This is a genomic window from Geminicoccus sp., assembly GCF_035556675.1.
Classification (GTDB): domain Bacteria; phylum Pseudomonadota; class Alphaproteobacteria; order Geminicoccales; family Geminicoccaceae; genus Geminicoccus.
Window position 1 is genome coordinate 1 of sequence record NZ_DATMFZ010000229.1, and the last position, 43,067, is coordinate 43,067.

33 protein-coding genes and 1 pseudogene are annotated in these 43,067 nt (G+C 67.8%); 21 read left to right on the forward strand and 13 right to left on the reverse strand.

The window, feature by feature from the left end:
* Both VNS22_RS16295 and VNS22_RS16300 read left to right on the forward strand, forming a co-directional pair.
* Nucleotides 1-577: pseudogene (locus VNS22_RS16295) on the forward strand (glutamine synthetase); the annotation flags it as partial.
* Nucleotides 578-745: 168 nt separating this feature from the next.
* Complete coding sequence (locus tag VNS22_RS16300; RefSeq protein WP_325734238.1) at nucleotides 746-1,810, forward strand: calcium-binding protein; 1,065 nt, start codon at nucleotides 746-748, stop codon at nucleotides 1,808-1,810.
* A 12-nt stretch (nucleotides 1,811-1,822) separates the two neighbouring features.
* On the opposite strand, the gene VNS22_RS16305 is transcribed toward VNS22_RS16300, so the two are convergent.
* On the reverse strand, nucleotides 1,823-3,490 hold the full coding sequence (locus tag VNS22_RS16305; RefSeq protein WP_325734240.1) for a thiamine pyrophosphate-dependent enzyme: 1,668 nt from the start codon (nucleotides 3,488-3,490) through the stop codon (nucleotides 1,823-1,825).
* Between the two features lie 156 nt (nucleotides 3,491-3,646).
* On the opposite strand from VNS22_RS16305, the gene VNS22_RS16310 reads away from it, so the two are divergent.
* The 12 genes from VNS22_RS16310 (at nucleotide 3,647) to gyrB (ending at nucleotide 19,177) form a co-directional block, all read left to right on the forward strand.
* Complete coding sequence (locus VNS22_RS16310) at nucleotides 3,647-4,657, forward strand: P1 family peptidase (protein WP_325734242.1); 1,011 nt, start codon at nucleotides 3,647-3,649, stop codon at nucleotides 4,655-4,657.
* Complete coding sequence (locus VNS22_RS16315; protein WP_325734244.1) at nucleotides 4,654-6,117, forward strand: ABC transporter substrate-binding protein; 1,464 nt, start codon at nucleotides 4,654-4,656, stop codon at nucleotides 6,115-6,117. The genes VNS22_RS16310 and VNS22_RS16315 overlap by 4 nt, the downstream gene beginning before the upstream one ends.
* Nucleotides 6,114-7,073, forward strand: a complete 960-nt coding sequence (locus VNS22_RS16320; protein WP_349261814.1) for an ABC transporter permease — start codon at nucleotides 6,114-6,116, stop codon at nucleotides 7,071-7,073. Before VNS22_RS16315 ends, VNS22_RS16320 begins: the two co-directional genes overlap by 4 nt.
* A complete protein-coding gene (locus VNS22_RS16325) occupies nucleotides 7,066-7,893 on the forward strand; it encodes an ABC transporter permease (RefSeq protein WP_325734248.1) in 828 nt (275 codons plus the stop codon). The genes VNS22_RS16320 and VNS22_RS16325 overlap by 8 nt, the downstream gene beginning before the upstream one ends.
* On the forward strand, nucleotides 7,890-9,443 hold the full coding sequence (gene nikE / locus VNS22_RS16330) for an ABC transporter ATP-binding protein (RefSeq protein ID WP_325734250.1): 1,554 nt from the start codon (nucleotides 7,890-7,892) through the stop codon (nucleotides 9,441-9,443). Before VNS22_RS16325 ends, nikE begins: the two co-directional genes overlap by 4 nt.
* Before the next feature lie 72 nt (nucleotides 9,444-9,515).
* Nucleotides 9,516-11,144 (forward strand): glucan biosynthesis protein, encoded by a 1,629-nt coding sequence (locus VNS22_RS16335; protein ID WP_325734252.1) that lies wholly within the window; start codon nucleotides 9,516-9,518, stop codon nucleotides 11,142-11,144.
* Nucleotides 11,145-11,148: 4 nt separating this feature from the next.
* Nucleotides 11,149-11,922 carry an enoyl-CoA hydratase gene (locus tag VNS22_RS16340; protein ID WP_325734254.1) on the forward strand — a complete coding sequence of 258 codons (774 nt, stop codon included), beginning with the start codon at nucleotides 11,149-11,151 and terminating at the stop codon, nucleotides 11,920-11,922.
* Nucleotides 11,923-12,022: 100 nt separating this feature from the next.
* A complete protein-coding gene (gene rpsT / locus VNS22_RS16345; RefSeq protein ID WP_325734256.1) occupies nucleotides 12,023-12,298 on the forward strand; it encodes a 30S ribosomal protein S20 in 276 nt (91 codons plus the stop codon).
* A gap of 488 nt (nucleotides 12,299-12,786) precedes the next feature.
* Nucleotides 12,787-14,166, forward strand: a complete 1,380-nt coding sequence (gene dnaA, locus VNS22_RS16350) for a chromosomal replication initiator protein DnaA (RefSeq protein ID WP_159709489.1) — start codon at nucleotides 12,787-12,789, stop codon at nucleotides 14,164-14,166.
* A gap of 322 nt (nucleotides 14,167-14,488) precedes the next feature.
* The gene (dnaN, locus tag VNS22_RS16355; protein WP_325734261.1) at nucleotides 14,489-15,616 is read left to right on the forward strand and encodes a DNA polymerase III subunit beta; all 1,128 of its coding nucleotides are present in this window, start codon (nucleotides 14,489-14,491) and stop codon (nucleotides 15,614-15,616) included.
* Nucleotides 15,613-16,779, forward strand: a complete 1,167-nt coding sequence (gene recF, locus VNS22_RS16360) for a DNA replication/repair protein RecF (RefSeq protein ID WP_325734263.1) — start codon at nucleotides 15,613-15,615, stop codon at nucleotides 16,777-16,779. Before dnaN ends, recF begins: the two co-directional genes overlap by 4 nt.
* Nucleotides 16,772-19,177: a DNA topoisomerase (ATP-hydrolyzing) subunit B gene (gyrB, locus tag VNS22_RS16365; RefSeq protein ID WP_325734265.1), complete on the forward strand. Its 2,406-nt coding sequence runs from the start codon at nucleotides 16,772-16,774 to the stop codon at nucleotides 19,175-19,177. Before recF ends, gyrB begins: the two co-directional genes overlap by 8 nt.
* A 27-nt stretch (nucleotides 19,178-19,204) precedes the next feature.
* Here gyrB and VNS22_RS16370 read toward each other — a convergent pair whose 3' ends face one another.
* Complete coding sequence (locus VNS22_RS16370) at nucleotides 19,205-19,804, reverse strand: DUF4136 domain-containing protein (protein WP_325734266.1); 600 nt, start codon at nucleotides 19,802-19,804, stop codon at nucleotides 19,205-19,207.
* Between the two features lie 423 nt (nucleotides 19,805-20,227).
* Here VNS22_RS16370 and VNS22_RS16375 point away from each other — a divergent pair, with 423 nt between their 5' ends.
* The 6 genes from VNS22_RS16375 (at nucleotide 20,228) to VNS22_RS16400 (ending at nucleotide 27,805) form a co-directional block, all read left to right on the forward strand.
* Nucleotides 20,228-21,364 carry a calcium-binding protein gene (locus VNS22_RS16375; protein WP_325734267.1) on the forward strand — a complete coding sequence of 379 codons (1,137 nt, stop codon included), beginning with the start codon at nucleotides 20,228-20,230 and terminating at the stop codon, nucleotides 21,362-21,364.
* Nucleotides 21,365-21,479: 115 nt separating this feature from the next.
* Nucleotides 21,480-22,400, forward strand: coding sequence for a calcium-binding protein (locus VNS22_RS16380; protein WP_325734269.1), 921 nt, complete (start codon nucleotides 21,480-21,482; stop codon nucleotides 22,398-22,400).
* Between the two features lie 298 nt (nucleotides 22,401-22,698).
* Nucleotides 22,699-23,841, forward strand: a complete 1,143-nt coding sequence (locus tag VNS22_RS16385) for a calcium-binding protein (protein WP_325734271.1) — start codon at nucleotides 22,699-22,701, stop codon at nucleotides 23,839-23,841.
* Between the two features lie 212 nt (nucleotides 23,842-24,053).
* On the forward strand, nucleotides 24,054-25,190 hold the full coding sequence (locus VNS22_RS16390) for a calcium-binding protein (RefSeq protein WP_325734273.1): 1,137 nt from the start codon (nucleotides 24,054-24,056) through the stop codon (nucleotides 25,188-25,190).
* A 244-nt stretch (nucleotides 25,191-25,434) separates the two neighbouring features.
* The gene (locus VNS22_RS16395; RefSeq protein WP_325734275.1) at nucleotides 25,435-26,577 is read left to right on the forward strand and encodes a calcium-binding protein; all 1,143 of its coding nucleotides are present in this window, start codon (nucleotides 25,435-25,437) and stop codon (nucleotides 26,575-26,577) included.
* A gap of 85 nt (nucleotides 26,578-26,662) precedes the next feature.
* Nucleotides 26,663-27,805 carry a calcium-binding protein gene (locus VNS22_RS16400; protein ID WP_325734277.1) on the forward strand — a complete coding sequence of 381 codons (1,143 nt, stop codon included), beginning with the start codon at nucleotides 26,663-26,665 and terminating at the stop codon, nucleotides 27,803-27,805.
* Between the two features lie 45 nt (nucleotides 27,806-27,850).
* On the opposite strand, the gene VNS22_RS16405 is transcribed toward VNS22_RS16400, so the two are convergent.
* From VNS22_RS16405 to pdhA, 7 genes are read right to left on the reverse strand one after another with little or no spacing between them, the layout of a single operon-like run.
* A complete protein-coding gene (locus tag VNS22_RS16405) occupies nucleotides 27,851-28,345 on the reverse strand; it encodes a type II toxin-antitoxin system RatA family toxin (RefSeq protein ID WP_325734279.1) in 495 nt (164 codons plus the stop codon).
* Nucleotides 28,345-29,283 carry a lipoyl synthase gene (gene lipA, locus VNS22_RS16410; RefSeq protein ID WP_325734281.1) on the reverse strand — a complete coding sequence of 313 codons (939 nt, stop codon included), beginning with the start codon at nucleotides 29,281-29,283 and terminating at the stop codon, nucleotides 28,345-28,347. Before lipA ends, VNS22_RS16405 begins: the two co-directional genes overlap by 1 nt.
* 56 nt (nucleotides 29,284-29,339) lie before the next feature.
* A complete protein-coding gene (gene lpdA, locus VNS22_RS16415) occupies nucleotides 29,340-30,740 on the reverse strand; it encodes a dihydrolipoyl dehydrogenase (RefSeq protein ID WP_325734283.1) in 1,401 nt (466 codons plus the stop codon).
* Nucleotides 30,740-31,309, reverse strand: coding sequence for a mismatch-specific DNA-glycosylase (locus VNS22_RS16420; RefSeq protein ID WP_325734285.1), 570 nt, complete (start codon nucleotides 31,307-31,309; stop codon nucleotides 30,740-30,742). The genes lpdA and VNS22_RS16420 overlap by 1 nt, the downstream gene beginning before the upstream one ends.
* 14 nt (nucleotides 31,310-31,323) lie before the next feature.
* On the reverse strand, nucleotides 31,324-32,691 hold the full coding sequence (locus VNS22_RS16425; protein WP_325734287.1) for a pyruvate dehydrogenase complex dihydrolipoamide acetyltransferase: 1,368 nt from the start codon (nucleotides 32,689-32,691) through the stop codon (nucleotides 31,324-31,326).
* Nucleotides 32,692-32,717: 26 nt separating this feature from the next.
* On the reverse strand, nucleotides 32,718-34,166 hold the full coding sequence (locus VNS22_RS16430) for a pyruvate dehydrogenase complex E1 component subunit beta (protein ID WP_325734288.1): 1,449 nt from the start codon (nucleotides 34,164-34,166) through the stop codon (nucleotides 32,718-32,720).
* Nucleotides 34,167-34,183: 17 nt separating this feature from the next.
* Nucleotides 34,184-35,203 (reverse strand): pyruvate dehydrogenase (acetyl-transferring) E1 component subunit alpha, encoded by a 1,020-nt coding sequence (pdhA, locus tag VNS22_RS16435; RefSeq protein ID WP_325734290.1) that lies wholly within the window; start codon nucleotides 35,201-35,203, stop codon nucleotides 34,184-34,186.
* Nucleotides 35,204-35,634: 431 nt separating this feature from the next.
* Between pdhA and VNS22_RS16440 the strand changes: the two genes are divergently transcribed.
* Nucleotides 35,635-35,988, forward strand: a complete 354-nt coding sequence (locus tag VNS22_RS16440) for an FtsB family cell division protein (RefSeq protein ID WP_325734292.1) — start codon at nucleotides 35,635-35,637, stop codon at nucleotides 35,986-35,988.
* Between the two features lie 222 nt (nucleotides 35,989-36,210).
* Here the strand turns inward: VNS22_RS16440 and VNS22_RS16445 are convergent, their stop codons facing one another.
* From VNS22_RS16445 to VNS22_RS16460, 4 genes are all read right to left on the reverse strand, one after another.
* Nucleotides 36,211-37,494: a hypothetical protein gene (locus tag VNS22_RS16445; RefSeq protein ID WP_325734294.1), complete on the reverse strand. Its 1,284-nt coding sequence runs from the start codon at nucleotides 37,492-37,494 to the stop codon at nucleotides 36,211-36,213.
* A gap of 561 nt (nucleotides 37,495-38,055) precedes the next feature.
* Nucleotides 38,056-39,732, reverse strand: a complete 1,677-nt coding sequence (locus VNS22_RS16450) for a hypothetical protein (RefSeq protein WP_325734296.1) — start codon at nucleotides 39,730-39,732, stop codon at nucleotides 38,056-38,058.
* Nucleotides 39,733-40,129: 397 nt separating this feature from the next.
* On the reverse strand, nucleotides 40,130-41,005 hold the full coding sequence (gene ypfJ, locus VNS22_RS16455; protein WP_325734298.1) for a KPN_02809 family neutral zinc metallopeptidase: 876 nt from the start codon (nucleotides 41,003-41,005) through the stop codon (nucleotides 40,130-40,132).
* A gap of 384 nt (nucleotides 41,006-41,389) precedes the next feature.
* Nucleotides 41,390-42,745, reverse strand: coding sequence for a calcium-binding protein (locus VNS22_RS16460; RefSeq protein WP_325734300.1), 1,356 nt, complete (start codon nucleotides 42,743-42,745; stop codon nucleotides 41,390-41,392).
* Between the last annotated feature and the right edge of the window lie 322 nt (nucleotides 42,746-43,067).

Here is a 43,067-nt window from a genome sequence, read left to right on the forward strand (position 1 = left end):
CTTCCACGTCCATGTCAGCCTGCTCGACCGGGACGGCCGCAACGTCTTCAGCGAGACCGAGGACGGCGAGGCGACGCTCAAGCGCTGCGTCGCCGGGATGCAGCGGCTGCTGGGCCCATCCATGCTGGCGCTCGCACCCAACGCCAACAGCTACCGGCGCTTCCGCCTGCTCTCCTACGCGCCCACGGCACCGAGCTGGGGCTGGAACAACCGGACGGTCGCCTTCCGCATCCCGGCGGGCTCGGCCAAGGCCCGGCGCATCGAGCACCGGGTCGCCGGGGCCGACGCCAACCCCTATCTGGTCCTGGCCGCGGTCCTGTCCGGCATGCTGGACGGGCTGCTGAAGGGCGGCGATCCCGGCCAGCCGATCAAGGGCAACGCCTACGAGCAGGTCCCGGTCGCCATCCCGGTCACCTGGGAGGACGCGATCGAGGCATTCGAGCAGCCCTCGCCGCTCCACGACTATTTCGGGGCCGAGTTCTGCCGGGTCTACGCCACCTGCCGCGACGTGGAGCGCGAGCGCTTCGTCATGCGGATCACGCCGACGGAGTACGAGTGGTACCTGTCGATGGTGTAGGGCTGCGACCCACCGCGGCGCACGATTTTTCCGGAAGTAATAGGTGCGGCGAGTTGCAGCTCCGGCACCGCCGGCACTTCAGCGGGACTACTTGATTTCAATCAAGGCGATGTCGTTTCCTCCTCTTACCCTGTGTGGTGATCGACCTCGGGTCGAGGAGGAAAGTCGATGGCGACATTCAAGGGTACGTCTCGCGGCGAGACGTTGACCGGCACCCTGTCCAAGGACACGATCTACGGCCGGGGCGGCAATGACGTCCTGATCGGCCTGAACGGTGACGACGCCCTTTATGGCGAGGGGGACGACGACACGCTCTGGGGCAAGGACGGCCATGACCGGCTGTTCGGCCAGCGGGGTGACGACGTCCTGCGCGGCGGCAACGGCAACGACCAGCTGAACGGCGGCGACGGCGACGACTGGCTCTATGGTGCCAATGGCGACGATGCCGGCCGTGGTGGCGACGGCAACGACCATGTGTTCGGCGGCAGCGGCAACGACCTGCTGCGCGGCGACGCCGGCAACGACGTCATGGAAGGCGGCTATGGCAGCGACCGCCTGATCGGCGGCGACGGCGACGACGTGCTCTACGGGCTGATCGACGACTTCGGCCGGATCACGACCGGCGCGTATCCCCCTGGCGTGGACGGGCCGGACATCGTGGAGGGCGGTGCCGGCAACGACCGGCTGGTCGGCCATCTCGACGATGATCGGCTGGACGGCGGCAGCGGCAACGACGTGCTCGATGGCTGGCGGGGCGACGACCTGCTGGAGGGCGGCAGCGGTGACGACATCGTCGACGGTTGGGAAGGCAACGACCTGCTGAGGCTCGGTGCCGGCCAGGACCGGGTCGTGTTCAAGGGCATCTCGATCGAGGGCAATCCCGACATCTATGGCGAAGCGTTCCTCACCCCGGACCATGACCTCGTCGCCGACTTCACGCGCGGCGAGGACCAGATCGAGATCCGGTTCGACTGGTACGATTCCAACCCCTTCGACGATATCGGCCTGATCCGGGAGCGGATCGGCTTTGCCGAGCTGGACAGCGACCGCAACGGCCGCCTCGACGATCGTGACGAGCTGGTGGAGGTGGGCAAGATCAGCCTGGGCGGCGTCAGCCGGGAATCCATGATCATCCACGCGGGCGATGCGAGCCGCTTCGACGTCTTCCACGGCGACAGCCTGACCCTGTTCGGCATCACCAAGCTGACCGCCGACGACTTCGTGCCGGACTGAGCGGCCGCGCCCTCACCTGCCCGCCGCCTGCGCCTCTTCCCGAATCTTCGTCAGCGAGCGCACCGGCGTGATCGCCTCCGGGTCCTGGATCAGGTGCAGGAGGGCCGGTCCGCCGGCCGCCAGCGCCGCGTCCAGGGCCGGGGCGAACTCGGCGGTGGCACGGACCGTGGCGCCATGCGCACCCATGGCGCGTGCCATGGCGGCAAAATCGGGGTTCTTCAGGGCGGTGCCGGACACGCGGCCGGGATGCTCGCGCTCCTGGTGCATCCGGATCGTGCCGTACATGCCGTTGTCGACCACGATCACCAGGAACTTCGCCTCCGCCTGCACGGCGGTGGCGAGCTCCTGGCAGGTCATCATGAAGTCGCCGTCGCCGGCGAACGCCACTACGGCCCGCGACGGTGCCGCGACCGCAGCGCCGAGTGCGGCCGGCAGGCCGTAGCCCATCGAGCCCGAGGTCGGGGCCAGCTGGCTGCCGGGCATACGGTAGCGCCAGAAGCGATGCACCCAGGTCGCGAAGTTGCCGGCCCCGTTGCACACTACCGCGTCGGCCGGCAGCCGCTCCTGCAGCTGGCGGACCACCTCGGCCATGTTCAGGGTGCCGGGCGATTCGACCCGCCCGGAAAAGGCCAGGTAGCGGGCGTGCAGCGTCTCCGCCTCCGCCGCCCAGGGCCGGCTTGCCACCGGGGCGTGGCCCGCCAGGGCGATGGCGGTGGCGGAGAGGTCGGCCGCGATCGCCAGGTCCGGCTGGTAGACCCGGCCGATCTCGTGCGGGTCCGGGTGGATCTGCACGAAGGTCTTGCCCATGCGCGGCGGGCTCAGCAGCGTGTAGCCGCCGGTCGCGGTCTCGGAGAGGCGCGAGCCGAACGCGATCAGCAGGTCAGCTTCCTTCACCCGCTGGGCGAGCTGGGGGTCGGGGCCGAGGCCGACCATGCCGGCCCAGCAGCGATGGAGATTGTCGAACAGCGACTGGCGGCGAAAGCCGCAGGCGACCGGCAGGTCGTTGGCGTCGATCCAGCGCTCGAGCGCGGTGCGGCCGGCCGAGTCCCAGGTCGAGCCGCCCAGGATCACCATGGGCCGCTCCGCCCTCGCCAGCAGTTCGTGCAGCCGGTCGATCGCGGCGGGGTCCGGCCAGGCGATGGCGGGCTCGGCGGCGATCCCGTCCGCGACTTCGACCCGGTCGGTCAGCATGTCCTCGGGCAGCACCAGCACGACCGGGCCCGGCCGGCCGGAGGTGGCGGTGCGGAACGCGCGATGCACATGCTCCGGCAGCCGCGCCGCGTCGTCGATCTCCAGCACCAGCTTGGCCATCCCGCCGAACAGCAGGCGGTAGTCGACCTCCTGGAAGGCGTCGCGATAGCGGGCGGCGCGCTCGATCTGGCCCACCAGCAGCACCATGGGCGTGCTGTCCTGCTGGGCGACATGGACGCCCGAGGCGGCGTTGGTGGCGCCAGGGGCCCGGGTGACGAAGCACACGCCGGGCTGGCCGGTCAGCTTGCCATAGGCCTCGGCCGCCATGGCCGCCCCGCCTTCCTGGCGGCAGGTCACGAAGCGGATCGGGCTGTCCACCAGCGCGTCCAGGGCTTCCAGATAGCTCTCGCCCGGCACGCCGAAGATCGTCCGCACGCCCTGGATCGCCAGCTGGTCGATCAGGATCCGCCCGCCGCTGCGTGACGCCATTTTTCCGGCTCCCTTGCTGCCCTGACGGTCCAGTGACGCCGGGCGGGCCCGGACGCAAGCCCCCGTGCAGGCCGGGCACGACCCTGCTAAGCCTCCGGGCACAGCCTGGAGGACCAGCATCTTGCCGCAACGCGCCGCCCTGCCGGAGCCGCCGCCGTGAGCGCGGTCCCAGGACCGAGCAACACGATCTGCGATGTCCCGGGTATCCGCGTCGGCAATGCCCAGGACTTCCGGGTGCGCAGCGGCGTGACGGTCGTCCTGCCCGAGCGGCCCGCGGTCGGCGGCGTGGACGTGCGCGGGGGGGCCCCCGGGACCTGCGAGATCGAGCTGCTTGACCCGGCCAACAGCGTGACCGAGGTCCATGCGCTGGTGCTGTCCGGCGGTTCCGCCTTCGGCCTGGACGCAGCCGGTGCGGTGCGCAACCGGCTGGCGGCGCGCGAGGTCGGCCTGCGGGTCGCAGGGGCTGTCGTGCCGATCGTGCCGGCGGCGATCCTGTTCGACCTGGCCAATGGCGGCGACAAGGAATGGGGCGAGACGCCGCCCTATCGTGCCCTGGCGCTGCGTGCGCTGGCTGCCGTTGATGCGCCCCTGGAGCTGGGCTCGGTGGGTGCCGGGGCCGGAGCGCGTGCTGGCTCGGTCGCCGGCGGCCTCGGCAGTGCTTCGGCGGTCTGCCCGGTGACCGGCTGCACGGTCGCAGCGCTGATCGCGGTCAATTCCATGGGCGAGCCGGGCTTTCCCGACGGGCGCACCCTGTTCGCCTGGCACCTGGAGCAGGCCGGCGAGATGGGTGGCCAGCCCCTGCCATCCGGGCCGATCGATCTCGAGCTGCGCACCAAGCAGAGCCCTTCCCTCGGCGCCAACACCACGATCGGCGTGGTCGCCACCGATGCACCGCTGACCAAGGCCGAAGCCAGACGGATGGCGATCATGGCGCAGGACGGGCTTGCCGTTTCGCTTCGGCCGATCCACACGCCGTTCGACGGGGATACGATCTTCGCGTTGTCGACCGGGCGGCGGGACCTCACGGTGACACCGGAGGTGCTGATGCGGCTGGGTGCGCTCGCCGCGGACTGCACCGCCCGCGCCGTGGCGCGCGGCGTGCTCGCGGCACGGCCGCTCGGCACGGTCCCGTCCTGGCGGGAACGCGCTCGTGGGGGGAATGGATGAAGCTGGCTCGGCTCCTGGCGACTTCGCTGCTGGTGACGGCACTGGCGGATGCGGCGGTCGCGAAGGACACGGTGACGCTCGGGCAGGTGCTGGAGCCACCCCATCTCGATCCCACCGCCGGTGCCGCGGCGGCGATCGACGAGATCGTCTATGCCAACGTGTTCGAAGGCCTGACCCGGATCGCCGCGGACGGCAGCGTGCAGCCGCAGCTCGCAACGTCCTGGGAAGTTTCGCCGGACGGGCTGGCCTGGACCTTCCACCTGAAGCAGGGTGTGACCTTCCATGACGGCACGGGCTTCGACAGCACCGACGTGAAGTTCTCGCTGGAGCGGGCGCTGGCCGAGGACAGCGTGAACGCGCAGAAGGGCCTGTTCGAGCCGATCGCGGCGGTGGAGACGCCGGATCCCGCCACGGTGGTGATCCGGCTGAAGCGGCCGACCGGGCTCCTGCCCTGGAACCTCGCCTGGGGCGACGCGGTGATCGTGGCGCCGGAGAGCGCCGAGACCAACCGGACCCGCCCGGTCGGCACCGGGCCGTTCCAGTTCACCGAGTGGCGCCAGGGCGACCGGCTGGTGCTGAGCCGCCGCGAGGGGGCGGACGTGGCACTAGCCCAGGTCACCTTCCGCTTCATCGCCGACCCGGCGGCCGCGACCGCGGCGCTGATGGCCGAGGACGTCGACGGCTACCTGAACTTCCCGGCGCCCGAGGCCCTGCCCCAGTTCGAGGCGGACCCGCGCTTCGCCGTGGTGATCGGCACCACCGAGGGCGAGACGCTGCTCGCGATCAACAACCGGCGGCAGCCCCTGGACGACGTGCGGGTGCGCCGGGCGATCGGCCATGCGATCGACCGCCAGGCGCTGATCGACGGCGCCATGATGGGCTACGGCCAGCCGATCGGCTCGCATTTCAGCCCGAGCCATCCGGCCTATGTCGACCTGACCTCGCGCTCGGCCCACGATCCGGAGCTGGCCCGCCGGCTCCTGGCCGAGGCCGGGGTCGGTGACCTGAAGCTGACCATCAAGCTGCCGCCGCCCAGCTATGCACGGCGCAGCGGCGAGATCATCCAGGCGCAGCTGGCAGAGGTCGGCATCCAAGCGGAGCTGGTGCCGGTCGAATGGGCGCAGTGGCTGGAGCAGGTCTTCGCCAACAAGGACTACGACCTGACGATCGTCAGCCACACCGAGCCGCTCGATATCGGCATCTATGCGCGCGACGATTATTACTTCAACTACCGCAATCCCGACTTTCAGGCGCTGATGGCCAGGATCGAGGGCACGGCCGACGAGGCGGAACGCAACACGCTCTACGGCCAGGCCCAGGAGATGCTGGCGGCCGACGCGGTGAACGGGTTCCTGTTCGAGTTGCCCAAGCAGGGCGTGTGGAACGCCAGGCTGGAGGGGATGTGGGCGAACGCCCCGATCCAGGCGACCGATCTTACCGGCGTGCGCTGGGCGGAGTGAAGCCGGGCGGGGTCTCACGCGGCGTCGCGCGCATCGCCGCGGCGCTCCTGACCCTCCTCCTGGCGTCGGTCCTGGTGTTCCTGGCGCTCAACGTCCTGCCGGGCGACCCGGCAGCGGTGATGCTCGGCACCGAGGCCCGGCCGGACACGCTGGCCGCCCTGCGCCGGCAGATGGGGCTGGACCAGCCCATGCCGCTGCGCTGGTGGCAATGGCTGACCGGGCTCGCCAGGGGCGAGCTCGGCACCAGCCACACCTATGGCGTGCCGGTCGCCGAGCTGGTGGCGACGCGCGCAGTGGTGAGCGTGCCCCTGGCACTCCTGGCCCTGCTGGTCGCGATCGGCCTGGGCATCCCGGCGGGCCTGTTCGCCGCCACCCGGCACCGCCGCACCGGCGACCTCGCCACCATGGCGGTGGCGCTGGTCGGCCTGTCGGTGCCGGCCTTCTGGATCGGCATCCTGCTGGTCCTCCTGTTCGCGATCGGGCTGCGCTGGCTGCCGGCGGGCGGCTTTCCCGGCTGGGATGCCGGCATCCTTCCTGGCATCGCGGCCCTGATCCTGCCGGCGGTGGCCTTGGGCCTGCCCCAGGCGGCGGTGCTGGCCCGGGTGACCCGGACCGCGATCGTCGAGATCATGCGGCTGGACTTCGTCCGCACCGCCCGCTCCTTCGGCCTGACCCGCACGCAGGCGCTGCGCCGCCACGCTCTGCCCAACGCCCTGCCGCCGATCGTCACCGTGCTGGGCCTGCAGTTCTCCTTCCTGCTGGCCGGTGCGGTGATCGTCGAGAACGTCTTCTACCTGCCGGGCCTGGGCCGCCTCGTGGTCCAGTCGGTGGGCGGCCGCGACCTGCCCACCCTGGCCTGCCTGGTCATGCTGCTGGTCACCGCCGTGGTGGTGGTCAACCTCGCGGTCGACCTGCTGCTGCTGCGGCTGGACCCGAGGCTCCGCCAGCGTGGCTGAGCGACCCGACCGGAACTGGAGCCTGTGGCTGGGCGTGGCGATCACCCTGGCGATCGTGCTGCCGGCCGCCCTGTCGCTCGTCTGGACTCCCTATCCCCCGGCCGCGATCGACATCAAGGCCCGCCTCCAGGGCTGGAGCCAAGCCCATCCGCTGGGCACCGACCCGTTCGGCCGGGACGTCCTGTCCCTGCTGATGGCGGGTGCCCGCAACTCGTTCGGCATCGCCCTGGGCGCGGTGGCGCTCAGCGTCGGGATCGGGGTGCCGCTCGGTGCCCTGGCCGCAGCACGGGGCGGCTGGCTCGACAATCTGCTGATGCGCGGCAGCGACCTCCTGTTCGCCTTTCCCGCAGTGCTGACCGCGATCATGCTGGCCGCGGCACTGGGCCCATCCATGGGCGTGGCGATCCTGGCGATCGGCCTGTTCAACCTGCCGGTCTTCGCCCGTGTCACCCGCTCCGCCGCGGTGCGCATCTGGCCGCGCGCCTTCGTCCAGGCCGCCCGCCTGTCGGGCAAGTCCAGGACCCGGATCACGCTCGAGCACGTCCTGCCCAACATCCTGGACCAGTTGCTGGTGCAGGTGACCCTGCAGCTGGCGCTCGCCATCCTGACCGAGGCGGGGCTGGGCTATCTCGGCCTGTCCGTGCCGCCGCCGGCACCGACGCTCGGCCGGATGCTGGCGGATGCGCAGAGCTTCCTGGCCGTGTCGCCGCGCCTGGCGATCCTGCCGGGCCTCGCCATCGCCCTGGCCGTGCTCGGCCTGAACCTCCTGGGCGACGGGCTGCGTGACCGGCTCGACCCCCGGCTGGGCCGGCAGCCATGATCCGGCTGCTGGAAGTCGAGCGCCTGACCGTGCGCCGTCCGGGCGGTCCGCCCCTGGTGCGCGAGGTGAGCTTCCAGATCGCGCGCGGCGAGCGACTGGGCATCGTCGGGGCGTCGGGTTCGGGCAAGTCGCTCACCGCGCTGGCCATCGCCGGCCTGCTTCCGGACGGGCTGATCGCGGAAGGCTCGGTCCGCCTGGACGGAAGGGAGATCCTGGACCTGCCCGAGCCGGAGCTGGCCCGGCTGCGCGGGCGGCGCATCGCCATGGTGTTCCAGGAACCGCTCACCGCGCTGGACCCGGCGCGCCGGATCGGCCGCCAGGTGGCCGAGCCGCTGGCGATCCACGGCCTGGGCACGCAGCGTGAACGGATCGCGCGGGCAGAGGCGATGCTGCGCGCAGTGGGCCTGCCGCCTGAGCGCGCCTCGCCCGCCCTGTTCCCCCACGAATTGTCGGGTGGTCAGCGCCAGCGGGTGCTGATCGCGGCAGCGCTCGCCGCCGGGCCGGACCTGCTCCTGGCCGACGAGCCGACCACTGCCCTGGATCTGGTGATCCAGCGCCAGATCCTGGACCTCCTGGACGAGCTGGTGGCCCAAAAGGGCCTGGCGCTGCTGCTGGTCAGCCATGACGAAGGCGTGATCGCGCGGATGTGCCGGCAGGTCCTGGTGATGGCGGGCGGCCGCATCGTCCGCTCCGGGCCCGCCGCCGTCCCGTCCGCCAGCGGCGCTGTCCTGCCGCTCCAGCCTCGGGACCATCCCGGGCCCCCGGCCCTGCTGACCGCGACCGGCGTGAGCCGGCACTATCGCCTGCCCGGTGGTGCCACACGTCAGGCCGTGGACCGCGTCGACCTGACGATCGCTGCGGGCGAGGCGGTCGGGCTGGTCGGCGGCTCGGGCAGTGGCAAGTCGACCCTGGTGCGGCTGCTGACCGGGCTGGAGCCGCCGGATGGCGGCGTCGTCCGGCTGGATGGCCGCGATCCGGCCGAGCCCGCCGCTCCCCGGCATCCGGTGCAGCTCGTGTTCCAGGACCCGTTCGACTCCCTGGATCCGCGCTGGCGGGTCGGGCGGATCCTGGCCGAGCCGCTGCACGGGCTCCGCCTGAACCCGGCCGAGCGCCACCGCCGAGTGCTGGCGGCGCTGGCCGAGGTCGGCCTGCCGGCGGAAGCGGTCCGCCGCCATCCCCACGCCTTCTCGGGCGGGCAGCGCCAGCGGATCGCGATCGCCCGTGCCCTGGTGGCACACCCTCGTCTCGTGGTCCTGGATGAGCCGCTCTCGGCCCTCGACCGGCCCCTGCAGGAGCAGGTGCTCGAGCTGCTGGCAGCGCTTCGGAGGCGGCACGGTCTGGCCTATCTCCTGGTCAGCCACGATCTCGACATCGTGCGGCGCCTGTGCAGCCGGGTGCTGGTCATGGCCGAGGGGCGGATCGTGGAGGAGGGTCCGGTCGGTCGGGTGCTGCTCCATCCGGCGTCCGCGGCGGCCCGTGCCCTGCTGGCGGCACGACTGGGCCCGCCCCCTCCGGTTGCACCGCCGAAGGCAGGGGATTATGAACCATGACGAGCTTCGGCACCCGGCGCGACAACAGCCGTTGGACAGGTTGGGAAATCCCGACATCATTTCGAGGAATCCATGGACGCCACTCGGCGCTCGGTCTCGCTCGGTCTTTCGGCCCTTTCGCTGCTCGGGCTGACCGGACTGACCGCATTGCGGGAAGCGGTCGCGCAGGAAGAGGCGGCACCGCCGCCCCCGCCCCAGACCGGGCTGCGCTTTTCTGAGCCCAGGCCCTTCTCGTTCGAGCAGCTGGTGGCGCAGGCGGAGGCGGCGGCCAAGGAGCCTTATGCGTCCCCGATCATCCGGTTCGACGACATCCTGGACCGGATCGACCCGGAAGTGTTCGCTGACATCCGCTTCCGCCCGGATCAGGCGCTCTGGGCGGATGGCAGCGGCCCCTGGCCGATCCGGTTCCACCACCCCGGCCGCTGGTTCAAGCGGCCGGTCCACATCAACCTGGTCGAGAACGGCCAGGCGCGCGAGATCCTCTACGAGCCCTGGCTGTTCGAGTTCGGCGAGAAGGCCTCCTTCGTCACCGGCCTGCCCGAGGATCTGGGCTTCGCCGGGTTCCGGGTGATGAACAAGCAGGGCGGCGGTGACTGGCTGTCGTTCCTGGGCGCCTCCTATTTCCGGGCATCCGGCGAGCACGACCAGTACGGGATCTCCGCGCGCGGCGTGGCGATCGACATCGGCCTGCCCACGCCTGAGGAATTTCCGGCGTTCCGTGAGTTCTGGATCGAGCGCGCCGCGCCGGACAATGACGACCTCGTCATCTGCGCCTTCCTGGACGGCCCGGCCCTGGCCGGCGCCTACCGGTTCATGGTGCGCCGGCCGGGTGCGGTGGTGATGGACGTCGAGGCCAAGCTGTTCATGCGCCATGGCGTGCAGCGCCTGGGCATCGCCCCGCTCACCAGCATGTACTGGTTCTCCGAAACCAACCGCCACACCGCCACCGACTGGCGCCCCGAGATCCACGACAGCGATGGTCTGTCGATCTGGACGGGTGCCGGCGAGCGCCTGTGGCGGCCCTTGAACAATCCGCAGGCCATGACGGTCTCGTCCTTCTCCGACACCGATCCGAAGGGCTTCGGCCTGCTGCAGCGCGACCGGCAGTTCGCGTCCTATGAGGACGATTCCCTGTTCTACGAGCGGCGGCCCTCCTTGTGGGTCGAGCCGCTGCAACCCTGGGGCAAGGGTGCGGTGCAGCTGGTGGAGATCCCGACCAACGTCGAGATCCACGACAACATCGCGGCCTATTGGGTGCCGGAGGTCAAGACCGAGGCGGGCATGCGCTTCGACCTCGGCTGGCGGCTCTACTGGCAGGACGGCATCCCTCAGGACCCGGCCGTCGCGCGCTGCATAGCGACCCGGATCGGCCGGGGCGGCTTTCCGGGCGGTGCCGACGAGGGCGACGTCAAGCGCTTCGTGGTCGACTTCGAGGGGCCGTCGCTGGACCCCCTGCGCAAGGGCGACGACGTGCAGGCGGTGGTTGCCACCTCGCGCGGCGAGGTGCGCAACGCGTTCACCTTCCAGATGGTCGGCAGCAAGCGCTGGCGGGCCATCTTCGAGCTGGTCGTGGACGGCGAGGAACCGGTCGACCTGCGCCTCTATCTGCGCCTGGGCGACAACGCGCTCACCGAGACCTGGCTCTACCAGTATCATCCATTTCGTTTCGTGGCCGGTCCTTCCGGTTTTGGGGAGGAGTGACCCCTTGGCATACACGAATATCCTGGTCGACCGGCGTGATGGGGTGGGGCTCATCACCCTGAACCGGCCCAAGGCGCTGAACGCCCTGAACGACGAGCTGGTCGCGGAGCTGAACCTGGCTTTGGACGGGTTCGATGCCGACCGGGAGATCGCCGCCACGGTGATCACCGGTTCGGAAAAGGCGTTCGCCGCCGGCGCGGACGTCAAGCAGATGGCGCAGATGAGCTTCACCGACGCCTATGAGAGCGATTTCATCGCCGCCTGGGCGCGCATCGCGGACAAGCGCAAGCCGCTGATCGCGGCGGTGGCCGGCTATGCCCTGGGTGGCGGCTGCGAGCTGGCGATGATGTGCGACATCATCATCGCCGCCGACAATGCGCGCTTCGGCCAGCCGGAGATCAATCTCGGCACCCTGCCCGGTGCCGGCGGCACCCAGCGCCTGGTGCGCGCGGTGGGCAAGGCCAAGGCCATGGACATGGTGCTGACCGGCCGGATGATGGACGCGGCCGAGGCCGAGCGCTCCGGCCTGGTGACCCGCGTGGTGCCAGCGGGCGAGCTGGTCGAGGAGGCGCTCAAGATCGGCCAGGCGATCGCCGCCAAGAGCCGGATCGCCGTGCGCATGGCCAAGGACGCGGTCAATGCCGCGTTCGAGACCAGCCTCGCGGAGGGGCTGCGCTACGAGCGGCGTGCCTTCTATGCGAGCTTCGCCACCGAGGACCGCACCGAGGGCATGAGCGCGTTCGTGGAGAAGCGCTCGGCGGAATTCAAGCACCGCTGAACGGCACCGGCGGAGTGCCTTGTGGACAAGCCCGGGTTGACGTGGGCGCGGCCTGGGGATAAGAGCCCCATTCACTTTCAGAACATTGGGCAATCGCATCGTGGCGCACACCCTTTCGGCGAAGAAGCGGGTGCGGCAGACCGAAGCACGGACTGCACGCAACCGGGCTCGCACCAGCCAGATCAAGACCTTCATCAAGAAGGTGGAAACCGCGGTCGCCAAGGGCGATGCGGAAGCCGCTGTCGTGGCCTTCCGGCAGGCGGAGCCGCAGATCGCCCGCGGGGTGACGAAGGGCGTCCTGCACAAGAACACGGCGTCCCGCCGCATCTCGCGTCTGGCCCAGATGGTGAAGAAGCTCTCCAGCGCCGCCGCCTGAGAGTTTCCAGCAGATCGTCAAAACAGGCGACGAGGACGCAAGTCCTCGTCGCCTGTTTTGTTGCATCGTGATTCTCTCATATTAGTTATTCGTGATTTTTCAACCACGGAGAGAATTTTCGATTGTGGCAGAACGGGCGCTTGCCTCTCCCCAGGCCCGGCATTACTATCACCAAACGTTCGGCCGCCACGCATAGGCGCCTGATTGCAGTCGAGTATTTAGGATCGAGAACTAAAGACTGTTCCGCTGCGGTGTAGTAACTCAACTGTCCCTGGACAGGCTGTTCTATCGCCAAAGTCGAAGCAATCTCGGTTCCGCCCCTCATCGGGCTGCAGTCTACCAGCTTTCGGCAGCTGGATCTCCTGGAGCCAGGAGGTCATGTTGTCGTTTTGTGGCGGACATACGAATCGAGCACGGTCTGGCCTGCGGGTGTTCTTGCCCGGCCGGCGGGACCATAGTGACAACGCGACAGCCGGGTCGGGGTACGGATGATCGTGCCGCAGTCGAGCGATCTGGAGGCACAGTGGACGCAGGTGCGTGGCCTCCTTCGGGCGGAGGTGGGGGATACGGCCTTCAGCACCTGGCTGAAGCCGCTCCTGGCCCTCGGCATCGAAGGTGACCGGGGCCTGGTCTCCGTGCCCACCCAGTTCATGCGTGACTGGGTGGCCGCCCATTATGCCGACCGGATCCGCACGCTCTGGAACGGGGTGAACGGCCAGGTCCGCTCGATCAGCCTGGTGGTGGCGCAGGGCAAGGGCTCGCCCGGCACCATCGTCAACCGCGAGCAGCCGCCCCTGCGGGTGGTGGAGCCGCAGCCGCGCCCGGTCAACGATTCGCCGGACGAGCTCTCCGTCCAGCTCGATCCGCGCCTGACCTTCGAGAACTTCGTGGTGGGCAAGCCGAACGAGTTCGCGGTGGCCGCCGCCGAGCGGGTCGCGACCTCGCCCAAGCCCATGTTCAACCCACTGTTCCTGTATGGTGGGGTCGGCCTCGGCAAGACCCACCTCATGCACGCGATCGGTCACCGGGTCCTGCAGATCGACCCGACCAAGAAGATCGTGTTCATGACCGCAGAAAAGTTCATGTACCAGTTCGTACGTGCGCTGCGGATCAAGGAAACGATCGCGTTCAAGGAGATGTTCCGCTCGGTCGACCTGCTGATGGTCGACGACGTGCAGTTCATTTCCGGCAAGGACAGCACTCAGGAAGAGTTCTTCCACACCTTCAATACGCTGGTGGACCGCGGCAAGCAGATCGTGATCTCGGCTGATCGCAGCCCCTCGGACTTGTCCGGGCTGGAGGAACGGATCCGCTCGCGCCTGGGCTGGGGGCTGGTGGCCGACATCCACCCCACCACCTACGAGCTGCGTCTGGGCATCCTGCAGGCCAAGGCCGAGCAGCTGCGCTCGGACGTGCCGCAGCGCGTGCTGGAGTTCCTGGCCGCGAGGATCACCTCCAACGTCCGCGAGCTGGAAGGTGCCCTCAACCGGATGGTTCACCAGGCCAGCCTGACCAACCGGGCAGTCTCGGTGGAGATGGCCCAGGAGATCCTCCACGACCTGCTGCGCGCCAACGACCGGCGCGTCACGATCGAGGAGATCCAGAAGGCCTGCGCCGAGCACTACCAGATGAAGATGGCCGACCTGACCGGGCCGCGCCGCTCGCGCGCCATCGCCAGGCCCCGGCAGACGGCCATGTATCTGTGCAAGCAGCTCACCCCGCGCTCCCTGCCGGAAATCGGCAAGAAGTTCGGCAATCGTGATCATACGACGGTGATGCATGCGGTGCGCCAGATAGAGAAGCTGATTGCCGAGGACCGGCAGCTCGCCGACGATGTGGAACTGCTGAAGCGCCGCCTGATGAGCTGACCGGCCCGGGTCTTCCGACCGGGTGGCCTGCAGCGATCCCTGCCGAGGTGATGGTGCGTCTGACGGATGCAGACGTTCTGGACTCCTGGCCGCTGAGCCAGCCGCCCGCCCGATCAGACCGCTTCCGGCAAGTCTGACAGGGTGTTCTGGAACGGATGGGGACCCCCGGCACCGAGCAGGTCGGCTGGCTGCAGCTGCTTCCCGGTGCAGCCGCCCGATTTTATCGAAAATTCGTGAACTTAGCGGCAGAGCCTGCTAGATTCGGGGCCCGACGCGATGTTCGTGGTCGGGGTTTCCTCGAGCATAGCGACTTGCCCTGACCATGAAGCTGACCATCGAGCGCGCACCCCTGCTCAAGTCGCTCGGCTATGTCCAGAGCGTCGTCGAACGCCGCACGACGATCCCGATCCTGTCCAACGTCCGGCTGGAGGCGCGCGACGGCGAGCTCCTGCTCACCGCGACCGACATGGACCTGACCCTGGTCTCGCGCGAGGCCGCCGAGATCAGCGAGCCCGGCACCACCACCGTGGCCGCGCACACGCTCTACGAGATCGTCCGCCGCCTGGCCGAGGGTGCGATCGTGGAGCTGGAGCAGGCCAGCGGCAGTGCCGACCTGAACCTGCGCTCCGGCCGCTCGTCCTTCGTCCTGCCCTCGCTGCCCGCCGACGAGTTTCCGGCGATGAACGAGGAAGACCTGGGCGTCTCCTTCGAGCTGTCGGCCCAGGTGCTGCGCAAGCTCCTGGACAAGACCCGCTTCGCCATGTCCAGCGAGGAAACCCGCTACTATCTGAACGGCGTCCACCTTCATGCGACCCGCGGTGACGGTGCCGCGGCGACGTTGCGCGCGGTGGCGACCGACGGCCACCGGCTGGCCCGGGTCGAGACGCCGCTGCCTGAGGGTGCCAAGGGCATTCCACCGGTGATCGTGCCGAAGAAGACGGTGGGCGAGGCCCGGCGCCTGCTCGAGGCGCTTGACCAGGACGCCCAGGTCGGCATCGCCCTGTCGCCGTCCCGCATCCGCTTCCAGATCGGCACGACCGTGCTGGTGTCCCGCCTGATCGACGGCGTATTCCCGGACTATGAGCGGGTCATCCCGCAGGCCAACGACAAGGCGGCGCTGGTCGACGCCAAGGCCTTCGCGGTGGCGATCGACCGGGTATCGACGGTCGCGACCGACAAGGTCCGCGCGGTCAAGCTCGGGTTCTCCGAAGGCCGGGTGCTGGCGTCCGCAGTGAGTGCCGAGGCCGGCCGCGCCCAGGACGAGGTCGACTGCGAACTGTCCGGCGGCGAGATCGAGATCGGCTTCAACGCCCGCTACGTCCTGGACATCACCCAGCAGGTGGAGGGCGACCAGATCCGGCTGGAGATGGCGAGCCCCGCCTCGCCCACCCTGATTCGTGATCCCGAGGACGTCGCCACCATCTACGTGCTGATGCCGATGCGGGTATGATCGCTTCCGCCAGCGCGCCTGCCGCTGCCGACGCTTCCTTCCACCCGCCTGCCTGCGCCGCGCGCCGCCTCCAGCTCACCGGGTTCCGCAATCTCGCCGACTGCCGGCTCGACCTGCCGGGCGGGCCGGTCGTGCTGTATGGCGACAACGGTGCCGGCAAGACCAATCTGCTGGAAGCGGTGTCGATGCTGGCGCCAGGACGCGGGCTGCGCCGGGCGCGGGCCGCCGAGCAGGCATGCACTAGCGGAACTGGCAGTTGGGCAATTCATGCCCATATGGAAGGTCCAGATGGACCGCACACGATCGCTACGGGCCTGGAGCCTGGTCACGAGCGCCGCCGCTTCCGGCTGGACGGCCGTGATGTCGCCGCGCGCGAGGAACTACCCGGCATTGTCGGGGTGATCTGGCTGACCCCGGCGGAGGACCGTTTGTTCCAGGATCCACCAGCCGAGCGACGCCGCTTTCTCGACCGGCTGATCGCCACGGACGACCCGGCCTATGCCGGCCTGACCTCCCGCTATGAACGCCGCCTGCGCGAGCGCTCCAGCGTGCTGCGCAGCGGCCGGCCGGATGCGGTATGGCTGGATGCGCTGGAGGCGGGGCTGGCTGCCGATGCCGTCGCGATCGCCGCGGTGCGTGCCGAGCGGGTGCAGAGCCTGGACCGGGTGGTGGCAGCCGCCGGCGGTCCCTTCCCTGCGGTCCGCCTGGCCCTCGCCGGCGAGCTGGAAACCCTGCTCGAGGATCGGCCGGCCCTGGACGTCGAGGAGGCGGTAGCCGCCCGTCTGCAGGCCAGCCGGGACATGGATCGCGAGGCGGGCGGTGCCTCGATCGGCCCGCATCGCAGCGACCTGGTGGCGATCGATGCCGAGACCGGCACGGCCGCGGCGCGCTGCTCGACCGGCCGGCAGAAGGCCCTGCTGGTCGCGATCGTGCTGGGCGAGATCGCGCGCAAGCGCCAGGCCGGCAGTCTCGTGCCGATTCTGCTGCTCGACGAGGCCACCGCCCATCTGGACGAGCGGCGCCGCCAGGCGCTGTTCGACCGCATCACCGGCCTGCCGGGCCAGACCTGGCTGACCGGAACCGACCATGCGCCCTTCGCGCCGCTGCGCGACCAGGCCGCCTTCCTCCACCTGCACCGGGGCGACCTCGCCGATCATGTCTGACACGCCGACTCTTTCCGCCCCCATCTACGACGCCAGCTCCATCAAGGTCCTGGAGGGCCTGGAGGCCGTCCGCAAGCGACCGGGCATGTATATCGGCGACACCGATGACGGCTCCGGCCTGCACCACATGGTGTTCGAGGTGGTCGACAACGCGATCGACGAGGTGCTGGCCGGCCACGCCACCCGCGTCGAGGTGGTGCTGAACGCCGACGGCTCCTGCACGGTGGTCGACGACGGCCGCGGCATTCCGGTCGACATCCACCAGGAGATGGGCATCTCGGCCGCCGAGGTGATCATGACCGTGCTCCATGCCGGCGGGAAGTTCGACAAGAACTCCTACAAGGTGTCGGGTGGCCTGCACGGCGTCGGCGTCTCGGTGGTCAACGCATTGTCGGACCGGCTGGACCTGACGGTCTGGCGCGACGGGTTCGAGCACTTCATCCGCTTCGTCGAGGGCGGCCGCACCGAGGCGCCGCTGGACGTGGTGGGCCCGGCCGAGGGCAAGCGCGGCACCCGGGTCACCTTCTACCCCTCGCCTTCCGTTTTCACCGGGGTGGAGTTCTCCTTCGACCAGCTGGCGCACCGCCTGCGCGAGCTGGCCTTCCTGAACTCCGGCGTGCAGATCCTCCTGCGCGACCTGCGCGGCGAGGAGCCGCGCGAGGAGCTGCTGTTCTACGAGGGCGGGCTCGCCGCCTTCGCGACCTGGCTCGACCGTTCGCGCACGCCGGTCTTCCAGCCGCCGATCACAGTCGGCGGCGAGCGCGACGGCATCGTCGTCGAGGTCGCCATGCAGTGGAACGACGGCTACCACGAGGTCTGCCTGTGCTTCACCAACAACATCCCGCAACGTGACGGCGGCACCCACCTGCAGGGCTTCCGCCAGGCGCTGACCCGCGTCCTGAACAAGTATGCCGAGGACAGCGGCACGCTGAAGCGCGAGAAGGTCAATCTGTCCGGCGACGACATGCGCGAAGGCCTGACCGCGGTCCTGTCGGTCAAGGTGCCGGACCCGAAGTTCTCCTCGCAGACCAAGGACAAGCTGATCTCGTCCGAGGTGACGCCGATCGTGCAGAACCTGGTGGGCGACGCGCTCTCGCGCTGGCTGGAGGAGCATCCGGCCGAGGCCAAGCAGATCATGGGCAAGGTGGTGGAAGCCGCCACCGCCCGCGAGGCCGCCAGGCGCGCGCGCGAGCTGACCCGGCGCAAGGGTGCGCTCGACATCGCCAACCTGCCGGGCAAGCTCGCCGACTGCCAGGAGCGCGACCCGGCCAGATCCGAGCTGTTCCTGGTCGAGGGCGACAGCGCCGGCGGCTCGGCCAAGCAGGGCCGCGACCGGCAGTTCCAGGCGATCCTGCCGCTGCGCGGCAAGATCCTGAACGTCGAGCGGGCGCGGGTCGACAAGATCCTGGGCAGCCAGGAGATCGGCACGCTGATCACCGCACTCGGCACCGGCATCCGCGACGATTTCGACATCGGCAAGCTGCGCTACCACCGCATCGTCATCATGACCGATGCGGACGTGGACGGCTCGCACATCCGCACCCTGCTCTTGACCTTCTTCTACCGGCACCTGCCGGAGCTGATCGAGGCCGGCCACCTCTACATCGCCCAGCCGCCGCTCTACCGGATCAAGCGCGGCCGGGAGGAACTCTACCTCAAGGACGACGCGGCGCTGGACGATTACCTGCTGGCCACCGTGCGCGGCGAGGTGGTGCTGAGCGGCCGCGACGGGGCGCCGCTCGACATGGAGGCCGCCGACCGGGCCTTCGAGCTGTCCCGCCAGGCTGCTCAGGCGATCCGCGGGCTGGCCCGCCGGCTGCCGGCGGAGCTGATCGAGGCTCTCGCCTCGACCCGGCTGATCGGTGCCGAGGCCGATCCGGGGCTGGAGCAGGGCCAGGCGCTGGCGCGCCATCTGGTGCAGGCCGGCAATGGCCACTGGCAGGCGACCCAGGACGTGGACGGCGTGCTGATCATGCACCGCACCCGCGGCGAGCGCCGCGAGCGCTGGCGGATCGAGCCGGTCGGCCTGCGTTCGCTGGAAGCGCGCAAGGTCGCCGCGATGGTGGACGAACTGGTCGGGCTGTGGGGCGAGCACCCCACCCTGGTCCAGGGCGAGACCACCATGCCGGTCAGCGGTCCGCTGCAGCTCATGGAGCGGGTCGCCACGCTCGGCCGCAAGGGCATGCAGATCCAGCGCTACAAGGGGCTGGGCGAGATGAATCCGGAGCAGCTCTGGGAAACCACGCTGGACCCGACCAAGCGCTCGATGGTGCAGGTGAAGGTCGATCATGCCGACGAGGCCGACGAGATCTTCACCACGCTGATGGGCGACGTGGTCGACCCGCGCCGCGACTTCATCCAGAGCAACGCGCTGCGCGTGGTCAACCTGGACGTCTGATCCCCGCAGGTAAACGGTCCGGCCTCCTCAGGAGGCCGGCACCGCCGCGGCAGTGCTGCCGGCCCTGAACGGGTACTTGGCGAAGATGTCCTTCACCGCCGCGTCGATCTTGGCCTGGCTGGGCACGCCCTCGTCCGCGTCCACCTCGCCGACCGCCACCCCTTCCCACACCATCTGCCGGCGCTCCCGGTCGATCAGGTCGATGTTGAGGGTGCCTTCGGTGTAGTTCACCACCTCGCTGCCGCCGGCATAGCCGAACCAGGGGTCGTAGAACCCGCCGCGATAGCCGTAATAGCCACGGGGCCAGGGCCCCCAGGCGGCGGGCGCCGGATAGACCCGCACCTTGTCCTCCAGCCGGGCCTGAAAGTTGACCAGGAGATCCGGCTTTTCCCCCGTGTACTCATAGCCGCGCGCGGCCATTTCCCGGGACACCGCCTCCTTCAGCCGCTGGGTCAGCAGGCTGGCATAGCCGGTGCTGTCCGTGCCGAGCTTCTCGGCGAAGCCGAAGCTATGATAGGCGGCGAAGTCGGCACTCGTGTCATAGTCCGAGCGGATGGTCGGGCTGGTGGCGCAGCCGGCCAGCACCAGGACCAGGAGCGCGGCGCGCACGACCGAGGGGACCGCCATCTTGCCTCCGGCAGCTGTATTGCCGCCAGACGCTAGACCCGGCCTGGCCCCCCGACAACTATTGCACCCGGTCGATCGAAGATGCCGGCAGGTGTCGGGGCGAACCCGGTGGTCATTCCACAGCCGGAACGCCTGCAGGTTCAGGCAGGTCGTCATCCCGTTGCATCCCGCCCACGGGTCAGCCGTCGGCCGTCCGGTCGGTCTACGGCCCTTGCGGTCGAACGACGCACCAGGATGCAGCGCATTCAATTTTTCGTCAGATGTCTGATCCGAACTAGGACGGTACATGTCTAACCAGTTAACCCTCGCTATCGGTGGGGACGACCTGCCGGCGGGGAGCCCGGAGACCCGCGGCTTAAGGACAGGCCGCAGGTTCGGGGTACCCGGCAGGAGCCCCTGCTACTCGCCAAGAAGGATCGGATCATGGCTCAGATCAACGGTACCCCCGGCGACGACAACCTGGTCGGCACTCCCGGCTCCGACGAGATGCACGGCCTGGGCGGCAACGACGTCGTCGCGGGCCAGGGGGGCAATGACTTTCTGTTCGGCGAGGACGGCAACGACCAGCTGTTCGGCGAAGCCGGCGACGACGTCATTTTCGGCGGGCTCGGCAACGACGTGATGCGCGGCGGGGCCGGCGCGGACACGCTGGACGGCCAGGCCGGCAACGACGACATGTTCGGCGACTCGGGCGATGACATCCTGCGCGGCAATGACGGGCTCGACCGGCTGCAGGGCAATGACGGCAACGATGTCCTGATCGGCGGCAACGGCGACGACCGCTTCTATGGCGGCAACGGCGCGGACACGATCGCCGGCGGCGACGGCAACGACTTCGCGCATGGCGACCGGACGCAGCCGAACGTGACGCCGACCGTGGGCGCCGCCGACCGGATCTTCACCGGCAACGGCAACGACCAGATCTTCGGCGAGTTCGGGGACGACAGCCTCGACGGCGGCGCCGGCGACGACATCATCTGGGGCGGCAGCGTCGAGATCACGGTCAACACCGGCAACGACATCGGCACCGGCGGTGCCGGCAACGACATCATCCGCGCCGGTGACGGCGACGACCGGTTCTTCGGCGCGCTGGGCGACGACCAGCTGTTCGGCGAGGACGGCAATGACGGCCTGTTCGGCGGCATGGGCGACGACGTGGTCGACGGCGGTGCCGGCAACGACGAGCTGGACGGCAAGGACGGCAACGACACGCTGCTGGGTGGCGAGGGCGACGACCGGATGACCGGCGGGGTCGGCACCGACATCCTGGATGGTGGTGCCGGCAACGACCAGATCAACGGCCAGGCCGGCAACGACACGCTGACCGGCGGGGCCGGCGAGGACCTGTTCATCATCCTGCGCACCGAAGGCGACCAGGACATCATCACCGACTTCGAGGTCGGCACCGACACGATCTCGCTGCGCGGTGCCGGCAACACGGTCGAGAACGCGATCGCCGGTGCCACGGTGGTCGAGGGCAATACCGTGCTCAACCTGGGCCTCAACCACACCGTCACCCTCAACGGGGTCACCGGCGTGGATGCCTCCTGGTTCGGCTGACGCGGACCGTCACGACCCTCTTGTCCCGGCAGGCCCTCCTGGGCCTGCCTTCATATTGAAACCAGTCGGCCGCCCGCTTAAGCGGGCGCAAGAACGAGACGAGGTAGAGCGCCCCATGGCCATCATCAACGGCACCCAAGGCAACGACAACCTGTACGGCACCTCTGGTGACGACGTGATCCGCGGTTTCGAGGGGCTGGACCGGATCTTCTCGCGTCTCGGCAATGACGTGGTCATCGGCGGGGACGGCGACGACCGCATCTATGGCGGCGGCGGCTCCGACACGCTGTGGGGTGGCGCGGGCAACGACGTGATCTTCACCGACCGCGAGGAGGTTGGCGTGGTGCCGACCGAGGGTGCCGGCGACCGGGTCTATGCGGGCGACGGCAACGACCAGGTCTATGGCGAGTGGGGCGACGACTATATCGACGGCGGCGACGGCAACGACATCCTCTGGGGTGGCAACGAGGGGAACGACATCATCACCGGCGGGGCCGGTGACGACGAGATCCATGGCGGTGACGGCGCCGACATCATCTACGGCGCGGCTGGCAACGACACGCTCAGCGGCGACAGCGACAAGTGGACCCGCGACGGCGATGACCGGATCATGGGCGGCATCGGCGATGACACCATCGCCGGCTGGGAGGGCAACGACTGGCTGGAGGGCGGCTCCGGCGACGACGTGGTCGATGGCGGTGAAGGCAACGACCATCTGGTCGGCGGGACCGGCGACGACATCCTGACCGGCGGCGACGGCGACGACCAGATCAACGGCCAGTTCGGCAACGATACCATGACCGGCGGCAGCGGCGCCGACAGCTTCATCCTGCTGCGCAGTGCCGGTGATCAGGACACGATCACCGACTTCCAGATCGGTGTGGACAAGCTCGACCTGCGCGGTGCCGGCAATACACCCGACCTGGCGATCGCCAATGCCCAGGTGGTCGGTACGGACACGGTGCTCAATCTCGGCCTGAACCATGTCGTGACGCTCACCGGCGTCACCGGGATCGACGCCAGCTGGTTCGGGTGACGCAGTCTCGCTGTCCCTGGTCATTTCACGGCCAGCCACGCGCTGGCAACGCATATGGCTGCACCAGCGGTAGCCGGGGAACGACCTCCCGGCTGCCGCCGGCCTGCCGGGTCGTTGCGGCGACTGTGCCACACCGATCCGCTGCGGCAACATCAGCCGGCCATAGCCCCATCTCGGGGTCGAATCCGGGCGCAGTCTTCGCTAGCTTGCACCTGAACACCACCGGGTAGAACACAAGCCGCTTGTGCAAACCCGGTTGTGTGAAAACAATCGCCTCACAGAAAGCGGGTTGCAGTCCATGGCGCTCATCAATGGCACGTCGGGCAATGACAACCTTGCCGGCACCAACCAAGCGGACGAGATCCATGGCTTGGCCGGCGACGACGGCATCGCCGGCGGCGGGGGTGACGATCTTCTGTTTGGCGAGGAAGGTGACGACTTCATCAGCGGCAGCACGGGCAACGACACCATCCTTGGCGGCCCGGGCCGGGACACGCTGTTCGGCAATGGAGGCATCAACCTTCTTGATGGCCAGGAAGGCAACGACGTTCTCTACAGCTACGCAAGCGGCGACATCCTGCGCGGCGGCGACGGCGACGACCGCCTGTTCGGGCAGGATGGCAACGACATCCTGATCGGCGGCGCCGGCGACGACCGGTTTCTCGGCGGGGCCGGCAACGACATCGCGGCCGGTGGTGAAGGCAATGATGAGATCCGCGGTGATCGCGTCAGCGCGGAGTTCGACGTCATTCCGTCGAGCGGCGGGGACGACCACCTGACCGGTGGTGCGGGCGACGACATCATCTTCGGCGAATGGGGCAGCGACCGGATCGACGGCGGCACGGGCAACGACGAGCTGTGGGGCGGCTTCACCGGCCAGGACGTCGTGACCGGCGGTGCCGGCGACGATCACATCACCGGCGGGTCGGACGACGACACGCTGTTTGGTGCCCTCGGCAATGATCTAATCTACGGCGACAACGACCCGGACCGGCCGGACGGCGCGGACCGCCTGTTCGGCGGCATGGGGGACGACGAGGTCCATGGCGGCGGCCAGAACGACGTGCTGGACGGCAAGGCCGGGGTCGACCGGCTGTTCGGCGACGCGGGCGACGACAGCATCACCGGCGGGGATGACGGCGACATCCTGGACGGGGGCAGCGGCGCGGACGAGCTCAACGGCCAGGCCGGCAACGACACCATGACTGGCGGGGCCGGCGAGGACCTGTTCATCATCCTGCGCAGCCAGGGCGACCAGGACACCATCACCGATTTCGAGGTCGGCACCGACCGCATCGACCTGCGCGGTGCCGGCAATACCGTCGAGAACGCGCTGGCCCAGGCACAGACCGTCGACGGCAGCACGATTCTCGATCTCGGCCTGAACCATACGCTGACGCTTACCGGCGTCACCGGGGTGGATGCGTCCTGGTTCGGCTGATGCAGCAGCGGCCGAGCCCGGCGCACGGCCGACTCGATCGGCATGCCACCGGCAGGCAGGCCGCCGCATTGCTTGGCGATGCATTTTTCCCTACCGCCACCGCGCGGCACATGATGACCAGCGGCAACCCTGTAGGCGGACACCGTCCTGATTACTCCCTGCTTGGCTTGAACCGCATCAGACGCGGCTAGAACTTCACAAGGAAACTCTCCATGGCGCTCATCAACGGCACGCCCGGCAACGACAACCTGGTCGGCACGCCCGAATCCGACGAAATCCACGGCCGGGGTGGCAACGACAATCTCCTCGGCCAAGGCGGCAACGACTTCCTGTTCGGTGAGGATGGCGACGACCAGCTGAACGGCGAGGTCGGCAACGACATCATCTTCGGCGGGCTCGGCAACGACACCGCGTTCGGCGCAGCCGGCAACGACACGCTGGAAGGCCAGGCCGGCAACGACGACCTGTACGGCAACAATGGCGACGACATCATCCGCGGTGGCGACGGCCTCGACCGACTCTATGGCCACGAAGGCAACGACGTCCTGATCGGTGGCAACGGTGCCGATCGGCTCTATGGCGGGCTCGGCACGGACACGATCGCGGGTGGCGCCGGTGACGACCTGGCCTGGGGCGACCGGATGAACGTCAATGTCGAGTCCACTGCCGGTTCGGCCGACCGGATCTTCACCGGCGACGGCAACGACCAGATTTCCGGCGAGTTCGGCGACGACAGCCTCGATGGCGGCGCCGGCGACGACCTGATCTGGGGCGGCAGCCCGACCAACTCGGTCAACACCGGCAACGACATCGGCACTGGTGGTGCGGGCAACGACATCATCCGCGCCGGCGACGGTGACGACCGGTTCTTCGGCGCGCTGGGCGACGACCAGCTGTTCGGCGAGGACGGCAATGACGGCCTGTTTGGCGGCATGGGCGACGACGTGGTCGATGGCGGGGCCGGCAACGACGAGTTGGACGGCAAGGACGGCGCCGACCAGCTGCTGGGTGGCGAGGGCGACGACAAGCTGACCGGTGGAGCCGGCGACGACATTCTGGATGGCGGTGCCGGGGCCGACCAGATCAATGGCCAGGCCGGCAACGACACGCTGACCGGTGGTGCCGGCGAGGACCTGTTCATCATCCTGCGCACCGAGGGCGACCAGGACACCATCACCGACTTCGAGGTCGGCATCGACACGATCTCGCTGCGCGGCAACGGCAACACGGTCGAGAATGCGATCGCCGGTGCCACGGTGGTCGAGGGCAATACCGTGCTCAATCTGGGCCTGAACCACACCCTCACCCTCACTGGCGTGACCGGCGTGGATGCCTCCTGGTTCGGCTGAGCCCGCCCTTACTCCATTTTCCTGATCAGGACCGGCCCCGATCGCCCCCGTTGCGGTCGGGGCCGTGCCGTTTCTGGCGACGGATCACAACGCCGTCAGCACCATCCCGTCTTTCCATAAATCGGGAGATCAAGGGGTCGACATGTTCATGGACGATTGGTAACAAAATGGGGCATGGCAGATCCTTGCGCTGAGCGCAGGTGATTCTGGCCGACGTAGATACAAACCATAAAAGGAGCGCCTCGTGGCTACGATCAACGGCACCCCCGGGAATGACGAAATCCTGGGAACCCCCGAGAATGATGTGATTCGTGGCCGCGGTGGTAATGACGTCATCTATGGCCAGCTTGGCGACGACTTCCTGTACGGTGAAGACGGCGACGATATTCTGGATGGTCGCGAAGGCGCCGACATCCTGTTCGGCGGGGTGGGCAACGATACCCTCTATGGCGGCAGCGGTGCCTATGCCGATGTCCTGGAAGGCCAGGCCGGCAACGACGTGCTCTATGGCGGCAGCGGTGACGACATCCTGCGTGGCGGCGACGGTCTCGACCGGATGTTCGGCGAGAACGGCAACGACATCCTGATCGGCGGCAACGGCGACGACCGCCTCTATGGCGGGCTCGGCGAGGACACCATCTCGGCGGGTGCCGGCAACGACTTCATCCATGGCGACCGCCACCGGCCCGATGTGATCTTCCAGACCGGCGGTGCTGACCTGATCTATGGCGGCGACGGCGACGACCAGATCTTCGCCGAGTATGGCGACGACGTCGTCGATGGCGGGGCCGGCAACGACCTGATCTATGGCGGCGACGCGCTGGGCTTGATCGACAGCGGCGACGACCGGATGACCGGCGGGGCCGGTGACGACACCGTCTATGGCGGCGACGGCAACGACACGATCTTCGGCGCGCTCGGCGACGACAAGCTGTTCGGCGAGGACGGCGATGACGGGCTGTTCGGCGGCCTGGGCGACGACGTGCTCGATGGCGGCGCCGGCAACGACATCCTCGACGGCAAGGCCGGCAACGACGTGATCGAGGGCGGGGCCGGCGACGACTTCATTACCGGCGGCGACGGTGACGACGTCATCAGCGGCGGCGATGGCGACGATTCGATCAACGGCCAGTTCGGTAACGACACCATGACCGGCGGGGCCGGCGCCGACACCTTCATCATTCTGCGCAGCGCCGGCGACCAGGACACGATCACCGACTTTGAGGTCGGCATCGACAAGATCGACCTGCGCGGCGGCGGCAACACGGTGGAGAACGCGATCGCCGGTGCCAGCGTGGTCGAGGGCAGCACCGTGCTCAACCTCGGCCTGAACCACCTCGTGACGCTCACCGGCGTCACCGGCGTGGACGCGTCCTGGTTCGGCTGAGCCGCACCGCCAAACCATCCCCGTCCCATGCCGCGCCCGTGGCATGGGACGTCTGTCCTCTCAGCGTTCGGAACGAGACCACCCGATGGCAGTGATCAACGGCACGCCTGGCAACGATGTGCTCAACGGCACCAATCAGGCCGACATCATCCGTGGCCTGGCCGGTGCCGACAGCATCAACGGACAGGGCGGCGACGACCTCCTGTTCGGTGACGAAGGCAACGACATCGTCAATGGCGGCATGGGCCACGATGTTGTCTATGGCGGGTCGGGCAGCGACACGCTGTATGGCGGCAGCGGGCATGATCGGCTCTATGGCGAAGCCGGCAACGACTCCCTGTTCGGCTATAGCGGCAACGACATCCTGTTCGGCGGCGATGGCGTGGACCGGATCTTCGGGCAGGACGGCAACGACATCCTGTCCGGCGGCGCCGGCAACGACCGGATGCTCGGCGGCAAGGGTGACGACATCATCTATGGCGGCGAAGGCGACGACGTCATCCGCGGCGACCGTGAGAGCGTCGAATGGGACGTGGCACCCACCGAGGGCGGTGCCGACCGCCTCTATGGCGGCGACGGCGACGACCTCATCTATGGCGAGTGGGGTGACGACTATATCGACGGCGGCACCGGCAATGACGAGCTCTGGGGCGGCTTCACCGGCAAGGACGTGATCACCGGTGGGGCCGGCGACGACAAGGTCTATGGCGGCTCGGACGACGACATCCTCTATGGCGCCGCCGGCAACGACGTCATCTATGGCGACAACGACCCGAACCGGCCGGATGGTGCCGACCGGATCTTCGGCGGGCTGGGCGACGACACGATTTATGCCGGCGGCAAGGACGACCTGGTCGATGGCGGAGCCGGCGACGACGTGATCGATGGTGGCAGCGGCAATGACTTCATCACCGGCGGGGCTGGCGACGACATCATCGACGGCGGCACCGGCGACGACATCATCAACGGCCAGTTCGGCAACGACACCATGACCGGCGGTGCGGGTGCCGACACCTTCATCATCCTGCGGGTGGCCGGCGATCAGGACACGATCACCGACTTCCAGGCCGGCACCGACAAGATCGAGCTGCGCGGCTACGGCAACACCGTGGAGAACGCGCTGGCCGGCGCCAGCGTGGTGGATGGCAACACCATCCTGAACCTGGGCCTCGACCACACCGTGACGCTCACCGGCGTCACCGGCGTGGACGCGTCCTGGTTCGGTTGACCGGCTGGGCCGGCTGCACGCCCTGGCGCAGTCGGCCCAAGCAGCTCACCCGCGCGGCAGGAGCCCAATCTCGCCGGCATCGGTGATCGGCCGCGACGGCCCGCGGTCGCCGTGCAGCTTGCGGGCCCGGCCCTCGAAGGCGGCGACCATCCGGCGCACTGCCTCGTCGAACAAGAGGCCGATCAGCTGCTGCAGAACCCGGGACTTGAACTCGAAATCCACGTGGAAGTCGAGGATGCAGCCCCCCTCGGGTCCGTCCAGGAACTTCCAGTAGTTGTTCATGTACTTGAACGGACCGTTCACGTACTCGACGTGGATCGTCCGCTCCATCCGGTCGAGCGTGACCTTCGAGGTGAACTTCTCCCGCCAGACCTTGAAGCTGATCACCAGGTCGGCGAGGAACATGTCGTCCTGCCGCTCGGTGATCCGCGCCGCCGAGCACCAGGGCAGGAACTCCGGATAGCGGTCGACTGCCGCGACGATCTCGTAGAGCTGGTTCGGGGTGTAGGGCAGATAGCGGCGTTCGGAGTGGGTCGGCATTACTCGGCTGCTTCGAAGCGGATTCCTTGACGGGCGAGCTGCGCGTCGCGCGCTTCCTTCAGCCGGGCGAAGTCGTCGCCGGCATGGTGCGAGGACCTGGTCAGCGGCGAGCTCGACACCATCAGGAAGCCCTTGGCGCGCGCCATCTTGGAATGCGCTTCGAACTCCGAGGGTTCCACGAAGCGGATCACCGGATGGTGCCGGCGGGTCGGCTGCAGGTACTGGCCGATCGTGATGAAGTCGACCTCGGCCGAGCGCATGTCGTCCATCACCTGATGGATCTCGCGCTTCTCCTCGCCCAGACCCAGCATCACGCCGGACTTGGTGAAGATCGAGGGGTCAAGTTCCTTGACCTTCTGCAGCAGGCGCAGCGAGTGGAAATAGCGCGCACCCGGCCGCACCGTCCGGTAGAGGCGCGGCACCGTCTCGAGATTGTGGTTGTAGACGTCGGGCCTGGCCGCCACGACCTTCTCGATCGCCCCGGGCTTGCGCAGGAAGTCGGGGGTGAGGATCTCGACCGTGGTCTCGGGCGAGCGCTCGCGGATCGCGTTGATCACCCGGACGAACTGGAAGGCACCGCCGTCCGGCAGATCGTCGCGGTCCACCGAGGTGATCACCACGTGCTTGAGGCCCATCGCCTCCACCGCCTCGGCGACATGGCGCGGCTCGTGCGGGTCGACCGCCACCGGCATGCCGGTCTTGACGTTGCAGAACGCGCAGGCCCGGGTGCAGGTGTCGCCCAGGATCATGAAGGTCGCGTGCTTCTGCTGCCAGCACTCGCCCATGTTCGGGCAGGCGGCTTCCTCGCACACGGTGTGCAGCTTCTTGGCCCGCATCAGCTTGCGGACCTCGTGATAGGTCTCCGACGTCGGCGCCTTGACCCGGATCCAGGCGGGCTTGCGCTGGAACTGCGGCGGCGTGATCGTGACCGTGGCCATCAGCTACCCTTCAACCAAACCGGCCCGTCCCCGACCGGACGGGGCGGACGTGCACCTCAGAAGTGGATGGCCCGACCATAGGCCGCAAGCGTCGACTCGTGCATCATTTCCGAAAGCGTCGGATGCGGGAAGATGGTGGCCATGAGGTCTTCCTCGGTGGCTTCCATCTGCCGCGCGATCACGAAGCCCTGGATCAGCTCGGTGACTTCCGCGCCGATCAGGTGCGCGCCCAGGAACTCGCCGGTCTTGACGTCGAACACGGTCTTCACCAGCCCGTCCGGCTCGCCGAGTGCGATCGCCTTGCCGTTGCCGATGAACGGGAACCGGCCGACCTTGACCTCGTAGCCGGCCTTCTTGGCCGCCTCCTCGGTATAGCCCACGCTCGCCACCTGCGGGGTGCAGTAGGTGCAGCCCGGGATCTTGGTCAGGTCGAGCGGGTGCGGGTGGCCCTTGCCGGCGATCTTCTCGACGCACATGACGCCCTCGTGGCTGGCCTTGTGCGCGAGCCAGGGCGCCCCCACCAGATCGCCGATCGCATAGACGCCGGGCTCCCCGGTCCGGCACCATTCGTCGACCACCACATGGGAGCGCTCGACTTTGATCTTGGTGCCTTCCAGGCCGATATGCTCGGTGTTGCCGACGATGCCGACCGCGGAGATCACCCGCTCGACCTCGACCTGCTCGGTCTTGCCGCCCGGCATCTCCAGCGTGGCGACCACCGAATCGGCCTTCTTGTCGAGCTTGGCGACCTTGGTGCCGACCCGGATCTTCATGCCGCGCTTCTCGAACTGCTTCTGGGCGAGCGCCGAGATCTCGGCATCCTCGACCGGCAGCACCCGCTCCAGCACCTCGACCACGGTGACCTCGGCGCCCATCGAGCGGTAGAACGAGGCGAACTCGATGCCGATGGCCCCGCTGCCCACCACCAGGACCGATTTCGGCATGGCCGGCGGGACCATCGCCTCCTTGTAGGTCCAGACCAGCTTGCCGTCCGGCTCCAGGCCGGGCAGCACCCGTGCGCGGGCGCCGGTCGCCAGGATGATGTGCGGGGCGGAAATCGTCTCCTCGCCGCCCTTGGTCGTGACCTTCAGCGTGTTCTTGCCGGCGAGCGCACCCGCCCCGTCGAACACGGTCACCTTGTTCTTCTTGAGCAGGTGCTTGACGCCGCCGGAGAGCTGCGCCGCCACGCCGCGGCTGCGCTTGACCACCGCCGTCGCATCGAAGCCGCGGTCCTTGACGCTCAGGCCGAACGCCTCGGGGTGGCCCATATAGTCGTAGATCTCGGCCGAACGCAGCAGCGCCTTGGTCGGGATGCAGCCCCAGTTCAGGCAGATCCCGCCCAGATGCTCGCGCTCGACCAGCGCGGTCTTCATGCCGAGCTGCGCTGCCCGGATCGCCGCCACGTAGCCACCCGGCCCACCGCCGACGACCACCAGATCGAAACTGTGGTTGGCCATTAGCTAATCCCACTCAGAGAAGCCGTTTGCGACGGCAGGTCACGCAGCACCCGATCGGCCAGGTCCGCCCATGGCCGGACGTCCCAGAAACCCGAGGCCGCACCCGACGTGGACGGCAGGATGAACAATTCTTCGGCGACACCATGCGGATCGGCCGCCGGCCCGTAGCACAAGGCAGCGGTCGGCTTCCCCAGCCAGTGGCTGGCCGCCCGCTTGCCATTGAACGCGATGCGCCTTGGCCGGATCCGTGCCAGCTTGGCGCGCAGCAGGGCGACGTCGCGCGGTGCCACCTCGATCTCGACGTCGCTGCCGGACTGGCGCTTCTGCACGTCGGTCAGGCCCATGCCATGGCGGAGGATCTCCCGCTCCCGGTCCGGGGTGAGCCGTTCCGGGGTGAGGCCGACCGCGGCCAGGGTCGGCCAGAACTTGTTGCCGGGCCCGGCATAGTGGCGGCGCCGCAGTGCCGACACCCGCCCGCTCGCCATGCCGACGAACACCACGCGCAGGCCCGGTCCCAGCACGTCGTCGAGGACATCGTCCCCCGGCGAGACCGTGGCTAGTCCGGGCATGGCACGGGCGATCCTCACAGCAGGAGCGACAGCGGGTCCTCCACGGTCTTCTTGAACACCTGCAGGAACTCCGCACCCAGCGCGCCATCCACCACCCGATGGTCGGTGGAGAGCGTGACGCTCATCACGGTGGCGATCGCGAGCGCGTCGTTCTTCACCACCGGACGCTTCTCGCCGGCTCCCACCGCCAGGATGCAGGCCTGCGGCGGGTTGATGACCGCGGCGAAGTCCTTCACCCCGTACATGCCGAGATTGCTGATCGAGAAGCCGCCACCCTGGAACTCCTCGGGCTTGAGCTTGCCGTCCTTGGCCCGCTTGGCGAGATCCTTCATCTCCGCGGAGATGGTGGCCAGCCCCTTCTGGTCGGCCTTGCGGATGATCGGCGTGATCAGCCCGCCCTCGATCGCGACCGCCACCGAGATGTCGATGTCGTCGAACTGGTAGATCTTGTCGCCACCCCAGGCGGCGTTCACGCCCGGGATCTTCTTCATGCCCTGGGCGACCGCCTTGATGACGAAGTCGTTCACCGAGAGCTTGTAGTCGACCTTCGGCCGGCTGTTCAGCTCCTCGCGCAGCTTGAGCAGCGCATCGAGCTCGACATCGACCGTCAGGTAGAAGTGCGGGATGGTCGCCTTGGCTTCGCTCAACCGGCGCGCGATCACCTTGCGCATGTTGTTGAGCTGGATGACCTGGTGCGGCGCGGTCGGAGCCGGGATCGCGGCCGGTGCTGCCGCCGGAGCCGGGGCCGCTGCCGGTGCTGCCGCCTCGGCCGGCTTGGCCGCCGCCTTGGGGGCACCCGCCGCCTTCTCGATGTCGGCCTTCACGATGCGCCCGTGCGGGCCGCTGCCGGTGACCGTGCTGAGGTCGATCCCGGCCAGCGCCGCCATCCGCTTGGCCAGCGGCGAGGCGAACACCCGGTCGCCGTCCGCCTTGGCGGGTTGCGCGGTCGCGGCGCCGGTGTTGGACCCGGCACCCGGTGCGCCCGCGACCCCGGCGGGCTTGGCATCGCCGCCCGGCGCCGGGCCGGCCGCCTTCATCCGCTCGGCCTCGACCGGGCCCTCGGCTGCCGCACGCGGCGCCTCGGGTGCGGGCTGGCCGGGTGCCGTGGCGGCGGCACCTTCGGCCGCCGAGGCATCCTCGCCCTCTTCCAGCAGCACGGCGATCGGCGTGTTGACGGCGACACCCTGGGTACCCTCCGGCACCAGGATCTTGCCGAGCACGCCCTCGTCGACCGCCTCGAACTCCATCGTGGCCTTGTCGGTCTCGATCTCGCACATGACGTCGCCGGACTTGACCGCGTCGCCTTCCTTCTTGAGCCAGCGGGCCAGATTGCCTTCGCTCATCGTCGGCGAGAGCGCAGGCATCAGGATTTGTATGCTCATCCGGTCGTTTCCCCCCGCCTTCCCCATCAAGTCCGGTAGCAGACGGCCTTGGCCGCCTCCACCATGTCCTGCACCTGCGGCAGCGCCAGCTTCTCCAGATTGGCGGCATAGGGCATCGGCACGTCCTTGCCGGTCACCCGCACCACCGGCGCGTCCAGATAGTCGAAGGCGTGCTCCATCATCAGCGCCGCCATCTCCGAGCCGATGCCCGACTGCGGCCAGCCCTCCTCGACCGACACCAGCCGGTTGGTCTTCTTCACCGAGTTCACGATCGTCTCGACATCCAGCGGCCGGATGGTGCGCAGGTCGATCAGCTCCACCGAGATGCCCTGCTCCGCCAGCGCGTCCGCGGCGGCCACGGCATGGCCCATCATCAAGGAGAAGGCGGTCATGGTGACGTCCGTCCCTTCCCGCACCACCTTGGCCTTGCCGATCGGCAGGACGTGGTCGTCGATCTGCGGCACCTCGAAGCTCTGGCCGTAGAGCATCTCGTTCTCGAGGAACACGACCGGGTTCGGGTCGCGGATCGCGGCCTTGAGCAGGCCCTTGGCGTCCGCCGCCGACCAGGGGGCGACCACCTTCAGGCCCGGGCAGTGCGCATACCAGGAGCTGTATTCCTGGCTGTGCTGGGCGGCGACGCGCGCGGCGGCACCGTTCGGCCCGCGGAACACGATCGGGCAGCCCATCTGGCCGCCGGCCATGTACAGCGTTTTCGCTGCCGAGTTGATGATGTGGTCCATCGCCTGCATGGCGAAGTTCCAGGTCATGAACTCCACGATCGGCCGCAGCCCGGCCATGGCCGCACCCACGCCCAATCCTGCGAAACCATGCTCGGTGATCGGTGTGTCGATCACCCGCTTGGCGCCGAACTCGTCGAGCAGGCCCTGGCTGACCTTGTAGGCGCCCTGGTACTGGGCGACTTCCTCGCCCATCAGGAACACCTTGGGATCGCGGCGCATCTCCTCGGCCATCGCGTCGCGCAGGGCCTCGCGCACCGTCTGCTTCACGAAGGTCGTGCCCGCCGGCAGGTCCGGATCGGCCGCGGCCGGCTTCTTCGCCTCGGCCGGTATCCTGCCGGCGGGCGCGGGTGCCTGACCCTCGCTGGGTGCCGCCGGCGCCTCGCTGGCCGGCTTCTCGCCGACCGGCGCATGGTCGGCGGTGCGCGGCTCGTCGCCCTTGGCGCGCCCGCCGGTCGCGGCGGAAGCGGTGGTCGGGATGGCGTCGGCGCTCTCGCCCTCTTCCAGCAGCACGCCGATCGGCGTGTTGACCGCCACCCCCTGGGTGCCTTCCGGCACCAGGATCTTGCCGAGCACGCCCTCGTCGACCGCCTCGAACTCCATCGTCGCCTTGTCGGTCTCGATCTCGGCCAGGATGTCGCCCGACTTGACCGGATCACCCTCCTTCTTCAGCCAGCGGGCGAGATTGCCCTCGGTCATGGTCGGCGACAGGGCCGGCATCAAAATCTCGGTCGGCATGACGTTGCGCCCCAGGATCAGGATTCTACCAGGATGTCGGTCCAAAGCTCGGACGGGTCGGGTTCTGGGCTGTCCTGGGCGAACTTGGCGCTCTCGTTGACGACGTCGCGGATCTCCTTGTCGATCGCCTTGAACGCCGCCTCGTCGGCAAAGCCGTTGACCTCGATGATCCGTTTCAGGTTCTCGATCGGGTCGTGCTGGGTCCGCATTTCCTCGACCTCGTCCTTGGTGCGGTACTTGGCCGGATCGGACATGGAATGGCCGCGATAGCGATAGGTCATCGCTTCCAGGATCTGCGGCCCCTCCCCGGCACGGATCTTCTCGACCAGCCGGCTGGCGGTCGCCTCCACCGCGAGCACGTCCATGCCGTCGACCTGCTCGCCCGGGATGCCGTACGCCCGGCCCCGGTCGCACAGGCGCTCGCCGGCCGCCGCGCGCTGCACCGAGGTGCCCATGCCGTAGCGGTTGTTCTCGATCACGTAGAGCACCGGCAGCTTCCACAAAGCCGCCATGTTGAACGATTCGTAGACCTGACCCTGGTTGACCGCGCCGTCGCCGCAATAGGCGGCGCACAGCCCGCCATCCTCTTCATACTGGTGCGCGAACGCGATGCCGGTGCCGAGCGGGATCTGCGCGCCGACGATGCCGTGCCCGCCATAGAACTTCTTGTCCTTGGCGAACATGTGCATCGAGCCGCCCTTGCCCTTGGAGTAGCCGGACTCGCGGCCGGTCAGCTCGGCCATCACCCGCCGCGGATCCATGCCGCACACCAGCATGTGGCCGTGGTCGCGGTAGCCGGTGATCACCGAATCCTTCTCGGTCAGCGCATGCTGGATCCCGACCGCGACCGCCTCCTGACCGATATAGAGGTGGCAGAAGCCACCGATCAGGCCCATGCCGTAGAGCTGGCCGGCCTTCTCCTCGAACCGGCGGATCAGCAGCATCTCCCGGTACCAGGCCATCAGGGTCTCGGGCTGCGGCAGATTGCTGACGGCCGTGACGGCGTCGCCCCCGTTCCCGTTCTTGCGCTTGCTCATGGCGGTCATCCAGCTTCCCCCCTGGATAGCGGCGTCTTAGGCACTCGTGCAGCGCCGGCCGCCTTCGCTGGCCGGCAACCTGTGGCGGCGGCGCGATTTGCGCAAGGCCGAAGCTGCATGGCTTCCACGTGCAGATGCCATCAACGGACCGACACCGACAGTCCTCGGCGATGCATGGGCGTCATGCGCAGCTAGAACGACGGGCGTATGCTGCATTGCACAACGAATGTCTTCCCCGATACTTCGCCCTGACTGTTGCATTGCCCAGTCGGGCGGGACTGTACCACACCCTGAACAGCGTCCGAGCCCGGATCGGGTTCCGGCACGCGGTCCGGAAGCGGACTGGCCGGCGGGACGAGGTCGGCCGGTTTTGCACTCGCGGGGCGCGCGAATTCAGGCTACTTCCACTATCGTGCGAAGTTGGAGCGAACATGATCGCGGCGGACTATGTCGACCGGTTCTGGATCTGGCTGCGCCGGGAGATCCGCTGGCGCTGGCTCGGCAGTCTCCTGCTCCTGCTCAGCGCCTGGTTCGCCTGGCACGCGCTGCACGGCTCGCGCGGCTTCTATGCCTACATGGACCAGCGCCGTTCGGTGCAGGTGCTGGAGCAGGACCTCACCGCGCTCGCGGCCAAGCGTGACGCGCTCAAGCGCCAGCAGGCCCTGCTCGGCGACCGGACGATGGACGCCGATCTCCTGGAGGAGAAACTCCTGGGGCTGGGCTGGGCGCGCCGCGGCGACGTGTTCATTCCCGACCACATGATCGGCGACGCGCTGGACAAGTAGCCGGGCATGGCGGCCCGCCCGGAGGACCGCTCGCTCACTCCCTGGTGACATGAGCGTGAGCGCCCGTCGGACAGGCCGCCAGAGGCAGTGCTGCCGACCCCGCGGCGGCCGGGTCAGGCAGCCCACCGCGAACACGAAAAAGGGGCTGCGCCCCAGGCGCAGCCCCTGTCTTTCCCGGTAAGCGGGCCGCTTCGCTGCGGTACCCCGCCCTCGTCTGCCGGTTTAGGCCTTGCAGCCGCTGAACTTGGCGGTGCCGTTGGACTTGGCGAACTCCTTGGTGACCTGCCACCAGGGCATGCCGCTCTTCCAGGTGTCCCAGCCGCGCTTGCCCTTCTTGGTGGTCATCGAGCCCCAGATCACCACGCCGTCGCCCAAGTCGTGCGCGGTCTTGAGCTGGGTCTTCCAGAAGCTGGCGGACATGTACTTCTGGCCGTCGGTCTTGTTCCAGTCATGGATCTGCGGCCAGATGAACGGGATCACCGGCTTGCCGTACTGCTTGGCCTCGGCGATGTTGCCCTTGGCGTACTTGATCCAGTCGCCCTGGCTGTCGAACATGGTGTAGAGCGACGGGAAGATCACGTCGACTTCCTTGGCCAGGCGGGCCAGCTTGTCGTTGCTCGACTTCCAGGCCTTGATCTTGCTGGAATTGTTCTGCACCGGAGCGTACCAGTCCCGCTTCGGGATCATCATGTAGTATCCGAGCTTGGACTTGCCGCCCTTGGCGCGGACCCCATCCCGGATGGTCTTCATCGCCAGGATGAGCTTGTCCATCTCCTTGATCTCGTCCCAGACCTCGATGTCGATGACGACATAGTCCCACTTGTTTTTCAGGATCTGCGGGACGATGACGTTCTTGAGCTGGGCGATGTTGGGCTGCTTCTTCGACTTGCCGCCGAACAGTTCGCCCTCATAGAATATCTTGAGCGAGGTCAAGCCACAACCGGAAACGTTGGGCTTCTTGTTGTAACGGAAGCCGTCATAGACCGGCTTGCGCTTGCCGCTGCTGGCCGGAGCGGCGCTGATGGGCGTGTCCGAACTACTCGATGAAGCGGGACTGCTGCCCTTGGACGAGGAGGAGCCGCCACCATACTTGGCGTCGACCGCAGCCTTGTAGGCCACGACCCAGGCATCGGTCAGCTTGTGCTTGGCGAGATATTCCTTGTACTGCTTGGCCTTGAAGGAGTCGGTCTTGGCCTTCTCCCGGATGACCGTCATGTTGTAGCGCCAGCCGCTGTTGGCGATCGGCACGTTGCCCAGGTTCACGCTGCCCGCTGAGCTTCCCGAACTGCTGCTCTTGGATGACGAGCTGCTGCTCTGGGACGAGGAGCCGCCACCATATTTGGCGTCGACCGCAGCCTTGTAGGCCACGACCCAGGCGTCGGTCAGCTTGTGCTTGGCGAGATATTCCTTGTACTGCTTGGCCTTGAAGGAGTCGGTCTTGGCCTTCTCCCGGATGACCGTCATGTTGTAGCGCCAGCCGCTGTTGGCGATGGGCACATTACCCAAGTTGACGGCCGCCTCGGCCATCGACGCAGCACCAGTCAGGGCGGTCGAGCACGTAAGGAACGCGGCTGCACATAATGCAGCCAAGCGTAGGCTTCTCATGATCCCCCCAGGATCGCAATGGATGTACGATCCGGGAAGCTCCACCTCTATGGCCGCAATTCTCCTGTCCCGTGTCATGACGACACGAAGCATCTGCAGCCTCTTAAAGCTCGGGCGGTTGCTTCCCGGAAATAACACCAGAAGCGATACCCGATGATCGCGGAGCCGTGAACGTCTGCGACAGAAGATCATAAGTTTATAAAGAAACGTTCATGGTACATCTAGGCTAACGCTGTCGTCTGGCCGAAAAATGAACGATGGTCAATCTACCCAGGACAGGGCCGCTTGAGGGTTACATCATGAAGCATTTGTCATTCTGCTTATGAAACGCTGCATGCCAGATCTGACGGTTTCTCATCCTCGCAGGGACGGCATCCAGAAGTATTGGCCGCCAGAAACAGGCAGCGCCCCCACCCAGGGGGAGGGGGCGCGCTCAGGAGTGTCGAATACTGTGGTCGGGCCCTAGTCGACGCAGCCGGAGTTCTGCGGAACGTTGGTATAGTCGGCCGCGAACTTCCGGGTGTAGGGCCACCATTCGCGAGTCTTGTCCCAGTTGTCCCAGCCCTTCGACTGGAAGGCCACCGAGCCCCAGATCACCATGCTGTCGGAGAGGTTGTAGATCTCCTTCATCTGGATCTCCCAGAACTTGATCGGCATGTAGGTCGTGCCAATGCCGGGTGTGGTGTCGTGGTACTGCGGCCAGATCACCGGGATGACCGGCTTGTTGTACTTGCGCGCCTCGGCGATGTTGGTGCGGGCATAGGTCAGCCAGTCCTGGCGGTTCTCGTAAGGCGTGTAGAGCGACGGAAAGATCACGTCGACCTCGGCTGCCAAGCGTCGCATCTTGTCGTTGGTCGCCATCCAGGCGTCCCAGCGGTCGGGGCGGTTGCCCCGCGTGGTCGGCGCCAGATAGTTCCGCTCCGGCACCAGCATGTAGTAGCCGAACTGCATCTTGGTGTTCCCGGCCGCCCGCACGCCTTCCTTCAGCGTGCGCACCACCGTGATCAGCTTGTCCATCTCGGTGACTGCGTTCCAGTGCTCGATGTCGATCATCACGTAGGTGACGTTGCGCTTGAGCAGATCCGGAACGACCTTGTTCTTCAGATGGCTCGCATTGGGCGTGCTCTTGCTGGCGCCGCCGAACAGCTCGTCCTGATAGAGGATGCGGATGTCCGTGCTCAGGCCGCAACTGCTCAGGTTCGGCATGCCATGGTAGCGGAAGCCCTGGTAGATGACAAAGCCGGACTTCTTGGTGACCTTGATGTCCTTGCCGACGTCGTCAGGATTGAATTTGGCTGCGACTGCAGCCGCATAGGCATCGACGAAAGCGTCGGTAACCCGGTTCTTGTCACGATAATAGATGTAGTCGGCCCGCTTGCTGGCGCTGTACTCGCCGAGCTTCTTCATGACGGTCAGATTGTAGCGCCAGCCATCTTGGCGGATCTCGACGCCCTTCAGGAGCGGACTGGCCAGCGGATCGGTGATCGCCCCGCCATTGCCGGAGCCGGAGCCGGAGCCTGAGGTCCCAGTATTGCTCCCGCTGCTGCCGGAGTTGCCCCCGCTGCTGCCACTGCCGGAGTTGCCTGTGCTGCTCTGGTTGCCGCTCCCGGCGCTGGCACCGCCCGTGCCGAACTTTGCGGCGACAGCCTTGGCGTAGGCCACGACGTATTCGTCGGTGATCTTGTACTTGGCCAGATAGTCCGCGTACTGCTGGGCCTTGAACGCGCTGGTCTTGGCCTGCTCGCGGATGACGGTCATGTTGTACCGCCAGCCCTCGTTGCGGATCTCGACGCCCTTCAGGAGCGGATTGGCCAGCGGGTCCGTGGTCGTCCCGCCATTCGCACTACTGGAGCTGCCCGTACTGGTCTGGCTCCCGTTGCCAGTGCTGGAGCTGCCCGTGCCGAACTTTGCGGCGACAGCCTTGGCGTAGGCCACGACGTATTCGTCGGTGATCTTGTACTTGACCAGATAGTCCGCGTACTGCTGGGCCTTGAACGCGCTGGTCTTGGCCTGCTCGCGGATGACGGTCATGTTGTACCGCCAGCCCTCGTTGCGGATCTCGACGTTGCCCAGATCGACCGCAGCGAGCGCTGGCTGAATGGCGATCGCAGATATGTAGGCGCAAACCAACAACGACACAGCGGCAACCGCCGCTCTTCGGATAAAGCGCATCGTCCCCCCGGACTAACTATTGGCTGAGTCCGGAGGACGCGAGAGACATTATTGGTTGGACTTCTTGTCCTGCTGCCCGACAGCAAGCCGGGTACAGCTTCTCCCTAATTCCTTCCGCCAGCCGGCAGTAATTCGCTGATACACGACTGCAACAGCAGGGGGAATATTGGCATGGTCATGGAAACAGCGGGTTACAAGAAATTCATCAGTTATATATTGTGAAATCGGAAACTGATTCAAAGATTACATGCGCGTAACTCGCCTGGGTGCGCGTGCTGATGCTTTGGTGGTTGCCGCTCATGGCAGGGCAGGCGATGCCGCATGTCCGGCCTTGCCGCGGATTTGAGCGTGAGGCGCGCTGCTGTCAGCCGAACGTGTTGCAGTCGCTGACCTCGCCGGACTCCAGGCCGCGGTTGAACCACTCGACCCGCTGCTCCGAGCTGCCGTGGGTGAAGCTCTCCGGGCTGGCACGCCGTCCTGCCGCCCGCATGATCCGATCATCGCCCACGGAGGCCGCGGCACCCAGCGCCTCCTCGACGTCGCCCGGCTCGATCACGCCCCGGCTCCGGTCGGCCCGGTTGGCCCACACGCCGGCCAGACAGTCCGCCTGCAGCTCGACCCGCACCGACAGGGCATTGGCGGAGGCCTGGTCGGCACCCGCCTGCGCCTCGTGCACCTGCGGCAGGATGCCCAGCAGGTTCTGGACGTGGTGGCCGACTTCGTGCGCGATCACGTAGGCCTGCGCGAAGTCGCCAGGTGCACCGAAGCGCTGGGACAGCTCGTCGAAGAAGCCCAGGTCCAGATATACCTTGCGGTCGCCCGGGCAGTAGAACGGGCCGGTGGCCCCTTGAGCGAAGCCGCAGCCAGACTGGGTGGCATCGGTGAACAGGATGAGGCCGGGTTCCTGGTAGGTCTGCCCGTCGGCCTGGAACAGCTCGTGCCAGACGTCCTCCGTGCTGCCGAGCACCACGCGGGTGAACTCGGCCTGCTCGTCGCTGCCGCTGCCGGCACCGCTCTGGCGCGGCTGCTCCTGGCGGGTCTCGACCGGGCCGCCACCGTCGATCGCGCCGATGATCATGCTCGGGTCGATGCCGAGCAGCCAGGAGACCACCAGGATCCCGACCAGGCCCAGCCCGCCGATCCCGCCGCCGACCCGCATGGCGCCGCCGCCCATGCGCATCCCGCCCATGCCGCGGCGGTCCTCGACGTTGCTGCTGCGCCTGCCGCTACGCCATTCCATCGCTGCACCTTCCCTCGTACCGTCGGACCCGGTCCCGGGCCGGCCGGGCCGGCCCGCCTGCGCCAGGATCAACCGGAACAACCGGAACGCAGGGCCCGACGTTCCAGTCGGGCCGGTCCTCCGGGGCGAGTTGCGGACGCGACCCACTGTCGAGAGATTTCCGCGCCGTGGCGGGTTGTTCGCGAGCCGCCCGGTCCGAACGGCGTCGAGGACAGGCTCGGGTTCGTTTCGCAGAATCACGCGATCGGCCATGATCGTGCCTGGCCCTGCCCATGCGTGCCATACGATCGGCCATCCTGCCACAAAGGCCGTCCTGCCACAAAGGAAGGCCGGATCCCGTGGAACTTGCCGCAGGCCGGATGTGCCCGGCCTGCGGCGTGGAGGTCAGGGCTGCGGCTGCAGCATATCGGCGATATGGCTGAGGATCGTCAGGTCCGGGCCGGGGATGAAGTCCGGCACTTCACAGGTGAAGTCGTCGGCGTCGAGCTTGGTCTGGCCCACCACGATCAGGACGTGCGACTCGTCCGAGAAGTCGGTGGAGATCACCAGCGAGTTGGCGCCGTCGATCTTGCTCTGCGCCACGTTGTCGTCCTTGCGGTTGACGACCCCGTCATTGTTGCTGTCGAGTTCGGCGAACAGGTCGAACTCGAACGTCAGGATCTTGTCGCTGCCGCGCTCGAAATCGACGATCTTGTCGACGCTGGCATCCGGGTCGTCGAGGATGTCCTGGGTCAGGTCGAACAGGTCGTCGCCCTCGCCGCCTTCCAGCTCGTCGCTGCCATAGCCACCGGCCACGATGTCGTCGCCGTCGCCGCCATGGACTTCGTCGTCGCCCCTGCCGCCGGACAGCAGATCCGCGCTGGAATCGCCGTCGAGATGGTCGTCGCCGGATCCGCCGAACAGGGCATCCTCGCCGCTGCCGCCGGAGATCTCGTCATCGCCGGCATCGCCGAAGATCAGGTCGGACTCGGCGCCGCCCGTGACGGTGTCGTCGCCATCGCCGGCCGAGATGATGTCGTCGCCGTCGCCGCCATCGATCACGTCGTCGCCGGAATAGCTCGGCGCCGGGCCGTCGCCGAGCATGCCCTCCGGCACGCCTTCCAGGATGAAGTCGTCGCCGGCACCGCCCTCGATCGTGTCGTTGCCGTTGCCGCCGGAGAGGATGTCGTCGCCGGCATCGCCGCGCACCAGGTCGTCACCGTCATTGCCGTAGACCAGGTCGTTGCCGTCGCCGCCATAGGCCTTGTCGTTGCCGGAGCCAGCGTCGATGCCGCCGATCCGCGTCACGAGAAAGCCCAGCAGGTCGCTCAGGTCGTCCACGCCGCTCATATCGGTCGGCTCGCCGCCGATTCCGCCGGTCAGCAGCGCCGCGAGGCTGAGCCCGTCGCTGCCGCCGCCGCCGGTGATGTAGTCGATGCCGTCGCCGCCATGGATCTGGTCGGTGCCGTTGCCGCCGGCGATGACGTCGCGGCCGTTGCCGCCATAGATCAGGTCGCGGCCGTCGCCGCCATAGATCCGGTCATGGCCATCGCCGCCATAGATCGTGTCGTTATCGACGTCGCCGTAGAGATGGTCGTCGCCGGCGTCGCCGTAGAGCAGGTCGCGCCCGGTGCCGCCATAGATGGTATCGTTGCCGCCCAAGCCACCGATCGTATCGTTGCCGCCGTAACCCCAGATCGTGTCCGCGGATTCCGTGCCATTCAGGATATTAGCCCGGTCATCACCTTTGATGATCGCCATTTTTCCTCCCCTGCCGCGAACCTCTGGCGCGGCGGTCGGAATATCGATTGTACATTGGGTAGATGTTAAGTGGTTTTTTCCGGAAATGTGACGGGAATCACTAAAAATTTCGGTGGAGCACGAATGCCTCGGCCGATGACCGACGGGATGAAGCCACCGCTGATTTGCAGCGGCGTAACCGTATGGCCCCGATTTCGCCACTTTCGTTCCAGACCGTGGCAGACTTCGCTCCTGCGGTCGCTGTCGAAGCGGCGACGGCAAAGGCAGGCAAGGGGCACCGGACGGAGGCCGCCTGCCGGAGCCGGCCGGAACCTCGGGCGCG

Bases quoted from the DNA above. Each gene is read 5' to 3' on its own strand.
- VNS22_RS16300 (WP_325734238.1), top strand. From the start codon at position 746: ATGGCGACATTCAAGGGTACGTCTCGCGGCGAGACGTTGACCGGCACC.
- VNS22_RS16305 (WP_325734240.1), bottom strand. From the start codon at position 3,490: ATGGCGTCACGCAGCGGCGGGCGGATCCTGATCGACCAGCTGGCGATC.
- VNS22_RS16315 (WP_325734244.1), top strand. From the start codon at position 4,654: ATGAAGCTGGCTCGGCTCCTGGCGACTTCGCTGCTGGTGACGGCACTG.
- nikE (WP_325734250.1), top strand. From the start codon at position 7,890: ATGATCCGGCTGCTGGAAGTCGAGCGCCTGACCGTGCGCCGTCCGGGC.
- VNS22_RS16335 (WP_325734252.1), top strand. From the start codon at position 9,516: ATGGACGCCACTCGGCGCTCGGTCTCGCTCGGTCTTTCGGCCCTTTCG.
- dnaA (WP_159709489.1), top strand. From the start codon at position 12,787: ATGATCGTGCCGCAGTCGAGCGATCTGGAGGCACAGTGGACGCAGGTG.
- dnaN (WP_325734261.1), top strand. From the start codon at position 14,489: ATGAAGCTGACCATCGAGCGCGCACCCCTGCTCAAGTCGCTCGGCTAT.
- recF (WP_325734263.1), top strand. From the start codon at position 15,613: ATGATCGCTTCCGCCAGCGCGCCTGCCGCTGCCGACGCTTCCTTCCAC.
- gyrB (WP_325734265.1), top strand. From the start codon at position 16,772: ATGTCTGACACGCCGACTCTTTCCGCCCCCATCTACGACGCCAGCTCC.
- VNS22_RS16370 (WP_325734266.1), bottom strand. From the start codon at position 19,804: ATGGCGGTCCCCTCGGTCGTGCGCGCCGCGCTCCTGGTCCTGGTGCTG.
- VNS22_RS16375 (WP_325734267.1), top strand. From the start codon at position 20,228: ATGGCTCAGATCAACGGTACCCCCGGCGACGACAACCTGGTCGGCACT.
- VNS22_RS16380 (WP_325734269.1), top strand. From the start codon at position 21,480: ATGGCCATCATCAACGGCACCCAAGGCAACGACAACCTGTACGGCACC.
- VNS22_RS16385 (WP_325734271.1), top strand. From the start codon at position 22,699: ATGGCGCTCATCAATGGCACGTCGGGCAATGACAACCTTGCCGGCACC.
- VNS22_RS16390 (WP_325734273.1), top strand. From the start codon at position 24,054: ATGGCGCTCATCAACGGCACGCCCGGCAACGACAACCTGGTCGGCACG.
- VNS22_RS16400 (WP_325734277.1), top strand. From the start codon at position 26,663: ATGGCAGTGATCAACGGCACGCCTGGCAACGATGTGCTCAACGGCACC.
- VNS22_RS16405 (WP_325734279.1), bottom strand. From the start codon at position 28,345: ATGCCGACCCACTCCGAACGCCGCTATCTGCCCTACACCCCGAACCAG.
- lipA (WP_325734281.1), bottom strand. From the start codon at position 29,283: ATGGCCACGGTCACGATCACGCCGCCGCAGTTCCAGCGCAAGCCCGCC.
- lpdA (WP_325734283.1), bottom strand. From the start codon at position 30,740: ATGGCCAACCACAGTTTCGATCTGGTGGTCGTCGGCGGTGGGCCGGGT.
- VNS22_RS16420 (WP_325734285.1), bottom strand. From the start codon at position 31,309: ATGCCCGGACTAGCCACGGTCTCGCCGGGGGACGATGTCCTCGACGAC.
- VNS22_RS16425 (WP_325734287.1), bottom strand. From the start codon at position 32,691: ATGAGCATACAAATCCTGATGCCTGCGCTCTCGCCGACGATGAGCGAA.
- VNS22_RS16430 (WP_325734288.1), bottom strand. From the start codon at position 34,166: ATGCCGACCGAGATTTTGATGCCGGCCCTGTCGCCGACCATGACCGAG.
- pdhA (WP_325734290.1), bottom strand. From the start codon at position 35,203: ATGAGCAAGCGCAAGAACGGGAACGGGGGCGACGCCGTCACGGCCGTC.
- VNS22_RS16440 (WP_325734292.1), top strand. From the start codon at position 35,635: ATGATCGCGGCGGACTATGTCGACCGGTTCTGGATCTGGCTGCGCCGG.
- ypfJ (WP_325734298.1), bottom strand. From the start codon at position 41,005: ATGGAATGGCGTAGCGGCAGGCGCAGCAGCAACGTCGAGGACCGCCGC.
- VNS22_RS16460 (WP_325734300.1), bottom strand. From the start codon at position 42,745: ATGGCGATCATCAAAGGTGATGACCGGGCTAATATCCTGAATGGCACG.